This is a genomic window from Streptomyces sp. NPDC030893 (assembly GCF_055571535.1).
Genome location: NZ_JBVIFC010000015.1, coordinates 57,672 through 112,842, shown reverse-complemented (window position 1 = coordinate 112,842; position 55,171 = coordinate 57,672). Strand labels below are relative to the sequence as shown.

Annotated in this window: 53 protein-coding genes (2 of these 53 only partly in view); 25 read left to right on the top strand and 28 right to left on the bottom strand. The window is 73.4% G+C overall.

Annotated elements, in window-relative coordinates:
* Positions 1-231, bottom strand: the beginning of a protein-coding gene (locus ACZ434_RS25715) for a DUF3533 domain-containing protein (protein WP_468459754.1). 843 nt of this gene lie to the left of the window's left edge; the window shows 231 of its 1,074 coding nt (coding positions 1-231); the start codon lies at positions 229-231; its stop codon lies beyond the left edge, outside the window.
* Between the two features lie 155 nt (positions 232-386).
* Here ACZ434_RS25715 and ACZ434_RS25710 point away from each other — a divergent pair, with 155 nt between their 5' ends.
* The 3 genes from ACZ434_RS25710 to ACZ434_RS25700 all read left to right on the top strand — a co-directional run bounded on the left by ACZ434_RS25710 (position 387) and on the right by ACZ434_RS25700 (position 5,985).
* A complete protein-coding gene (locus ACZ434_RS25710) occupies positions 387-3,914 on the top strand; it encodes a DNA polymerase III subunit alpha (RefSeq protein WP_468459752.1) in 3,528 nt (1,175 codons plus the stop codon).
* Positions 3,911-4,879, top strand: a complete 969-nt coding sequence (locus ACZ434_RS25705) for a DNA polymerase Y family protein (protein ID WP_468459750.1) — start codon at positions 3,911-3,913, stop codon at positions 4,877-4,879. The genes ACZ434_RS25710 and ACZ434_RS25705 overlap by 4 nt, the downstream gene beginning before the upstream one ends.
* Before the next feature lie 242 nt (positions 4,880-5,121).
* Entirely contained in the window at positions 5,122-5,985 is an 864-nt protein-coding gene (locus ACZ434_RS25700) for an esterase/lipase family protein (protein WP_468459748.1), read from the top strand.
* Positions 5,986-6,061: 76 nt separating this feature from the next.
* Here ACZ434_RS25700 and ACZ434_RS25695 read toward each other — a convergent pair whose 3' ends face one another.
* Both ACZ434_RS25695 and ACZ434_RS25690 read right to left on the bottom strand, forming a co-directional pair.
* A complete protein-coding gene (locus ACZ434_RS25695; protein ID WP_468459746.1) occupies positions 6,062-7,108 on the bottom strand; it encodes a lytic polysaccharide monooxygenase auxiliary activity family 9 protein in 1,047 nt (348 codons plus the stop codon).
* A 195-nt stretch (positions 7,109-7,303) separates the two neighbouring features.
* Entirely contained in the window at positions 7,304-7,438 is a 135-nt protein-coding gene (locus tag ACZ434_RS25690; protein WP_468459744.1) for a hypothetical protein, read from the bottom strand.
* 138 nt (positions 7,439-7,576) lie between these two features.
* Here ACZ434_RS25690 and ACZ434_RS25685 point away from each other — a divergent pair, with 138 nt between their 5' ends.
* Positions 7,577-8,197, top strand: a complete 621-nt coding sequence (locus tag ACZ434_RS25685; protein WP_468459742.1) for a class I SAM-dependent methyltransferase — start codon at positions 7,577-7,579, stop codon at positions 8,195-8,197.
* A gap of 10 nt (positions 8,198-8,207) precedes the next feature.
* Here ACZ434_RS25685 and ACZ434_RS25680 read toward each other — a convergent pair whose 3' ends face one another.
* On the bottom strand, positions 8,208-8,708 hold the full coding sequence (locus ACZ434_RS25680) for a ribonuclease FAU-1 family protein (RefSeq protein ID WP_468459740.1): 501 nt from the start codon (positions 8,706-8,708) through the stop codon (positions 8,208-8,210).
* On the bottom strand, positions 8,689-9,618 hold the full coding sequence (locus ACZ434_RS25675; RefSeq protein WP_468459738.1) for a GNAT family N-acetyltransferase: 930 nt from the start codon (positions 9,616-9,618) through the stop codon (positions 8,689-8,691). The genes ACZ434_RS25680 and ACZ434_RS25675 overlap by 20 nt, the downstream gene beginning before the upstream one ends.
* An 88-nt stretch (positions 9,619-9,706) precedes the next feature.
* On the opposite strand from ACZ434_RS25675, the gene ACZ434_RS25670 reads away from it, so the two are divergent.
* A complete protein-coding gene (locus tag ACZ434_RS25670) occupies positions 9,707-10,072 on the top strand; it encodes a GntR family transcriptional regulator (RefSeq protein WP_468459736.1) in 366 nt (121 codons plus the stop codon).
* An 81-nt stretch (positions 10,073-10,153) separates the two neighbouring features.
* Here the strand turns inward: ACZ434_RS25670 and ACZ434_RS25665 are convergent, their stop codons facing one another.
* From ACZ434_RS25665 to ACZ434_RS25645, 5 genes are all read right to left on the bottom strand, one after another.
* Positions 10,154-10,933 (bottom strand): DUF72 domain-containing protein, encoded by a 780-nt coding sequence (locus ACZ434_RS25665; RefSeq protein WP_468459734.1) that lies wholly within the window; start codon positions 10,931-10,933, stop codon positions 10,154-10,156.
* Positions 10,934-10,948: 15 nt separating this feature from the next.
* A complete protein-coding gene (locus ACZ434_RS25660; RefSeq protein WP_468459732.1) occupies positions 10,949-12,043 on the bottom strand; it encodes a DUF5925 domain-containing protein in 1,095 nt (364 codons plus the stop codon).
* A 61-nt stretch (positions 12,044-12,104) separates the two neighbouring features.
* A complete protein-coding gene (locus ACZ434_RS25655) occupies positions 12,105-12,929 on the bottom strand; it encodes a polysaccharide deacetylase family protein (RefSeq protein ID WP_468459730.1) in 825 nt (274 codons plus the stop codon).
* Entirely contained in the window at positions 12,922-13,923 is a 1,002-nt protein-coding gene (locus tag ACZ434_RS25650; protein WP_468459728.1) for a glycosyltransferase family 2 protein, read from the bottom strand. Before ACZ434_RS25650 ends, ACZ434_RS25655 begins: the two co-directional genes overlap by 8 nt.
* On the bottom strand, positions 13,920-14,741 hold the full coding sequence (locus ACZ434_RS25645; protein ID WP_468459726.1) for a glycosyltransferase family 2 protein: 822 nt from the start codon (positions 14,739-14,741) through the stop codon (positions 13,920-13,922). The genes ACZ434_RS25650 and ACZ434_RS25645 overlap by 4 nt, the downstream gene beginning before the upstream one ends.
* A gap of 600 nt (positions 14,742-15,341) precedes the next feature.
* Here ACZ434_RS25645 and ACZ434_RS25640 point away from each other — a divergent pair.
* Complete coding sequence (locus tag ACZ434_RS25640) at positions 15,342-16,148, top strand: SGNH/GDSL hydrolase family protein (RefSeq protein WP_468459724.1); 807 nt, start codon at positions 15,342-15,344, stop codon at positions 16,146-16,148.
* Positions 16,149-16,156: 8 nt separating this feature from the next.
* On the opposite strand, the gene ACZ434_RS25635 is transcribed toward ACZ434_RS25640, so the two are convergent.
* The 4 genes from ACZ434_RS25635 to ACZ434_RS25620 all read right to left on the bottom strand — a co-directional run bounded on the left by ACZ434_RS25635 (position 16,157) and on the right by ACZ434_RS25620 (position 23,214).
* Positions 16,157-17,752 carry a serine/threonine-protein kinase gene (locus ACZ434_RS25635; protein WP_468459834.1) on the bottom strand — a complete coding sequence of 532 codons (1,596 nt, stop codon included), beginning with the start codon at positions 17,750-17,752 and terminating at the stop codon, positions 16,157-16,159.
* A 75-nt stretch (positions 17,753-17,827) separates the two neighbouring features.
* Positions 17,828-19,339, bottom strand: coding sequence for a nickel transporter (locus tag ACZ434_RS25630; protein WP_468459722.1), 1,512 nt, complete (start codon positions 19,337-19,339; stop codon positions 17,828-17,830).
* Positions 19,336-21,609, bottom strand: a complete 2,274-nt coding sequence (locus tag ACZ434_RS25625) for a tetratricopeptide repeat protein (RefSeq protein WP_468459720.1) — start codon at positions 21,607-21,609, stop codon at positions 19,336-19,338. Before ACZ434_RS25625 ends, ACZ434_RS25630 begins: the two co-directional genes overlap by 4 nt.
* Positions 21,610-21,681: 72 nt before the next feature.
* Positions 21,682-23,214 carry a DUF4331 domain-containing protein gene (locus ACZ434_RS25620; RefSeq protein WP_468459718.1) on the bottom strand — a complete coding sequence of 511 codons (1,533 nt, stop codon included), beginning with the start codon at positions 23,212-23,214 and terminating at the stop codon, positions 21,682-21,684.
* Positions 23,215-23,461: 247 nt separating this feature from the next.
* Between ACZ434_RS25620 and ACZ434_RS25615 the strand changes: the two genes are divergently transcribed.
* From ACZ434_RS25615 to ACZ434_RS25605, 3 genes are all read left to right on the top strand, one after another.
* A complete protein-coding gene (locus tag ACZ434_RS25615; RefSeq protein ID WP_468459716.1) occupies positions 23,462-24,004 on the top strand; it encodes a sigma-70 family RNA polymerase sigma factor in 543 nt (180 codons plus the stop codon).
* The gene (locus tag ACZ434_RS25610; RefSeq protein WP_468459714.1) at positions 24,001-24,819 is read left to right on the top strand and encodes an anti-sigma factor; all 819 of its coding nucleotides are present in this window, start codon (positions 24,001-24,003) and stop codon (positions 24,817-24,819) included. Before ACZ434_RS25615 ends, ACZ434_RS25610 begins: the two co-directional genes overlap by 4 nt.
* A 126-nt stretch (positions 24,820-24,945) precedes the next feature.
* A complete protein-coding gene (locus ACZ434_RS25605; RefSeq protein ID WP_468459712.1) occupies positions 24,946-25,221 on the top strand; it encodes a hypothetical protein in 276 nt (91 codons plus the stop codon).
* 323 nt (positions 25,222-25,544) lie between these two features.
* Here ACZ434_RS25605 and ACZ434_RS25600 read toward each other — a convergent pair whose 3' ends face one another.
* From ACZ434_RS25600 to hmgA, 3 genes are read right to left on the bottom strand one after another with little or no spacing between them, the layout of a single operon-like run.
* Positions 25,545-26,747 carry a type ISP restriction/modification enzyme gene (locus tag ACZ434_RS25600; protein WP_468459710.1) on the bottom strand — a complete coding sequence of 401 codons (1,203 nt, stop codon included), beginning with the start codon at positions 26,745-26,747 and terminating at the stop codon, positions 25,545-25,547.
* A gap of 25 nt (positions 26,748-26,772) precedes the next feature.
* Positions 26,773-27,522 carry a GntR family transcriptional regulator gene (locus ACZ434_RS25595; protein ID WP_468459707.1) on the bottom strand — a complete coding sequence of 250 codons (750 nt, stop codon included), beginning with the start codon at positions 27,520-27,522 and terminating at the stop codon, positions 26,773-26,775.
* 27 nt (positions 27,523-27,549) lie between these two features.
* Positions 27,550-28,902: a homogentisate 1,2-dioxygenase gene (gene hmgA, locus ACZ434_RS25590; protein ID WP_468459705.1), complete on the bottom strand. Its 1,353-nt coding sequence runs from the start codon at positions 28,900-28,902 to the stop codon at positions 27,550-27,552.
* 175 nt (positions 28,903-29,077) lie between these two features.
* Between hmgA and ACZ434_RS25585 the strand changes: the two genes are divergently transcribed.
* From ACZ434_RS25585 to ACZ434_RS25550, 8 genes are all read left to right on the top strand, one after another.
* A complete protein-coding gene (locus ACZ434_RS25585) occupies positions 29,078-29,707 on the top strand; it encodes a hypothetical protein (RefSeq protein ID WP_468459704.1) in 630 nt (209 codons plus the stop codon).
* Complete coding sequence (locus tag ACZ434_RS25580) at positions 29,707-30,324, top strand: TetR/AcrR family transcriptional regulator (protein WP_468459832.1); 618 nt, start codon at positions 29,707-29,709, stop codon at positions 30,322-30,324. Before ACZ434_RS25585 ends, ACZ434_RS25580 begins: the two co-directional genes overlap by 1 nt.
* Before the next feature lie 84 nt (positions 30,325-30,408).
* Entirely contained in the window at positions 30,409-32,673 is a 2,265-nt protein-coding gene (locus ACZ434_RS25575; protein WP_468459703.1) for a molybdopterin oxidoreductase family protein, read from the top strand.
* Positions 32,674-32,771: 98 nt separating this feature from the next.
* Positions 32,772-34,211, top strand: a complete 1,440-nt coding sequence (locus ACZ434_RS25570) for a CitMHS family transporter (RefSeq protein WP_468459702.1) — start codon at positions 32,772-32,774, stop codon at positions 34,209-34,211.
* A gap of 28 nt (positions 34,212-34,239) precedes the next feature.
* The gene (locus ACZ434_RS25565) at positions 34,240-35,469 is read left to right on the top strand and encodes an MFS transporter (protein ID WP_468459700.1); all 1,230 of its coding nucleotides are present in this window, start codon (positions 34,240-34,242) and stop codon (positions 35,467-35,469) included.
* 222 nt (positions 35,470-35,691) lie between these two features.
* Positions 35,692-37,041, top strand: a complete 1,350-nt coding sequence (locus tag ACZ434_RS25560; RefSeq protein WP_468459697.1) for an ABC transporter ATP-binding protein — start codon at positions 35,692-35,694, stop codon at positions 37,039-37,041.
* A 111-nt stretch (positions 37,042-37,152) separates the two neighbouring features.
* Positions 37,153-38,541, top strand: coding sequence for an aldehyde dehydrogenase family protein (locus tag ACZ434_RS25555; RefSeq protein WP_468459695.1), 1,389 nt, complete (start codon positions 37,153-37,155; stop codon positions 38,539-38,541).
* Positions 38,542-38,557: 16 nt separating this feature from the next.
* Positions 38,558-39,643 (top strand): Zn-dependent alcohol dehydrogenase, encoded by a 1,086-nt coding sequence (locus ACZ434_RS25550; RefSeq protein WP_468459693.1) that lies wholly within the window; start codon positions 38,558-38,560, stop codon positions 39,641-39,643.
* A 242-nt stretch (positions 39,644-39,885) separates the two neighbouring features.
* On the opposite strand, the gene ACZ434_RS25545 is transcribed toward ACZ434_RS25550, so the two are convergent.
* Together ACZ434_RS25545 and ACZ434_RS25540 are read right to left on the bottom strand one after the other, a co-directional pair.
* Positions 39,886-40,596 carry an ArsR/SmtB family transcription factor gene (locus tag ACZ434_RS25545; protein WP_468459691.1) on the bottom strand — a complete coding sequence of 237 codons (711 nt, stop codon included), beginning with the start codon at positions 40,594-40,596 and terminating at the stop codon, positions 39,886-39,888.
* Between the two features lie 58 nt (positions 40,597-40,654).
* Complete coding sequence (locus ACZ434_RS25540) at positions 40,655-41,296, bottom strand: TetR/AcrR family transcriptional regulator (protein ID WP_468459689.1); 642 nt, start codon at positions 41,294-41,296, stop codon at positions 40,655-40,657.
* An 88-nt stretch (positions 41,297-41,384) separates the two neighbouring features.
* Here ACZ434_RS25540 and ACZ434_RS25535 point away from each other — a divergent pair, with 88 nt between their 5' ends.
* The 3 genes from ACZ434_RS25535 to ACZ434_RS25525 all read left to right on the top strand — a co-directional run bounded on the left by ACZ434_RS25535 (position 41,385) and on the right by ACZ434_RS25525 (position 43,614).
* Entirely contained in the window at positions 41,385-42,536 is a 1,152-nt protein-coding gene (locus tag ACZ434_RS25535; protein ID WP_468459687.1) for an acyl-CoA dehydrogenase family protein, read from the top strand.
* Positions 42,537-42,597: 61 nt separating this feature from the next.
* Positions 42,598-42,885: a YiaA/YiaB family inner membrane protein gene (locus ACZ434_RS25530; RefSeq protein WP_150153759.1), complete on the top strand. Its 288-nt coding sequence runs from the start codon at positions 42,598-42,600 to the stop codon at positions 42,883-42,885.
* 93 nt (positions 42,886-42,978) lie between these two features.
* Positions 42,979-43,614 (top strand): TetR/AcrR family transcriptional regulator, encoded by a 636-nt coding sequence (locus ACZ434_RS25525; RefSeq protein ID WP_468459685.1) that lies wholly within the window; start codon positions 42,979-42,981, stop codon positions 43,612-43,614.
* Here ACZ434_RS25525 and ACZ434_RS25520 read toward each other — a convergent pair whose 3' ends face one another.
* Positions 43,615-44,076 (bottom strand): MaoC family dehydratase, encoded by a 462-nt coding sequence (locus ACZ434_RS25520; protein WP_468459683.1) that lies wholly within the window; start codon positions 44,074-44,076, stop codon positions 43,615-43,617.
* Between the two features lie 131 nt (positions 44,077-44,207).
* On the opposite strand from ACZ434_RS25520, the gene soxR reads away from it, so the two are divergent.
* Positions 44,208-44,684, top strand: coding sequence for a redox-sensitive transcriptional activator SoxR (soxR, locus tag ACZ434_RS25515; RefSeq protein ID WP_468459681.1), 477 nt, complete (start codon positions 44,208-44,210; stop codon positions 44,682-44,684).
* A gap of 44 nt (positions 44,685-44,728) precedes the next feature.
* Here the strand turns inward: soxR and ACZ434_RS25510 are convergent, their stop codons facing one another.
* From ACZ434_RS25510 to ACZ434_RS25500, 3 genes are all read right to left on the bottom strand, one after another.
* Positions 44,729-45,796, bottom strand: coding sequence for an RNA ligase (ATP) (locus ACZ434_RS25510; RefSeq protein WP_468459679.1), 1,068 nt, complete (start codon positions 45,794-45,796; stop codon positions 44,729-44,731).
* 206 nt (positions 45,797-46,002) lie between these two features.
* Positions 46,003-46,605: a hypothetical protein gene (locus ACZ434_RS25505; RefSeq protein ID WP_468459677.1), complete on the bottom strand. Its 603-nt coding sequence runs from the start codon at positions 46,603-46,605 to the stop codon at positions 46,003-46,005.
* A gap of 449 nt (positions 46,606-47,054) precedes the next feature.
* Positions 47,055-48,317: an exo-beta-N-acetylmuramidase NamZ family protein gene (locus ACZ434_RS25500; protein WP_468459675.1), complete on the bottom strand. Its 1,263-nt coding sequence runs from the start codon at positions 48,315-48,317 to the stop codon at positions 47,055-47,057.
* Between the two features lie 169 nt (positions 48,318-48,486).
* Here ACZ434_RS25500 and ACZ434_RS25495 point away from each other — a divergent pair, with 169 nt between their 5' ends.
* Positions 48,487-49,260 carry an SDR family oxidoreductase gene (locus tag ACZ434_RS25495; RefSeq protein WP_468459673.1) on the top strand — a complete coding sequence of 258 codons (774 nt, stop codon included), beginning with the start codon at positions 48,487-48,489 and terminating at the stop codon, positions 49,258-49,260.
* A gap of 197 nt (positions 49,261-49,457) precedes the next feature.
* A complete protein-coding gene (locus ACZ434_RS25490; protein WP_468459671.1) occupies positions 49,458-50,051 on the top strand; it encodes a TetR/AcrR family transcriptional regulator in 594 nt (197 codons plus the stop codon).
* Here ACZ434_RS25490 and ACZ434_RS25485 read toward each other — a convergent pair.
* Positions 49,990-50,931 (bottom strand): LysR family transcriptional regulator, encoded by a 942-nt coding sequence (locus ACZ434_RS25485; protein ID WP_468459669.1) that lies wholly within the window; start codon positions 50,929-50,931, stop codon positions 49,990-49,992. The genes ACZ434_RS25490 and ACZ434_RS25485 overlap by 62 nt on opposite strands.
* 74 nt (positions 50,932-51,005) lie before the next feature.
* On the opposite strand from ACZ434_RS25485, the gene ACZ434_RS25480 reads away from it, so the two are divergent.
* Entirely contained in the window at positions 51,006-51,152 is a 147-nt protein-coding gene (locus ACZ434_RS25480; protein ID WP_468459666.1) for a hypothetical protein, read from the top strand.
* 26 nt (positions 51,153-51,178) lie between these two features.
* Here ACZ434_RS25480 and ACZ434_RS25475 read toward each other — a convergent pair whose 3' ends face one another.
* Together ACZ434_RS25475 and ACZ434_RS25470 are read right to left on the bottom strand one after the other, a co-directional pair.
* A complete protein-coding gene (locus ACZ434_RS25475; protein ID WP_468459664.1) occupies positions 51,179-52,393 on the bottom strand; it encodes an acyl-CoA dehydrogenase family protein in 1,215 nt (404 codons plus the stop codon).
* Positions 52,394-52,399: 6 nt separating this feature from the next.
* Positions 52,400-53,422, bottom strand: a complete 1,023-nt coding sequence (locus ACZ434_RS25470; RefSeq protein ID WP_468459662.1) for a phosphotransferase family protein — start codon at positions 53,420-53,422, stop codon at positions 52,400-52,402.
* Between the two features lie 197 nt (positions 53,423-53,619).
* On the opposite strand from ACZ434_RS25470, the gene ACZ434_RS25465 reads away from it, so the two are divergent.
* Complete coding sequence (locus ACZ434_RS25465; RefSeq protein ID WP_468459660.1) at positions 53,620-54,549, top strand: NADP-dependent oxidoreductase; 930 nt, start codon at positions 53,620-53,622, stop codon at positions 54,547-54,549.
* A gap of 137 nt (positions 54,550-54,686) precedes the next feature.
* Here ACZ434_RS25465 and ACZ434_RS25460 read toward each other — a convergent pair whose 3' ends face one another.
* Together ACZ434_RS25460 and ACZ434_RS25455 are read right to left on the bottom strand one after the other, a co-directional pair.
* Positions 54,687-55,022 (bottom strand): DUF202 domain-containing protein, encoded by a 336-nt coding sequence (locus tag ACZ434_RS25460; protein WP_468459658.1) that lies wholly within the window; start codon positions 55,020-55,022, stop codon positions 54,687-54,689.
* Positions 55,019-55,171 carry the end of a YidH family protein gene (locus ACZ434_RS25455; protein WP_468459656.1) on the bottom strand. The gene runs 240 nt beyond the window's last position, so the window shows 153 of its 393 coding nt (coding positions 241-393); its start codon lies beyond the right edge, outside the window — the gene reads right to left on this strand; its stop codon occupies positions 55,019-55,021. The genes ACZ434_RS25460 and ACZ434_RS25455 overlap by 4 nt, the downstream gene beginning before the upstream one ends.

Sequence of the window (55,171 nt, the reverse complement as noted above, 5' to 3'; positions counted from 1 at the left end):
CAGCCGCTCCAGCCGGGCCACCACCTCGTCCGCGGCGGCCGGTGGCGCGACGACGCCGAAGGGCGCGTCCCGCAGTCTGGGCTCGTGCAGCGCCCCCACGTAGGAGGCGATGAACAGCAGCTGGAGAGCGATCACGCCGAGGACGAGCAGGATGGCGCGCGGGGTCACGGCACCCTTCACCTCGCTGAGGAAGGAGGTGGGGGAGGCATCCGTGCCGGCGCTCTGCGTCATGTCCCCACCGTCCCCGTATGCCGGGTGTTCCCGCAGGTGGGAGCAGCCCGAAAGGGTGTCGCACATGCATTCGAAAATTGGTCTATGGTGGGGGTGAGGTAGCTGGGAACAATTGTTCGAGAGTCGATCGTGGCTCGCGAGTGCGGGAGGTGCGTGTGCCGGGTTTCACGCATCTGCACACCGTCTCCGGGTTCTCCCTGCGCTACGGCGCCTCCCACCCGGAGCGGCTGGCCGAGCGCGCCTCGGAGCGGGGCATGGACGCCCTGGCCCTCACCGACCGCGACACCCTCGCCGGGTCGGTCCGCTTCGCCAAGGCCTGCGCGAAGGCCGGCGTCCGCCCGCTGTTCGGCGCGGAGCTGGCGGTGGCGGCACCCGCGGCACCGGCGGGGGCGTCGGCGGGCGACGGGTCCGTGCGCCGGGACCGCCGTCGCACCCCGGTCCGCGGAGGTGCCTTCATCGACGAGTCGACACCGCGTGTGACCTTCCTCGCCCGGGACGGCGCCCGCGGCTGGGCCGGCCTGTGCCGCCTGGTCTCCGCGGCCCACACCCATGAAGGGCTCCCGCGGCTGGCCTGGGAGGACAACCACGCCGACGGCCTGACCGTCCTGCTCGGCCCCGACTCCGACGTCGGCCGCGCCCTCGCCGCGGGCCGCCCCGACCGCGCCGCCCGGCTGCTCGCCCCCTGGCGGGAGGTCTACGGCGACGCCCTGCGCCTGGAGACCGTCTGGCACGGACGCGAGGGCACCGGCCCCGGCTCGCTCCGGCTGGCCGCCCGCACCCTGGGCTTCGCCGCCGAACAGGGCGTCCGGCCCGTGCTGAGCAACGCCGTCCGCTACGCCGACCCCGGCCTCGGCCCGGTCGCCGACGTGCTGGACGCCGCCCGCCGGCTGGTCCCCGTCGACCCGGCCAAAGGGCTGGACTCCGGCGAGGCCTGGCTCAAGGACCGGGGCGCCATGCGGGGGGCGGCCGAGCGGATCGTCGAGGCCGCGGGCTTCCGGCGGGAGACCGCCCTCCGGCTGCTCGAACAGACGCAGGCCACGGCCGCCGAGTGCCTGGTCGACCCCGAGGACGACCTCGGTATGGGCAGCGTCCACTTCCCCGAACCGCACCTCGTCGGCGCCGGCCGCCGCACCGCCCAGCGGGCGCTGGCCTCCCGGGCGGCGGCGGGGATGGTGCTGCGCGGCTACGCGGGCCGCCGGGAGTACTGGGAGCGGATGCACCACGAGCTGGACATCATCGCCCACCACGGCTTCGCCTCCTACTTCCTCACCGTCTCCCGGGTCGTCGACGACATACGGGACATGGGCGTCCGGGTGGCCGCGCGCGGCTCCGGCGCCGGCTCCCTGGTCAACCACGTCCTCGGCATCGCGCACGCCGACCCGGTCGAACACGGGCTGCTGATGGAACGCTTCCTGTCCAAGGAGCGGGTCGTGCTGCCCGACATCGACATCGACGTGGAGTCCGCGCGCCGTCTCGAGGTCTACCGCGCGATCATCGGCCGGTTCGGCACCGAGCGGGTCGCCACGATCGCCATGCCGGAGACGTACCGGGTGCGGCACGCCATCCGCGACGTCGGCGCGGCGCTGTCCATGGACCCGGCCGAGATCGACCGGGTCGCCAAGTCCTTTCCGCACATCCGCGCCCGCGACGCCCGCGCGGCGCTCGAGGAACTGCCCGAACTGCGGGAACTGGCGGGGGAGAAGGAGAGGTACGGCAGGCTGTGGGAGCTGGTCGAGGCCCTCGACGCGCTCCCGCGCGGTGTCGCCATGCACCCCTGCGGCGTCCTGCTGTCCGACGCCTCCCTGCTCACCCGTACGCCGGTCATGCCGACCAGCGGCGAGGGCTTTCCCATGGCGCAGTTCGACAAGGACGACGTGGAGGACCTCGGGCTGCTCAAGCTCGACGTGCTGGGCGTGCGGATGCAGTCGGCGATGGCGCACGCGGTCACCGAGGTGGAGCGGGCGACGGGGGAGCGGATCGACCTGGACGCGGTGCCGGAGGGCGACCCGGCGACGTACGGGCTCATCCGGTCCACCGAGACGCTCGGCTGCTTCCAGATCGAGTCCCCGGGCCAGCGGGACCTGGTCGGGCGGCTCCAGCCGTCGACCTTCCACGACCTGGTCGTCGACATCTCCCTCTTCCGGCCGGGACCGGTCGCCGCCGACATGGTGCGCCCGTTCATCGAGGCGCGGCACGGACGGGCGCCGGTGCGCTTCCCGCACCCCGACCTGGAGGAGGCGCTGAGGAGCACGTACGGAGTGGTCGTCTTCCACGAGCAGGTCATCGACATCGTCTCGGTCATGACCGGCTGCGGGCGCGGCGAGGCGGACCGGGTGCGGCGCGGGCTGTCCGACCCGGAGTCGCAGGGGCGGATCAAGGTCTGGTTCGCCCAGCACGCGGCGGCCCGGGGCTATGACGCGGAAACGATTCAGCGGACCTGGGAGATCGTCGAGGCCTTCGGGTCCTACGGCTTCTGCAAGGCGCACGCGGTCGCCTTCGCCGTACCGACGTACCAGTCGGCGTGGCTGAAGGCGCACCACCCGGCCGCCTTCTACGCGGGACTGCTCACCCATGACCCCGGGATGTACCCGAAGCGGCTGCTGCTGGCGGACGCGCGGCGGCGCGGGGTGCCGGTCCTGCCGCTGGACGTGAACAAGTCGGGGGTCGCACACAGGATCGAACTGGTGTCTGAATCGGAATCGGCTGGGGTCTGGGGGGTGCGGCTGGCGCTCTCCGACGTGCACGGCATCAGCGAGGCCGAGGCCGCCCGGATCGCCGAGGGGCAGCCGTACGCCTCACTGCTCGACTTCTGGGAACGGGCCCGCCCCAGCCGCCCGCTGGCCGGACGCCTCGCCCAGGTCGGCGCGCTGGACGCGTTCGGCGCCAACCGCCGTGACCTGCAACTGCATCTGACCGAACTGCACCGGGGCGCCCACGGCGGACGCGGCGAGCAGCTCCCCCTGTCCGGCGGCCGGAAGACCGCCCCGGCCGGGCTGCCCGACCTCACCCCGTCGGAGAAGCTCAGCGCCGAACTGGGCGTGCTGTCCATGGACGCCTCACGCCATCTGATGGACGACCACGCCGCCTTCCTCGGGGAGCTGGGCGTGGTCTCCGCGCGGCGGCTGCGCGACGCCCGGCACGGGGACACCGTGCTGGTCGCGGGCGCCAAGGCGGCCACCCAGACCCCGCCCATCCGCTCCGGCAAGCGGGTCATCTTCTCCACCCTGGACGACGGCACCGGCCTGGTCGACCTCGCCTTCTTCGACGACTCCCACGACGCCTGCGCCCACACCGTCTTCCACTCCTGGCTGCTGCTGGTGCGCGGAGTGGTGCAGCGCCGTGGCCCGCGCAGCCTCAGCGTGGTCGGCTCCGCCGCCTGGAACCTCGCCGACCTGCTGGAGATCCGCCGGGAGGAAGGGCTGGAGGGCGTCGCGGCCCGGCTGGCCGCAGCGGACGGAAGCCGGGGCGGCGACCCCGGGGACGGCCCGGCCCGCAAGCGGCTCGCCGGTGCGGACGGGCGGCCCGCGCCGGCCGGTTCCGCCGCCCGGGACCCGGGGGAGGACAGGACGATCCGCATGCCCACGGGGTACGAGATGCACCCCTGGGCCGATCTGCGCCCCGCGGGTGAAGGGCCCGCGGTGGGAAGGAAGTTGTGGCACCAGAGTCCGGGGAGTGCGGGATGACCATCCTCTGCGTACGTTTCCAGCTGCCGCCGACGCGCGAGGCGGCCCTGCCGGGACTGCTCGGCCTGCTGGAGGAGTTCACCCCCGTCGTACAGGCCCTGCCGCCGGACGGGGCGCTGGCCGATCTGCGCGGCGCCGAACGGTACTTCGGGCGCACCGCCCTCGAACTGGCCTCGGTGATCCGGGTGCGCGCCCTCGCCCTGCACGGCGTCGACTGTGTGATCGGCGCCGGGCCGGGCCCGATGCTGGCCCGCATGGCCCTGCGGGAGGCCCGGCCGGGGCGGACCCGCGCGGTGGCCGAGGACGAGGTGCGGGAGTTCCTCGCCGACAAGCCCGTCGTCGCGCTGCCCGGCGTCGGCACCAGGACCGCCCGCACCCTGTGCGAGTACGGCCTCGACACCCTCGGCCGGGTCGCCGCCGCCCCGCTCGCCACGCTCCAGCGGCTGGTGGGCGCCAGGGCCGGGCGCGAACTGCGCGAGAAGGCGAACGGCGTGGACCGCGGCCGGGTCGTCCCCGACGAGGTCTCCCGGTCCCTGGCCACCGAACGCCCCTTCACCCGCGACGAACTGGACCCCGGCCGGCACCGGCGCGCCCTGCTCTCGGCCGCCGGGGAACTGGGCGCCCGGCTGCGCGCCCTCGACAAGGTCTGCCGGAGCCTCACCCTCACCGTGCGCTACGCCGACCGGTCCGCCACCACCCGCACCCGCACCCTCCCCGAGCCGACCGCGCACTCCGCCGCGCTCACCAGGGCGGCGTACGGCCTGTACGAGGCGCTCGGTCTCCAGCGCGCCCGGGTCCGCGCGATCGCCCTCCGCGCGGAGGGCCTCGACCCCGCCGAACAGGCCTCCCACCAGCTCACCTTCGACCCGGTGGACGAGAAGGTACGCAGGATCGAGGAGGTCGCGGACCGCGCGCGGGCGAAATTCGGCCCCCGCGCGGTGATGCCGGGCACGCTGGCCGCGTAGACCGGCGAGGCCCGCCGCGCTCGATCGGCCCACGGCGGCGCGATGCACGTTTCGTCCGCGTTTGGTGACGCAATATCAGGGACCGGTGATCGGGTGCGGCTGAACGGCGAAAGTTTTTGCCGACCCGTAACTTCCCCCTTTTACTACTCGCCCGTAACTTGACGAGTGAACAGCATCCTCGTGATCCGGATCACAGGGCGTAGGACCCCACCCTTCCCCTTGAACCGCAAGGAGATCACACGATGCTGCCCTGGAAGCGGGTGATCAGACCGCTGGCCGCGTTCCTGCTGGCCGCCGCGGCCGTCACCGTCCCCTCCGCCGCGAGTGCCCAGGCCGCCGACGCGCCGCGTTCCGGCTGGAACGACTACGCGTGCGAGCCCTCCGCCGCGCATCCCCGCCCCGTCGTCCTGGTCCACGGCACCTTCGGCAACTCCGTGGACAACTGGCTGGGCCTCGCGCCCTATCTGAAGCACCGCGGTTACTGCGTCTTCTCCCTCGACTACGGGCAGCTCCCCGGCGTCCCCTTCTTCCACGGCCTCGGCCCCGTCGAGAAGTCCGCCGAACAGCTCGACGCCTTCGTCGACAAGGTGCTCGCCGCGACCGGCGCCGACGAGGCCGACATCGTCGGTCACTCCCAGGGCGGCATGATGCCGCGCTACTACCTCAAGTTCCTCGGCGGAGCGGACGAGGTGAACGCCCTCGTCGGCATCGCGCCCAGCAACCACGGCACCACGCTCGGCGGCCTCACCGCACTGCTGCCGTACTTCCCCGGCGCCGAGGACCTGCTGAGCGAGGCCACCCCCGCCCTCGCCGACCAGGTCGCCGGATCCGACTTCCTCACCAAGCTCAACGCGGGCGGCGACACCGTGCCCGGCGTCCGCTACACCGTCATCGCCACCCGGTACGACCAGGTCGTCACCCCGTACCGCAGCGCCTTCCTGACCGGACCGAACGTGCGCAACGTGCTGCTCCAGGACCTCTGCCCGCTCGATCTGTCCGAGCACCTGGCGATCGGGCTGTTCGACCGGATCGCCTTCCACGAGGTGGCGAACGCCCTCGATCCGGCCCGCGCCGAACGCACCACCTGTGCCTCGGTGTTCAGCTGACACGTGTAGGTACGCGCCGCACGCGCGGGGCCCTGTCCGGCCTGAGCCGCCGGACAGGGCCCCGAGTCGAGTCGGATCAGCGGCCGTGCCGCCCGGCCGCCGCGCGCCGCCGCGCGGAGGCGAACAGCGCCGCCGAACCGAGCGCCAGCGCCGCGGCACCGCCGACCATCAGGTACGGGGTGTTGGCGTCACCGCCGGTCTCCGCGAGGTTCTGCGGAGCCCCGGCCGCCTTCGGCTGATTGGCGGTGCCCGCGTCGCCCGCGTCGCCCGTGTCTTCCTTGTCTCCCGCCGCGACCGGCTTCGCCGTGGTGTTCGGGTCGTCGTCACCGTGCCCGTGGTTCTCGATGGTCGACTTCTCGGCACCGTCCTCGATCTGCTCCTCGGACGGGGCGGAGGCCGCCGGCGCCGGGGCGGCCGCGTCCTTGGGGGTGTCGTCCGAGCCGGAGGGCTCACCGCCGCCGGCCGCGTCTCCGCCCGCCGGGGCCCCGCTGCCGCCGAAGGTGACGTCCGAGCAGGAGTAGAAGGCCTCCGGGCTGTCCGACCGCTGCCACACCGCGTACAGCAGCTGCTTGCCGGAACGCTCGGGAAGAGTGCCGCCGAAGGTGTAGAAACCGCCCGACGCGGCCGGGTCGGTGGACGTCGCCACCGGGTTCGCCAGATCCAGGTCGTCCCAGGCCAGCGGCTGCGACGGGTCGTAACCGGGCTTGGTGATGTACACCTTGAAGGTCCCCTTGTGCGGGGCGGTGACGCGGTACTTGAAGGTGTACGAGCCACTGCTCACGCTCGTCGCCGGCCAGTCCGCGCGGGCCAGGTCGAGGCCCTTGAACGCCTCGTTGCCCGCGCTGCACAGCTTGCCGTCGGCGATGAGCTCCTGGTGGCGTCCGCCCGCGTCGCCGATGCGGACGCCGTTCCAGTCGTAGAGCGCCTGGGTGCCGCCCGCCGCGACCGCCGCCTTGCACGCCGCCGAACTGGGGCTCTCCGGACCCTCGGCGTAGCACTGGGCGACCCGGCTGACCGGGTCGCCCATCGAACCGTGCGCGGACGCCGGCGTGGCGGACAGCCCGGTCAGGGCGAGCGGAACGAGACCGACGGCGGCGACAGCGGCCTTGCGGCGTGCGGACATGGGGCAGCAACTCCTCGAAACGGCGATCTCTGGATCCTGTGGGGGATGAATCCCGTGGGGGTGATGCAGAAGCTAGCCCCGCGGAATCGCGAAATCGCCCGCCGAAGCCGCTGGAGAGAGATCCTTATGGCCGCGTTAAGGGAGTGCTCAGGCTGGGATCAGGTAGGTGCTCCGCACCGGCCCGCCGCGGCGCGTTCAGCCGTCGGGCCACCAGGTGCGGGCGATGTCCTCACGGACCTCGGGTCGTCCCGCGGGACGCTCGTCGGCCTCCTCACGGACCCGGCGGGTGTCCGTCTTCCTCGGGGGCTTCTGCACGGTGACACGGCGCATGACTGCCTCCTTCAGGGTCCACCGGGTTCCGCGTTCTCACGGAGGCAGACCTTTCGGGGGAGAGTTCCTCATCGGTCCCCTTCTGTCTGTGGCCGCAGTCACCCATCGATTGTCAGTGGCAGGTGTCACTCTGGGACCATGACCATCATCAGCGGTGACGGGGCGGGCACGGACGGTGTCGACTGGGACGCGCGGGCCGCCGCCTTCGACGAGGAGCCGGACCACGGGCTGCGCGACCCGCGGGTGCGCGCGGCCTGGGCCGCCCGGCTGCGCGCCTGGCTGCCCGGGCGGGCCGGCGACGTCCTCGACCTCGGCTGCGGCACCGGCAGCCTGTCGCTCCTCGCGGCCGAGCAGGGGCACCGGATCACCGGCGTCGACAGTTCCCCGGCCATGGTGGCCCTGGCCCGGGAGAAGCTCGCCGGACGCGACGCGGTGTTCCTCGCCGGTGACGCGGCGGCCCCGCCGGTCGGCGAGGAGCGCTACGACGCCGTCCTGGTCCGGCATGTGCTGTGGACGCTGCCCGATCCGCAGCGTGCGCTGCGGCACTGGCGGGACCTGCTGCGGCCGGGAGGCCGGCTCGTCCTGGTCGAGGGGGTGTGGGGGACGGTCGGCCCGGTGGGCATACCGGCGGACCGGCTCACCGCCCTCCTGGCCCCGCTCGGCGGCCGGACGCGCCTGGAACACCTGTCCGAGGACACGGCGCTGTGGGGCCGGGAGGTGGACGACGAGCGCTACGCCGTGATCGCGGTCCCCGGCTGAGCCGGAACCCTCACGCGAGCAGCGCGCCGAACCCGCCCTCGCGGGCCCGGGCGTCCAGGTCGTCGAGGGCGGCCACCGCGGCGGCCGCCGCCTCGGGGTCCGTGGTGAGCAGACCGCTCGCCGCGAACTCGTCCTCGTCCAGCCGGCGCACGTCGCCGCCGTCCGCGGACACCCACAGGTCCAGGTCGAGATCCTCCACGACCAGCCGGCCGCCGGAGAGCTCCGCCGGGCGGGTGATGTCGCAGTAGTGCCCCTTGAGGGAGCCGTCGGCGGTGCGGACCTCCTTCACGGAGTACCACCGGTCGCGCCAGTAGTGCTCCGTGAAGACGTCCCCCGGCTCGAAGCGCACGAAGCCGAAGTCACGCACGCCGTCGCCCGCCCAGGGGGCGCGCACGCTCACGCGCGTACCGTCGTCGGCGAGCAGCTCGGCCGGGTAGCGGATCTTCATCCGCCCCGCCTTGACGAGGACGACCTCCACCCGCGCCGGTCCGTCAGCCGAGTTCGCGGACATACCGCACCTCCGTCCCGCAGATCTCGTAGCCGAACCACTTGTTGATCGCGATCATCGGCCCGTTCCCGGTGTCGTTGCCCGTGAACGCCTCCGTGTACCCGGCCGCGCGGGCCCGATGCAGGGAGTCGTTCTTGGCGAGCTTGGCCAGGCCCCGGCCGCGGTGGGCGCGTGCGGTGCCGGTCATGCCCGTGGCGTACCGGGTGCCGCCGTCCGTGCGGGCCGCGGAGAAGGCGGCGGGGCGGCCGTCGACCAGCGCCACCGTGGTCAGCTCCGCGTCGAACAGCGGGTGCCGCCAGGTCTCCGCCAGCCACGCCTCATAGTCGGTGAACTCGGTGTCCACATCGCTCGGCTCGTCCGCCGTGGTCTCCGCGTCCAGTTCGAACAGCGGGCGCGGATCGGCGGCGAAGCCCGAGGCCGGGCGCAGCTCCACGCCCGGCGGCGGGTCCTGGAGCGGGGGCAGGGTGCCGTTCGCCAGGTCCAGACGGAGGAAGTGGGCGGAGCGGCTCGCCCGGTAGCCGTGCCGCTCGGCGAAGGCGCGGTTGCCCGGCTCGTCCGGTACCCACGCCAGCAGCCTGGTCGCCCCGTGCGCGGCCAGATGCTCCTCGGCGGCGCGCACCAGCAGTGTCCCGGCGCCCCGGCGCGTGTGCTCCGGGTGCACGTACACGTTGAGGTTGCCCTGGCCCGGCCGGGAACTCTCGTGGGTCAGATGCACCTGCGCCGTGCCGATCACCTCGCCGTCGGCCACGGCCACGAGGGGGCGGTAGTGGGCCTCGGGGTGCAGCTGGGTCAGGTCGTGCACCAGGGAGCGCGGGGTGACGAGGATGAACGGAAGCGCGGCCTGCCGGACACGGGCGAAGCCCCCGAGGTCGGCGGGGGCGTCGGAGCGCAGATCGCGGACGGTCACTGTCATGGAGGCGCACGCTACGGGGCCACGACCGCGCGTGCCTCCCATTTTCCGGCGGGTGCGGGTTCTTCCGCCGGTGCGGGACAATCGGGCCGTGACCTTGAGGATCCATATCGACGACGGCGCACCGCCGTACGAGCAGGTGCGGGCGCAGATCTCCGAGCAGGCCCGGGCGGGGGTGCTGCCGGTGGGGTACCGGCTGCCGACGGTGCGGGGGCTGGCCGGGACGCTCGGCCTCGCGGCGAACACGGTGGCCAAGGCGTACCGGGCGCTGGAGGCGGACGGGGTGATCGAGACGCGGGGGCGCAACGGAACGTTCGTCGCTGCCGCGGGTGCGGGGGCGGAACGGGAGTTGGCCTCCGCGGCGCAGACCTATGCCGCGAGGGCGCGCCGGCTGGGCGCGTCGGAGGAGTCGGCGCTGGCCGCCGTGCGGGACGCACTGCGTGCGGCTTACGGGTGAGCGTCGTCGCGGTGGGGTTGTCCGTCCGGCTGCGGGCCCGTGGTGGCTGGTCGCGCCCGCGCGGCGGAGCCGCAGATCGACTCAGCCCCGCCCCCCTGAGGGGGTGTTCGTGAGCGTTGGCTGTAGTTCGACCCCAGCAGCTCGTGCCAGGTGTCTGAAGGCTCGGGCGTTGGTCACCGCTGCCGCGTTCGGGTCGTTGTTGAAGTAGGTGTAGACGTCCTCGCCGTCCGGCCAGGTGGCCGCCATGCGGGCGAGCCAGGTCCGGAGGGACTGGCGGCCGTAGTGGGGCCAGGGGTGGGCGCGGCCCTGGTGGAAGCGGACGTAGCCCCAGTCGGCGGTGCGCCACAGCGGGGTCGCGGGGCGGGACAGTACGTCGGCCCAGCACAGGGCGGCGCCCCGGGACTCCAGGACGGCGCGCACCTCGGGCGTCCACCAGGACGGGTGGCGCGGCTCGACCGCCACCCGGGTCGACGCGGGGAAGCGGCGCAGGCAGGCGTGCAGCAGCGCGGGGTCGGCCCGGAGGGTGGGCGGGAGCTGGAGGAGGACCGGGCCGAGCCGGTCGCCCAGCCCGGCCGCGCGGCTCATCAGGCGCTCCACCGGCTCCTCGGGATCGCGCAGCCGCTTGACGTGGGTCAGGTAGCGGCTCGCCTTGACCGCGACGACGAAGCCCGGCGGGGTACGGTCCCGCCAGGCCTCGAAGGTCTCCCGGGACGGCAGCCGGTAGAAGGCGTTGTTGATCTCGACGGTGGCGAAGTGCGCCGTGTACTCCTCCAGCCAGAGCCGCACCGGAAGCCCGGCCGGGTACAGCGCCCCGCGCCAGTCCTTGTACTGCCACCCCGACGTCCCGACGAACAGGGTCATACGGTCATCAAAGCACTACAGGTACAGGCCCGCTTCCGCGTCGCCGCGTGGTTCCGGAAGCGCCGTGGGAGAGGTGCCCCGGCGCAGGGCGTACAGCTCGGCCAGGGTGGCGCCCTCGCGGCCGACGCCCTCCTCGCGGCCCAGCCAGTTCACCGCCTCGGTACGGGTCAGCCGGCCGACCTCGATCCGGGCGAGGCAGCGGCCGGGGCGGACCACGGCCGGGTGCAGGCGTTCCAGGTCCTCGTTGGTGGTGACCCCCACCAGCACGTTGCGGCCCTGGCCGAGCAGGCCGTCCGTCAGGTTCAGCAGCCGGGACAGCGCCTGCCCCGCGGTGTGCTTGGCCTCGCCGCGGATCAGCTCGTCGCAGTCCTCCAGGAGGAGCAGCCGCCAGCGGCCCTTGCCCGCCGCGTCCTCCTCGCCGATCGCGATGTCCATCAGGTAGCCGACGTCGGAGAAGAGCCGCTCGGGGTCCAGGACGCAGTCCACCTGGCACCAGTCGCGCCAGGACCGGGCCAGCGTGCGCAGCGCGGAGGTCTTGCCGGTGCCGGGCGGGCCGTGCAGCAGGAGCAGCCGGCCCGCGATGTCCTCGGGGGTGGTCTTCATCAGCCGGTCCATGGTGTCCGCCACCGGGGCCGTGTAGTTGGGCCGGATCTCCTCCCAGGTGCCCGCCGAGATCTGCCGGGTGGTGCGGTGCGGGCCGCGGCGCGGGGAGACGTACCAGAAGCCCATGGTGACGTTCTCCGGCTGCGGTTCGGGCTCGTCGGCCGCGCCGTCGGTGGCCTCGTCCAGGATCCTCGCCGCGAGGTCGGAGCTGGTCGCGGTGACCGTGACGTCGGCGCCCCGGTTCCAGCGGGAGACCAGCAGGGTCCAGCCGTCGCCCTCGGCCAGCGTGGCGCTGCGGTCGTCGTCCCTGGCGAGCCGCAGCACCCGCGCGCTCGCGGGCAGCAGGGTCGCGCCGGAGCGCACGCGGTCGATGTTCACGGCGTGCGAGTACGGCTGCTCGCCCGTCGCGAAGCGGCCGAGGAACAGCGCGTCGACGACATCGGACGGGGAGTCGCCGTCGTCGACGGTGAGCCGGATCGGCAGGGCGTCGTGCGGTTGCGCGGACATGCCGCCATGATCGGTCACCGGGGCGCCGCGTGCACCCGAATTCCGGGGCGCACGCGGACGGTCACCCCTGTACGGCCCGGTGCGTCCGGTCCGGCGGGCGGCGGATCAGCCGTGCGGCCTGCCGGGTGCGGCGCACCACCGCGTACCCCTTGGTCAGGGCGCGGTCCCGGGCGAAGACGCGGGTGAGGGACCGCCCGTCCACCAGCCGTTCGAACTCGGCGGCGGAGGTGGACCTGCGCACCGTCACCCGCCGCAGGGCGTACGGCCCCTGGGCGCGCCGGGCGAGTCCGTTGCCGACGGCGAGGGCCTGGGCGTACCCGGTCTCCCGCACCGCCGCGCGCACCCGGCGGCTGGAGTAGCCGTAGGGGTAGGCGAACGAGGCGGGCACGGTGCCCAGTTGGTCGGAGACGATCTCCTTGCACAGGATCAGTTCGGAGCGCAGCCGGTCCTCGTCGAGCCGGTCGAGCTGCGGATGGCTGTGGCTGTGCCCGCCGATCTCCACGCCTCCGGCGGCCAGTTCGCGCACCTGGTCCCAGTCGAGCATGGCGTCCGGGCCGCCGCCGGTGTCGTACGGCCCCTTCAGCCAGCCGGTGGAGACGAACAGGGTCGCCGGGAAGCCGTGTCCGGCCAGCACGGGCAGGGCGTGGCGGTGCACGCCCTCGTAGCCGTCGTCGAACGTGATCAGCACCGGCCGCGCGGGCAGCGGGCGGTCCTCGCGCCAACGGGCGGCCAGTTCCGCGGTGGTGACGGGGCTGAGCCCCCGGTCCGCGATCACCTCCATCTGCGCGGCGAAGGCCTCCGGGGACACCGACAGGGCGCGGGTCGCCTCGTGGGGGTCGGCCGCGACCGCGTGGTACATGAGGATCGGCACGCGTACGTCAGTCATGGCCACCGCCCGTCTCGACGGGCACCACGGAGAAGGTGACCCCGCCCCGCCGGGCCCGCACGCTGCCCACCAGGTAGCCGCCCGCCGCGGTGAGCACCCCGGCGACGATCGCCCCCGCGCGGCCCGCGCCGCCCGGGCGGGTGAGCAGGGCGTCGCGCAGCCCCCGCGCCACCCCGGCCGGCAGCACACGTGTGGTGTACCGGCGTTCGGACTCCAGCCCCTTTTGCGCGCCGACGCTGCGGGCGACCAGCGCCTTGGACAGGCCCTCCGCGTAGGTCCGGGTACGGAAGTAGCGGAAGCGCTCGCGGGCCCCTGGCACCCGGTGGTGGATCACCGCGCGGTCGTCGATGAGCAGGACCGCGTCGGGGCGGGCGCGGCTGAGGCGGATGCACAGTTCCGTCTCCTCCCCGCCCAGCGGACGCTTGTTCCCGTCGCGTCCGATGCCGGTCGCGAAGCCGCCCGCCGCGGTGAAGGCCTCGCGCCGGAAGGAGGCGTTGCCGCCGAGCACGTTGCGTACCCGCACGCGTCCGCGCGGCAGGCCCCGGTAGGTGCAGCCCACCACCCAGTCGAACTCCTCGGGGAACCAGTCGGGCCGCCGCCCGGACGCCCAGACCGGTTCGGTGCGCCCGCCGACCGCCATCACGCGGGGATCGGCGTACGCGTCGGCGAAGTGCTTCAGCCAGTCGCGTTCGGCCACGGCGTCGTCGTCGAGGAAGGCGACGACCTCCCCGCGCGAGGCGGCGATTCCGGTGTTGCGGCCGGCGGACAGGCCGCGGGGGCCCGCGTTGGCGAGCACCCGCACCTCCCCGGTCTCCTTGTACTCCTTGCCCAGACGGTCCAGGAGAGCCCGGTTGTGGTCGACGACCAGCAGGGTCTCCAGGGCAGGCCGTGACTGCGCCCGCACGGAGGCGACGGCCGCGAGCACGTCCTCCCAGCGGTCCTCGGTGTAGGCGCAGATCACGACCGAGACGCCCGGTGCTCCGGGATCGCTCAAGACACCGTCCCCCGGCCCGTGTCGAGCAGCGGGGAGTGGCGCGGGCGGCGGCGCAGCGCACGCCGGTTGGAGCGCTCCCCGAGGATCACCCGCAGCACCCGGAACCCGTCGCGCACGGCCCGCAGATTGCTGGTGCCGTGGATGCGCAGGTACTCGTGGCTGGGGATCTCCTGCACCTTCAGACCGGCCTTGACGACCCGGATGTTCATCAGGGTCTCGACCTCGAAGCCGGTGCAGTCGAGGTCGATCTCGTCCAGGCAGTGCCGCCAGAAGGCGTTGTAGCCGTAGCAGAGGTCGGTGTACCGCGCGCCGAACTTGCGGTTGACCACGGCGCACAGCGCCCGGTTGCCGAGTTTGCGGACGAAGGTCATGTCGTCGGTGCCGCCGCCGTTGGCGAAGCGGGACCCCTTGGCGAAGTCGGCGCCGGAGACCAGCGCGGAGACGTAGCTGACGATCTCGTTGCCGTCGGCCGAGCCGTCCGCGTCGACCATCACGACGATGTCGCCGGTGCAGGCCTCGAACCCGGCGCGCAGTGCGTCCCCCTTGCCCTTGCCGCGCTGCTCGACGACCTTGACGCCGGACCACAGTCCGCGGGCCACCTCGACGGTGTCGTCGGTGGAGTTGCCGTCGACCAGGACCACTTCGTGGATCCAGCCGGGCAGCGTCTTGAAGACGTAAGGCAGGTTCTCCGCCTCGTTCATGGCCGGTATCACCACGCTCACCGGTGGCGCGATGGCCAGGTGGGAGGAGACGGGCCGGTACTTCCGGGCGGCCGGCGGGTCCTGATCCGCGGCCGCCGGCTGCAGTACGGAGCTCATGAGTCTGGTCCCTCTCGTCCGGCGGACCGCCCGCCCCTCGGGCGGCCCGGCTGTTCGTCCGGTTCGAAAGGGGGGTTGTTCCCACCCCACGGCACGACGGACGGAACCGATGTGCACGCCGGGTGAGCTGGCAGATCCCGCCGGCCGCGAGAACGGCGGCCGACCGCGCGGCACGGCCCGGTCACCGTTGCGGTCACCGAGCACGGCACCCCCCTACCGCGCCCCGCGCCGGTACGTCGCGGTCCTGAGCCCTCCCCTGAAGCCGCGTACTGACGGACCGATGCGGGTCAGATGTATGACGGTATTGATGATTGAAGCCGTATGGCAAGACCTGGAACGAACCTCACGCTTTCGCTGGTTTGGCTGTGACAGGTGACTCTTGCCCGTATTTGTGTGTCTGCATGGCCTACTTTGCCCCCTGAAGCGTCGGATGCCGGGCTTCAATCTGGCGTACCCCGTAGGGGGCGTCAAGGGGCAAAAGTCCCTACGGCCTGAATTCGTCCAGGATTGAATCAGTAACAGTTTTGGCATGGACACTTCCAGTCAACACGCGTAGTTGGTACGACGGTTGCGGCGGAGATCCTGCTAAAGGGAGGTTCCATGAGACGTTCCCGACTTGTCCTCTTCCTCGGCACGCTGCTGCTCGCCGTCACCACCGCCCTCACCGGGGCCACGACGGCCCAGGCGTCCCAACAGGCCGCCGCCGACGGCTATGTGGCGCTCGGCGACTCCTACTCCTCCGGAGTCGGAGCCGGCAGCTACATCTCCTCCAGCGGCGACTGCAAGCGCAGCACCAAGGCCTACCCCTACCTCTGGGCGGCCGCCCACTCACCCTCGTCCTTCGACTTCACCGCCTGCTCGGGCGCCCGAACGGGTGATGTTCTCTCCGGGCAGCTCGGCCCGCTCTCCACCGCCACCGGTCTGGTCTCGATCAGCGTCGGCGGCAACGACGCAGGTTTCGCCGACGTCATGACGACCTGTGTGCTCCAGTCCGACAGTTCCTGCCTCAACCGGATCGCCACCGCGCGGGCGTACGTCCAGTCGACGCTGCCCGGCAGGCTCGACAGCGTCTACTCGGCGATCCGCGACCGCGCGCCGAACGCCGAGGTCGTGGTCCTCGGCTACCCCCGCTTCTACCAGCTCGGCACCTTCTGCGTCGGACTCTCCGAGACCAAGCGGAAGGCGATCAACGACGCCGCCGACCTCCTCGACAGCACCATCGCCCAGCGCGCCGGGGCGCACGGCTTCACCTTCGGTGACGTCCGCACCACCTTCGCCGGCCACGAGATCTGTTCCGGCGACTCCTGGCTGCACAGCGTGGACTGGTTCAACATCGGCAACTCGTACCACCCGAAGGCCGCCGGCCAGTCGGGCGGCTATCTGCCGGTGCTCAACGCGGCGGCCTGATCCGTCGGTCAGCCGCCGTCGTCCGGAGCGGAAGGAGAAGCGGAGGCCCCGCCCGTCGGGGTCTCCGTCTCGCACGTCACAGCGAACGGCACCGTCTCCGAGGCGGCGCGCACCGGCTCCCGGACCTCCACACCGATCTCGCTCTCCAAGGTCCCGCTCTCCGGGTACGTCGTCACGGTCACCGTGTCCTGCCGCGCATGGCCGCCCCCCTCGGGGAACGACAGCGTCCGCCAGCCCGGACCGGTCACCGACCCGTCCCCGGCCAGCCAGCGGTAGGACACCTCGGCCGGCAACCGCCCCACCGTGAACGTCGCGGTGAACGCGGGCGCCCGCTCGCCCGGCGGCGGACAGGCACCGGAGTACTCCGTGCGCGCTCCGGTCACCGTCACCGACACGGTCTGCGGAGGGGGAGTGCTCTCCGCGTCGTCCCCGTCGTCCTCGTCACCCGTGGTCGGGGTGGGGGAGGGGCGCTTCGTCTCCGGTGACCCGCCGCCGTCCCCGTCGTCGCCGGTCCGCGCGGGCGAACTCGCGCCGCCGCCGGTGTTCCCGGCCCCTGGGCCGCCGTCCTCCCGGTTCAGCAGCGCGTACGTCAGCCCGGCCAGCGCCAGGGCCAGCACGACCACGCCCGCGATCAGCACGGCGGCACCGCGCCGGTCGCGCCCCGCGCGGGTGACCGCGACGGTGGACGCTCCCGTGACCGGCGGCGGGGGAGCGGGCGAAGACGCCGTCCCCGGGTGCGGCCGGGGCAGCGCGGCCACCGTGGGGGCGTACGCCCCCGCACGTACCGTGTCCCCGCGCGGCGCGCCCCCCGCGCCGATGACCCGCAGTTCCTCCTGCGCCCGCTCCGCGGGCAGCCGCTCGGCAGGCTCCTTGCGCAACAGCCCCTCGATCACCGGGGCGAGCGGACCGGCCCGGCGCGGCGGCGGCAACTCCTCGTCCACGATCGCCCGCAGGGTGCTCAGCGGGGTGTCGTGCCGGAACGGCGAGGCGCCCTCCACCGCCGCGTACAGCAGCACACCGAGCGACCACAGATCCGACTCGGGCCCCGGCGTACGCCCCAGCGCACGCTCCGGGGCGAGGAACTCGGGCGATCCGACGACCTCCCCCGTCATCGTCAGCGCCGAGCTGCCCTCGACCGTGGCGATCCCGAAGTCGGTGAGCACGACCCGGCCGTCGTTCGCGATCAGCACGTTCGCCGGCTTCACGTCCCGGTGGAGCACCCCCGCCCCGTGCGCCGCCCGCAGCGCGGCGAGCACCTCCGCGCCGATCCGCGCCGCCCGCTCCGGCGGCAGCGGACCCTCGGCCTCCAGCACCTCGGCGAGCGAGAGGCCGCGCACCAGCTCCATCACGATCCACGGGCGCCCGTCCTCGGTCGCCACGTCGTACACCGTCACCACGGTGCGGTCGGCGATCCGGGCCGCCGCCCACGCCTCCCGCTCCAGACGGGCGTACATCCGCTCGACGTCGGCGGCCGGCAGCCCGGCCGGGGCACGCACCTCCTTGACGGCGACCTCGCGGTGCAGCAGCTCGTCCCGGGCCCGCCACACCGTCCCCATCCCGCCCTCGCCCAGCGGCGACAGCAGCCGGTACCGGCCCGCGATCACCCGCTCACCCGGTTCCTCGGACACGGCGCCCCCCTTCGCTTCCGGGCGAAGTCACCCTTACCTCCCGAAAGTAGCTCAGCCGAGCGCGGATGCCGCCCCCCTGAACACCAGTCCGGCTCCCAGGACCACGACGACGAACGCCGACCCGAGAGGAGCGCTCCGGCGCGCCAGCGCCGCCCAGGGGGCCGCCGTCCAGCGGGGGCGCCGGTCCAGCAGCCGGGTCAGGCCACTGCCGGCCTTGACGACCGCGTAGCCGGCCGCGGTGAGGGTCAGGGCCAGTCCGGCGCCGTACGCGACGACGAGCAGCAGCCCGAACCAGGCCCGGCCGAGGGCGGCGGCGCCGACCAGCACCACGACGGCGGACGGGCTCGGCACCAGCCCGCCGGCGAATCCGAGCAGGATCGTGCCGCGCAGGGTGGGGGCGATGGCGTGGGTGTGGGTACGGCCGCCGTGGGTGTGCTCGAACCGGCCGTGCCGATGCGGGTGTTCGTGGGCGTGCCCGTGCTCGTGTTCGTGGGCGTGCTCGTGTTCGTGGTGGTGCGCGTGGACGTGGTTCCGGCCGCGCAGGGCCCGGCGTACGAGGCCGGCGCCGGCCAGGGTGACAAGGGCGCCGCTCGCGATGCCCAGCCACGAGATCACCGAGGGCGCCGCGGCCGAACCGGCCGTGACCAGCAGGCCCAGGGCGACCACGCCCAGGGTGTGGGTGACCGTGACCGAGGCGGCCATGGGCAGGACGTCCCGGAGCCGGGCCCGGCCCCCGCGCGCCGCCGCCGTCGCCGCCATCAACGTCTTGCCGTGGCCCGGGGCGAGCGCGTGCAGCGCGCCGAGGACGACGGCGATCAGCAGGGCGAACGCGGCGAGGCCGGCGGTCCGGTCCTGCCGGGCGACGAGGTCGTCGAGGGCGCGGGTCCAGCGGTCGGCGCCGCGCGGCAGCACGGAGGACGCGGGCGCGTCGGCCTCCTCCTCGGACAGGGCGGGCCCGCCGGGGCGCACGCGCAGAGCGGCGGTCCGCGTGTCGGCGGGGGAGGAGAGCAACTCCTCCGGATACCTGGTCAGCTCCCGGGAGAGCGAGGACGCCGGTACGTCCGAGGCGGTCAGCGTCGTACGGTCGCCCCGCGCGGTGATCTCCCGCCAGCCGGGCCCGGACGACGCGCCCGCCCCCTGGAAGCGGACGTCCACGGTCCGCCCGTCCGGCAGGGGCGCGGTCAGCCCGCACTCCACGCGCAGGGTGTCGAGCCCCGCCTGCCCCGGCCGCACACGCGCGTGTGCGTCCCGCACGCTCAGCGCGACCGCCCGGCCGTCGACCCGCACCTCGCTCTCCCGCGCGGCGGCGGCACAACGCTCCCGGGCCCAGGTGTCCCGGCCCAGCCGGTCGATGTCCGGTCCCGCCTGCGTGGCCGGGATCTCGGCGAGGTCCTCGACATGGTGGACGCGGAGTTCGCCGGGCGCGGTCACCAGCCCGTCGTAGCGGTTCACGGTGAAGTTGCCGAGCGGGTGCGCGCTCGCCGTCGCGGCCGGGACCAGCGCGAGCGCGCAGGCGGCGGTGAGGACGGCGGCCCCGGCGGCGAAGGGACGGCGGGGGATCAACGCGCCGCCTCCAGATCCTCGAGCGCGGCACGGGCCGCGGCGGCGCCCAGGGGCGAGAAGCCGGGGTTCAGCTCCAGCGCGGCGGTGAGGGAGTCCCGCGCGGCCCGGTCCTGCCCGGCCGCCTTCTCGATCATGCCCCGGTGGTAGAGGAAGCCGGCGTCGCGGTAGCCGGTGGCCGTGGCCCGGCGGGCGTAGGGCAGCGCCTCCTCGTGACGGCCGTTGACGTGCAGGGCCCAGGCGAGGGCGTCCGCCGTGTGCACGCTGTGCCGCCGGTCCCACTCCGCGCGGGCGGCGCGCAGCGCCTCCTCGGCGTCCCCGTGGTCGGCGGCGGCGAGCGCGGTGTCGAGGTCGGCGTCGACCCCGCCGGCGCGGGCCAGCGAGGTCCAGGCGTCGACGAGGGCGTACTGGTCGCGTGCCTTCGCGCGGTCGCCGTCGCCACCGCGCGCCTCGTACAACTCGCCGAGCGCGACCAGCGGTCCGGGCAGCGGGGAGCGGGCGACGACCGCCTCCAGCGTCTCGACGGCTCCCGCGCGGTCACCGCTCGCGGCCTGTGCGCGCGCCCGGCCCTCCAGTGCGGGGAGGTGGTTCTCGTCGGCGGCGAGCGCACGCGCGTAGTGCGTGAGAGCCGTCCCGTACTCGCCCTGGTTCCAGGCGAGCCGCCCCAGCGCGGTCGCGACGTACGCCACGTCGGCGGGCGAGGACGCGCTGTCCAGGGCCCGTCGCAGCACCTCCCGCGCGGTGCGCACGTCGCCGCGCAGCTCCTGTACGTAGGCGTACCGCGTGAACACCGGCACCCCCGGCCGCCTGCGGTCGGCGGTGGCTGCGGCGACCGAGGCCTCCTCGTACCGGCCGAGTTCGACCAGGGCGTCGATACGGGAGCACAGGGCGCGCTCGCTGTAGGGGTTCCGCTCCAGGGCCCGGTCGGCGTACCTCAGGGCGCCGGTGAAGTCGTGCCGCGCGGCGGCGAGGGCGGCCTGTCCGGCGAGGGCGGGTTCGTTGCCCGGCGCGAGGGCGAGGGAACGCCCGAGCGCCCGCTCGGCCTGCGGGTAGCGCGAGGGGTCGCCCTCGGTCCGCGCCTGCTCGACGTAGGCGGTCCCCAGGGTGGCCCACCCGCCGTGGTCGCGGGGCTGGGCCTTCAGATGGGTCTGCAACGACCGTATGCCTGCCCCGAGATCACCTCCGGCCGGCACACCGGCGGCGACCGCCCCGCCCACCGGAGCCACGTCCCGCCCGGTGTCCCGGCCGCCTCCTCCCACGGCGACACTCCCGGCGGTCAGCGCGACGGCCAGCAGCACGGCACACGAGGCGACATGCAGCCCCCGCCCACGCCGCGCGGCGGCGGCGAACCGTCGCAGGGCCGCGACCCGCCCCACCGCGCCTTCGGGGCAGCCCCCCTGAACCGCGCCCACCCCCTCACGGCCGTCCACGGCCGCACGCCGGCGCTCCGCCTCCGCGTGTCCGGTGGCCTCCGCCGGCTGCGCGCCAGGCGACCCCTGGCCATCCGCGGCCTGCCGCCGGTTCCGCGACGGGTGCTTCGCCCCCGCGTGGGCGGTGCCCCCAGCCGGACGGTCGTCGTCCGGCTCCGGGCCGTGTGCGGTCGCGTGCCGGGTGCCGGGCAGGTGCTCCGCTCCCGCCTGGTCGCCGCTGTCCCCGCGGTCTCCGTCTCCCGTTTCCGGTCCGGCGGTCGCCTGCCCGGCGGCGTCTCCCGGGGCGTGCTCGGCCGCGTGTTCCCGGCCGGTTGCTGCCCGGTGGGCGTCCCGTGCGGTCCGCGTCGGTCCGGCGGCGCCGGGCCCGCACGGATCTCCGGCCGGCTGTCCGCCCGCCGGTTCGGGTCCTCGCTTCGCGCGGACGTCGGTCTGCGCCCCGCGCGGGTCCGTCGAGGCCCGGGTGATCTCCGGTTCGGTTCCTGGCTCCGTGCGGATGTCGGTCTGCGTCCCGTGCGGGTTCGTCGAGGTCCGGGTGATCTCCGGTTCGGGTTCTGGCTCCGCGCGGATGTCGGTCTGCGTCCCGTGCGGGTTCGTCGAGGTCTGCGTGATCTCCGGTTCGTGTCCTCGCTCCGCGCGGGCGTCGGTCTCGGCCCCGTGCGGGTCCGTTGAGGTCCGGGTGATCTCCGGTTCGGGGTCCGCGGGCGTGGGCGCCGCTCCCCGGCGCGGTCCCGCCGGGTGGCGCCCCTGCGTCGGGGGTGCACCCCCGACGGACGGTCGTGGCGCACCCGGCGCCTTTTGGTGACGGGGAGTCACCTGCTCGCTGTCGTTCGTGCGCGGAGGCATGGCCTCTCCTCGGAGTTCGGCGGCACGGGTGGGCACGGGGCCGCGCCTGCTGGTGGGGAAGGGGGGCCGGGGTCAGTACGCCCGGCGGCGCATCCGGCGCCACCACATCAGCGCCACGCCGATCAGCAGCAGCCCGCCGGCGCCCGCACCCGCGGACGCGGCGATCAGGGTCGTGTTGTCCGTGCCCTCCGCGCCCGCCGGCCGCAGCGCGTCACCGAGCTGGTTGCGTACGTCGTTGCCGCCGTCCACGCCCTTGGCGAGCGGGCCGCGCGACCCCTCCGTCGGGTTCGCCAGATAAGGGAAGGCCGCCCCGAACTTCTTGTCGTTGGCGTCGACCGCGTCCCCGAGGTCGTTCTCCGCGCCGACCAGCTCGCCCTCGACGACCTGGAGCGCGGCGTCGATCACGTCGTCCGTCAGCCGACGCCCGTTCGGGAAGCCGGCGTTGTCGCCGTCCAGCACGCCCAGTCGCTTCGGCTCGGCGGCCGGCTCGATGGACGTGTTGAGGCGCAGCATCTCCGACGGCGTCACGTGCGGGGGCCGGTTGAGCCCCTCCACGCCCTTCAGGAACACGTCCACGAGATCGTCGCGCGGCTCGGCCGGCGCGGGGATCCTGTAGATCGCCTCGATGAGCTTCGGCAGCTCCGGCTCGGTGACGTTCTTCAGGAACTGCGCGTCGTCCCACGGACCCGACGCGTTGAACGTGTCCTTGTCCTCGAGCGGATTGACGACCTCGTTCACCAGCGGGTTGCCCAGCCGCGACACCTGGACGAAGTGCCCCTCGGCGTTCTTGCGCTGTGTCGTCGACCAGATGCCGACGACCGGCTGGTCCGCCGACTCGGTGATCATGTCCGTCGGGACCTGGAGCGCCAGGGAGTTGACGTTGTACCCCTTGAGCGTGTCGTTGCCGACCTCCGAGAGGTTCCCGCCGTACAGCAGGTCGAAGACCCGCAGGTCCAGGAAGAACGGGTCGTCGGCCTGCCCCGCGAACGTCGTCGCCCCGCCCGCGAGTTCGTGGATCGCCTGGGTGCGCAGCGTGCCGTAGTCCGGCATGGACGCCCTGCCGACGTTCGACGGCGCGACCGGCACGTCGTCCGCGATCTTCGTGCGGGACACCGCCTTCTGGTCCTTCAGCTTCAGCAACTCGATGTCGTACGTCTGCGTGATGTTGAGATCCTGGTCGTCCAGGCTGGTGACCGGGCCCGTGTTGTAGAGGAACGTCTTGTCGTTCTTCGTATGGGTCCTGAAGGTGTAGCGGAAGAGCAGCTCCCCCTGCGCGTCCCCGTTGTTGTCGATGTGGATGTCGTACTGCGCGTCCTCGGCGAACGTGAAGAAGTTCGGCCCGCCGGCCGGCTCCTCGAAGGGGATCCAGTTTGCGATGATCGTCGTCGTGTCCGGCTTGTCGGGGCTGACGAACGCATACAGGTCCGTGTTGTCGTACTGCGGGGCGCCCGAGATCAGCGGGGCTTCCCGGTGGGAGGAGGCGGAGGCCGCCTCGGGTTCCAGCGCGGTCACGCCGGCGGCTGCGAGCCCCCCGGCGGCCAGCGCACCACAGATCAGGGTCGCGAGACTCCTGCGCCCCGCACCGGTCCTGGAGTTAGGTGTCATGCCGTCCGTCCTCAGTGCCAACTTGCCTGACGCACTGGCATTCGGAGCATCCGCCGGGCCGGATTGGTGGACTTCACGAACTCGTTCCCGGCCCCTTCCGCGGCGCCGTCGCGTCCGTAGCATTTCTCGCTGCCGACCCGCGTTTTCGGCCCGGTGATCCGTACTTCCTCTCCGACAGGCGCGCTCGCCGCGCCTGCCGGGAGTGACCGGACGGCCCGGCCGGGCCGGGGGAGAAGGGGGATGCGCGTTGGAGGCGGACGAGCTGCTGATGCTTGTGGCCGCGGGTGACCAGAAGGCGTTCGAGGACCTGTACGGGCTGGTGTCCGGCCCCGTGTACGGGCTGGTGCGGCGCGTGGTGCGCGACCCCGCCCAGTCCGAGGAGGTGGCTCAGGAGGTGCTGCTGGAACTCTGGCGCTCCGCCGCGCGGTTCGACCCCGGCCGGGGCAGCGCGCTGTCCTGGGTGCTCACCCTCGCCCACCGCCGCGCCGTCGACCGGGTGCGCAGCGCCCGCGCGGCCGGCGAACGCGAGCAGCGCGAGGCCCGGCGCGGCCACGGCCCCGCCTTCGACCAGGTCGCCGAGGAGGTCGAGGCCGGCCTCGAACGCGAGTGGGTACGCCGCTGCCTGGACCGGCTCACCACCCTCCAGCGGCAGTCGGTCACCCTCGCCTACTACGACGGCTACACCTACCGGGAGGTGGCCGAGCGGCTGTCGCTGCCCCTGGGCACGGTCAAGACCCGTATGCGCGACGGCCTCACCCGCCTGCGCGAGTGCCTGGGAGGCGCGGCATGAGCCTGTTCGGCCGACTGGGACCCCGCGGTGACGCCCACTCGCTGGCCGCCCCCTATGCCCTCGACGCCCTCGAGCCCGCCGAGCGCGTCCGCTTCGAAAGGCATCTGCGGTCCTGCGGCCGCTGCACCGCCGAGGTGCGCGACCTCGCCGAGGACGCCGTCCGCCTCGCCTGGTCCACGGCCGCCCCCGCGCCGCCCGCGATGCGGGACCGGGTACTGGCCGCCGTACGGTCCACCGCGCAGGATCCCGCGCCGCAGGATCCCGCGCGTGCGCGTGCGCCACAGCTGCCGCCCCACGTGTGGGGCGCCGCACCACCGCCGCGTACCCGGGAGTGGCGCCGGTCGCCGCTGTTCGTGCCGTTCGCCACCGCCACCGCCGCCGCGGCGCTCGTCGTCGCCTCGCTCTTCGCCGTCCAGGCGGACCGCACGCGGGACCAGCTGGCCGCCGAACGCGACCGGTCACGTGAGATCGCCCACGTTCTCGCCGCCCCGGACGCCCGCGCGAGCAGCGGCCGGGATCCGGGCGGCGGCACGATCGGAGTGATCGCCTCCGCATCGACGCGCAGCGCGGTCGTCACTCTGGGCGGATACGACGACCCTCCGAACGGACGTGTGCGCCAGCTCTGGCTCATGGCCCCGGGGGAGCGGCCGCGTTCCCTCGGGCTTTTCGAGGGTGACACGCCCTTGGTGGCGTCCGGGCTGGACACCGCCGCGACGTCACTCGCGGTGACCATCGAGCCCGACGGTGGGTCACCGCAGCCCACCGGCCAGCCCATCGTGCAACTCGCCCTGGAAACGGTCGGATTCGGAGAGTAGTCGTCGCGGGTTCGTCAACACCCTTACGGGGAAGGTGAATCCTGTGACCTCGATACACGCGTGCCCGGACGGGGCGATAGGGTTACCCTGCCCGGGCCGGGTGGACTCGTACGGGTGGGGAGTGACATGGAACAGATAACAGTGCGCAGCAGGGCCAGGGTCCCTGCGATCACCTGCGGCAGCAGCGCGACCAGTTCGCGCCTCGACCGCCATCTCTCGGTTCTCGGGGGACCGGCGATCCCGCAGCGCGAGACGGCCGAGGCGACCTCGCTGATGCGTGAGCTGACCGCGCGCGACACCGCGCACAGCCGCGGCGCCAGGGGCGCGCGGGCCCGCACGAGCCGGGTCAGGCTCTTCGCCCCGCTGCGTCGACTGCGCCGCTCCCTGTTCGGCAGCCGGTAGCGCCCGCGCCGGACGGTCCCGCCGTCCCGGCGCAGCGCCCGCCCCCGCCGTCATCCCCGCGGCACCCCCAGCGCACTCGGCGCACCGCCACACCCTTCACGTCCCCTCGCCGGCGCCTCCGGTCCCACCCGGCAGCGATCCCGGGGCCCGCCGGCCCCCTCTCCCTTCCGCTTCCCGCGCGTACTCCTCGCTGACCGCGGTCGCACCGGCACCCCCTAACCGGTTCGCCTGGACGCGGTGTCCGAGCGCACGACCCCCCGCCTGCTCGACCGACGGGTACGACCCCCCTCGGACACCGACCCGCCCGTCCCTGCGGGCGCCCGTCAGAGCAGGGCGAGTTGCCCTTCGGGGCCCTCCTCCCGCACGTCGAACACCGACGCGGGACGGCGGGCGGCGGACGGCACCGGAAGCACGCCCGCCGCACGGAGCCCGGACTGCGTGATCGGTTCCGGGAGCGGCTGCTCCACCAACTCCGCCCGCCCCGGGGCCAGTTCGGCCAGCAGGGCGAGAACCGTGATCAGCTCCAGCAGCTCCGAGGTCCAGGTCTGCGGCCAGGCGGGCGGCCGGATCGCGGCCAGCGTGCCCGGTTCGGGCACCTCCGTACGCCCCGCGAACCACTGCTCCAGCACCCGGACCCCGTCCGCCTCGAAGTCCCAGGCCGCCGGCGGCACCGGGGCGATGCGGCCCTCGTCGATGTCCAGGGCCTCCTCCTCCCGGTCGTAACGCACGGCCGACGGGCGGGAGGGCAGCGGGGCGCGCACGTACGGGCGGCGGCCGCCCGGGAGCTTCGGACGCTCCCCGTCGCGCCGCATCAGCCACAGCATCCGGCGGCCCACCGCCACACCCCGCTCCCAGACCTCCGGGTCCCCGGTCAGCGGCACCGCGAGGCCCGCGGGTGCGGGGCGCGCCACGGCCGTCGCCCAGGCGAGGACGTCCACGGGGGACGGGTCCCGTCCGAGCCGGCCGGCGAGGTGGTCCGTCAGCCCCGGGGCGAGATTGGGTTCGGCGGCGCCCGGCCGGCGGTACAGCGGGCGGACCCGTCCCGCGCGGACCACCGGCAGCAGGGAGGTGGCGAGCAGCGGCGGACCGGAGGAGCCGGGCGCGGCTGCGGCGCCCCGCGCGGAGGCAGCCTCGACGACGAACACCTGCCGTTCGTCCGCCACCCGCCACAACTCCGGCCGGGCCGCGTCGATCAGCCGCTGGTCGGGGATCAGCCACCGTTCGTCGAACGGGGCGTACAGGACCCGCACCGGGTCGGGGCACGGGCCCGAGGCACGGGCCAGCCTCTCCGTGCCGCCCCCGCGCCCCGGCAACTGCCCGACCGCCGTGTACGGGGTCCGGTAACGCGTCGGCTGGAACAGGGCCTCGCGGTCCGGTCCCGCGGCCTTCAGCAGCGCGTCCCAACGGGCCTTCAGGGACGCCGCGTCGGGGGCCGCCGGCCACCCCCGGCCGAGCCGGGGCGGTGCGACGGACCACGGCATGAGGTCCGCCAGCAGCGGAGCGTCGTAGTGCGTCACGCTGGGCATCGTACGGCCTGCGGGGAGGCGCGGATCAGGTGGCGTCCAGCGTCACCGTGAAGGAGAAGCGGTCGCCGCGGTAGTTGATGACGGCCGCGTCCAGGACCCGGCCGCCGGTGTCGTAGGTGATGCCCGTGTAGTGCAGGATCGGGCTGAGCAGCGGAACCTGGAGCAGGCGGGCCGTCTCCGGGTCCGCCAGCCGCGCCTCCACGGTGTCCGTGATCCTGCTGATGTCCGCCCCTACGACATCCCGCAGCACCTTGGTCATCGGCCACCGCACCAGGTCGTCCAGGTCGATCCGGGCGGCCAGTTCCGGGCGGACGTAGTTGCGGGCGTGGTTGGTCGGCTCGCCCGTCTTCTCGTCGCTGCGCAGCCGGTGGTACGCCGCCGCCTCGCTCAGATCCGGGAAGTACTCGGCGATCTCCGCCGGCACCGGCGCCGTACCGTGCTCCAGCAGTTCGGTCGTCATGCCGGACTGCTGGGCCACGATCGCGTCCACCGAGCCCAGCAGCCGCACCGGGGCGCCCCGCCGGGCGTCCGGCTCGATGAACGTGCCGCGCCGGCGGTGGCGGGTGATCAGCCCCTCGTCCTCCAGTTCCTTCAGCGCCTGCCGCATGGTCAGCACGCTCACGCCGTAGTGCCCGGCCAGTTGTTCCTCGGTAGGCAGGCGCAGGGGGTCCTGGGGCGAGCGGCCGAGGATCGAGGCGCGCAGCGACTGCGACACCTGGTACCAGAGCGGCAACTTGCGGTTCAGGACGATCGAATCCGGTGCGAAGGAGGTCACGGGCTATCCGTACCGGTCGGAGAACGTTCAGTGCAACGGCTGGAAGTGACGCTCGAGCCCCTGCCACACCTCGTCGTAGCCCTGCTGCAGGTGTTCCGCCCGTGCCGCCTGGGGGGTCAGGGACAGCGGCCAGCGGGTTTCGAACATGAAGGCCAGACCGTCGTCGATTTTCTGCGGCCGCAGCTCGGCGGCGCTCGCCCTCTCGAACGTCTCCCGGTCCGGACCGTGCGCCGACATCATGTTGTGCAGCGAGCCCCCGCCCGGCACGAAGCCCTCCGCCTTGGCGTCGTACGCGCCCTCGATCAGGCCCATGTACTCGCTCATCACGTTCCGGTGGAAGTACGGCGGGCGGAAGGTGTCCTCGCCCACCAGCCAGCGCGGGGCGAAGACCACGAAGTCCACCCCCGCGAGCCCGGGGGTGTCGCTCGGAGACGTCAGCACCGTGAAGATCGACGGGTCCGGGTGGTCATAGGAGATGGTGCCCATCACATTGAAGCGACGCAGATCGTAGGCGTACGGCACATGGTTGCCATGCCAGGCGACGACATCCAGCGGGGAGTGGTCATAGGTGGCCGACCAGAGGTTGCCGCAGTACTTGTTCACCACCTCGACCGGGCGCTCGACGTCCTCGAACGCCGCCACCGGCACCCGGAAGTCCCGGGCGTTCGCCAGCCCGTTGGCGCCGATCGGGCCGAGATCGGGGAGCCGGAACGGCGCTCCGTAGTTCTCGCACACATATCCGCGGGCAGACTCGTCCAGAAGCTCCACCCGGAACCGCACTCCACGAGGAATCAGCGCGATGTGTCCCGGCTCCACATGCAGCAGCCCGAACTCCGTGCGCAGCAGCAGCCCGCCCCGCTCGGGGACGACGAGCAGCTCGCCGTCGGCGTCGCTGAACACGCGGTCCATCGAGACGTTGGCGTGGTACAGGTGCACGGCCATGCCGGTGCGTTGGGTGACGTCGCCGTTGCCGCCCAGGGTCCACAGACCGGCCAGGAAGTCGGTGCCCCCGTCCGGCTCCGGCAGCGGGTTCCAGCGCAGCCGGTTGGGGTCGGGAACCGTCTGGGTGAACGGCGCGGTGCGCAGCGCGCCGTTGCCCGTGCGGGCGAACGCCGGGTGGGCGGCCGACGGGCGGATCCGGTACAGCCACGAGCGGCGGTTCTCCGCCCGGGGCTCGGTGAACGCCGAACCGCTCAGCTGCTCCGCGTACAGCCCGAGCGGTGCGCGCTGGGGCGAGTTGCGGCCCTCGGGCAGGGCGCCCGGGATCGCCTCGGAGCTGTGCTCGTTGCCGAAACCGGAGAGGTGCTCCAGTCCTTCGGCGGTCTTGCGCGCTCCTCCGCGCTCCGTGTCGCCCGCGCGGGCGGTGCCCCCATCGCTCATGTTCGCTGCTCCCTCGGCATCCGATTCCTATGGCACACCGTAGGATTGCGATTTCCCCGGCGCAAGAGGGACGCGCGATCTCGGTTCCGCCTCCCGCTCCTCCTCTCCTGGGAGGACCCGGAACCCGACTCCAGGGGGATACGCGGACTCGCACCGGTGTTCTACGCTCGCCCGCATGACGTGGACGCGGAGCCTGATCACCGCGCTCGCGGTGACCGTCGTCCTGGGGGCCGGATCCGCGGGCTGTGACTCCCGTGCCGCCCGGGGCGGGGACGAGGTGTCGCCCTCACCGGCCGGCCGGCTCCTCGACGAGCGCGACCAGGAGGGGCGCCCCTACCGCGAGGTGGACGACGAGGACGCGCCCGAGGTGGGGGTGGAGGTCGTCCCCGACTCCGACGGCGGCTGGGACGTACGGCTGCGGGTGCGCAACTTCCGCTTCTCCCCGGACGGGACGGGCGAGCGGGCGGTGGCCGGCCGCGGTCTGGCGCACCTCGAGGTGAACGGCCGCCGTGTCGCCCGCCTGCGCACCCCCGAGTACCACCTGCCCGGCAGTTTCGTCCCGCGCGGCACGCACCAGGTCACCGCGCGCCTCTACGCGGACGACGGCACGGTGTGGGCCGTGGACGGCGAGCCGGTGGAGAGCACGGCCGACATCACGGTCTCGGAGGACGAGCCGGGCGCGGACCCCAGTGCGCGGCCGCTGGCCGGGGCGGCCGTCGAACGGCCGCCCGCCGTGGCCGGCGGGCCCGACGGCCGGCGCCGCGGCCCGGGGCGAGGTTCACCGGGTGGTGCCGGGCGGGCATGATGAGGCCCGTGCCCCACGCGACATCGCTCCGCCGAGCGCCCGTGCAGCGGCGCAGCGCCGAACGGCTGGCCAGAATCCTCGACGCCTGCGCCGAACTCCTCGACGAGGCCGGCTACGACGACCTCAGCACCCGCGCGGTCGCCGAACGCGCCGGCGTGCCCATCGGCTCCGTCTACCGCTTCTTCGGCAACAAACGCCAGATGGCCGACGCCCTGGCCCAGCGCAACCTGGAGCGCTTCACGGAGCGGGTCACCGAACGGCTCGCGGCCACCGGCGACCGGGGCTGGCGGCACGCCATGGACGCCGTGCTCGACACGTACCTGGACATGAAGCGCACCGCTCCCGGCTTCTCCCTGGTCGACTTCGGCAACCAGATCCCCGTCGGCACCCGCGCCGAGCCCAACCGCCTGGTCGCCGACCGCCTCACCGATCTCCTCTCCGGCTACCTGGAGCGCGAGGCCGACGACGAGCTGCGCCGCACCCTCCTCGTCGCCGTCGAGACCGCCGACGCCCTCGTCCACCTGGCGTTCCGGATGGCGCCCGAGGGGGACGGGAAGGTCATCGGCGAACTGCGCGAGATGCTGCGCGGCCACCTGGCCCGGGTGCTGGACGCCTGAGAGCTCCCACGACCCCCTCCCCAGCATGCGTACCGGTCGGTATGCTCGGCGCGTCCGTGCGCCGTCCCCGTACCGGGAGGTCCCGTGTCCCGCACCGCCCTGCGTATCTGTCCCCTGTGCGAGGCCACCTGCGGCCTGACGCTCACCCTCGACGACGGCCGCGTCACCGGCGCCCGCGGCGACCGGGACGACGTGTTCAGCAAGGGGTTCATCTGCCCCAAGGGAGCCGCCTTCGGCGCCGTGGACTCCGATCCCGACCGGCTGCGCACCCCGCTCGTCCGCGTCGGCGGGGAACTGCGCGAGGCCACCTGGCAGGAGGCGTTCGACGCCGTGGCCGCCGGGATACGGTCCGTCGCCCAGCGGCACGGACCGCACGCCGTCGGCATCGTCCTCGGCAACCCCAACGTCCACACCATGGCCGGCGGCCTCTACCCGCCCCTGCTGATCGCCGGGCTCGGCACCCGCAGCGTCTTCACCGCCTCCACCCTGGACCAGATGCCCAAGCACGTCTCCAGCGGACTGCTCTTCGGCGACGCGAACCTCATCCCCGTGCCCGACCTGGACCGCACCGACCACCTGCTGCTGATCGGCGCCAACCCCCTGGAATCCAACGGCAGCCTGTGCACCGCCCCCGACTTCCCCGGCCGGCTCAAGGCGCTCCGGGCACGCGGCGGCACCCTCACCGTCGTCGATCCGCGCCGCACCCGCACCGCCCGCCTCGCCGACCGCCACCTCGCCGTCCGCCCCGGCACCGACGCGCTGCTCCTCGCGGCCATGGCCCACACCCTGTTCGACGAGGGCCTCGTCGACCTGGGCGAGCGGGCGCCGCACATCGAGGGCCTCGACCGGCTCGCCACCGCGCTCCGGGACTTCACACCCGAAGCCGCCTCCGGCGCCTGCGACATCGACGCGGAGACCGTCCGCACCCTCGCCCGCGAACTCGCCGCCTCCCCCACCGCCGCCGTCTACGGCCGCATCGGCAGCTGCACCGTCCCGCACGGCACCCTCGCCAGCTGGCTCGTCGACGTCCTCAACGTCCTCACCGGCAACCTCGACCGCCCCGGCGGCGCCCTCTTCCCTCAGGCGGCCACCGACAAGACCCCGCGGCCCGCCGGACCGGGCCGCGGCTTCGCCCTCGGACGCTGGCACTCCCGGGTGCGCCGGCACCCCGAGGCCAAGGGCGAACTCCCGATGTCCGCCCTCGCCGAGGAGATCGACACCCCCACCGACGAGGGCGAGCCGGTCCGCGCCCTCATCGCCGTCGCGGCCAACCCCGTGCTCTCCGCCCCGGACGGCGACCGCCTCGACAAGGCGCTCGGCTCCCTCGACTTCATGGTGAGCGTCGACCCCTATCTCAACGAGACCTCACGGCACGCGCACGTCGTCCTGCCTCCGCCCCCGCCCGCGCAGAGCCCGCACCACGACTTCGCCTTCAACACCCTCGCCGTACGCAACCAGGTCCGCTACACCCGCCCGGCCCTTCCCCTGGAGACCGGCCGCATGGCCGAGACGGAGATCCTCGCCCGCCTCGTCCTCGCCGCGACCGGCAGGCACGGGGCCGACCCGGCCGACGTGGACACCACGGTCATCGACCGGACCCTCACCCAGGCCGTCGGGGATCCGCACTCCCCGGTCCACGGCCGCGACCCCGAGGAACTGGCCGGCCGGCTCACCGGTGACGACGGCCCCGAGCGGCGCCTCGACATGATGCTGCGCCTCGGCCCCTACGGAGACGGCTTCGGTGCCGACCCGGACGGGCTCACCCTGGACCGGCTGCTCGCCCACCCGCACGGCATCGACCTCGGCCCGCTGCGCCCACGGCTGCCCCAGCCGCTGAAGACCCGCAGCGGCCGGGTCGAACTGCTGCCGGACCCGATCGCCGCCGACCTCCCGCGCCTGCGCGCCGCCCTGGACGAACGCCCCGGCGGACTCGTCCTCGTCGGCCGCCGCCATCTGCGCTCCAACAACAGCTGGATGCACAACGTGCCCGCCCTCACCGGCGGCACCAACCGCTGCACCCTGCACCTCCACCCCGAGGACGCGGACCGCCTCGGCGTACGGGACGGAGAGCCCGTCCGCATCAAGGGCGCCGGGGGAGCGGTGACCGCCCCCGCCGAGCTCACCGACGCCGTGCGCCCGGGGGTGGTGAGCCTGCCGCACGGCTGGGGGCACGACCGGCCCGGCACCCGCACGGCACACGCGGCCGCCGACCCCGGAGCCAACGTCAACCAGCTCCTCGACGGCAGCCTCCTCGACCCGCTGTCCGGCAACGCCGTCCTCAACGGCGTACCCGTCGAGGTGACCCCGCTGACGGCGGCCGTGACCGAAACGTTCGGCGCTCTGACCTGAGCAAAGCTGTGACCTGGGGTTTTGCGCTTATTGCTCGCGGGTCAACGTCTTGCTGACCCGGCTTCGCCGCACCTAACGTCGTCGGACCGCCGGCCCTGGTGGGATGTTCAAGGGCGAACGTTAGGTATCCACTCATGCTGACCATCCTCGGCTTCGTCATGATCGCGACCTTTTTGGTCCTGATCATGATGAAGAAGATGTCGCCGATCGCGGCGCTCGTGCTGATCCCCGCGCTGTTCTGCGTGTTCGTCGGCAAGGGCGCGCACCTCGGTGACTACGTCATCGACGGCGTGTCGACCCTCGCCCCCACCGCGGCGATGCTCATGTTCGCGATCGTCTACTTCGGTGTGATGATCGACGTCGGACTCTTCGATCCGATCGTCCGGGGGATCCTCAGGTTCTGCAGGGCCGACCCGATGCGGATCGTGGTCGGCACCGCGCTGCTCGCCGCGATCGTCTCGCTGGACGGGGACGGGTCCACCACCTTCATGATCACCGTCTCGGCGATGTATCCGTTGTACAAGCGCCTGAAGATGAGCCTGGTCGTGATGACCGGCGTCGCCGCCATGGCCAACGGTGTGATGAACACGCTTCCCTGGGGCGGACCGACGGCCCGCGCGGCGACCGCGCTGCAGCTCGACGCCGCCGACATCTTCGTCCCGATGATCCCCGCCCTGCTCGTCGGACTGGCGGGCGTCGTCGTCCTGGCGTACGTCCTCGGGCTGCGGGAGCGCAGGCGGCTGGGCACGCTGACGCTCGACGAGGCACTGGTCGAGGAGAACGAGAAGGAGACCGTGCTGGTCGGCGCGGGCGGCGGCAGCGGCGCCGGGCCCGGGAAGCGCACCGGGGGCTCCGGCACCGGCACGGACGCCGCGGATGACACGGCGGAGGACGACTTCCAGGGCCTCGACCCGGACCGCCCCACCCTGCGCCCCAGGCTCTACTGGTTCAACGCGCTGCTCACCGTCTCCCTGCTCGCCGCCATGATCATGGGATGGCTGCCGATCCCGGTGCTGTTCCTGCTCGGCGCCGCGCTGGCGCTCTCCGTCAACTTCCCCCACATCCCCGACCAGAAGGCCCGTATCGCGGCCCACGCCGACAACGTCCTCAACGTCTCCGGCATGGTCTTCGCCGCCGCCGTCTTCACCGGCGTCCTCCAGGGCACCGGGATGGTCGACAGCATGGCGAAGTGGATGGTGGACGTCGTCCCCGAGGGCATGGGCCCCCACATGGCCCTGGTCACCGGCCTGCTGAGCCTGCCGCTGACCTACTTCATGTCCAACGACGGCTTCTACTTCGGTGTCCTGCCCGTGCTCGCCGAAGCCGGCGCCGCCCACGGCGTCTCCCCGCTGGAGATGGCCCGCGCCTCCCTGGTCGGGCAGCCGCTGCACATGTCCAGCCCGCTGGTCCCCGCCGTGTACGTCCTCGTCGGCATGGCCAAGGTCGAGTTCGGCGACCACACGCGGTTCGTGGTGAAGTGGGCCGCCATGATCTGCCTGATCATCCTCGCGGCCGGAATCCTGTTCGGCACCATCTGAACCGACCGACCGCAGGAAGGACCCGATCATGACCCCCGGTGGGAACCGCGGTTGGCTGCTCCGCCTCGTCATCGCCTTCGGCTTCGCGCAAGGAGCGGTGTCGATGGCCCGGCCCGCCGTCTCCTACCGGGCGCTCGCACTCGGGGCCGACGAGCGGGCGATCGGGATCATCGCCGGTGTGTACGCGCTGCTGCCGCTGTTCGCGGCCGTACCGCTCGGCCGGCGCACCGACCACGGCCGCTGCGCGCCCCTGCTGCCGGCCGGTGTGGTGCTCATCTCCGGTGGCTGCGCCCTGAGCGGCATCGCCGGCTCGCTGGGGACCATGGCCCTGTGGAGCGGGGTGATGGGCCTCGGCCACCTCTGCTTCGTCATCGGCGCCCAGTCGCTCGTCGCCCGCCAGTCCGCACCGCACGAACAGGACCGCAACTTCGGCCACTTCACCATCGGCGCCTCGCTCGGGCAACTGGTCGGGCCCATCGCCGCGGGCGCGCTGATCGGCACGGACATGGCCCGCACCAGCGCGCTCGCCCTGCTGGCGGCGGGAGCGGGCGCAGCGGTCGCCCTCACCTCGCTGTGGCGCATCGAACGACCCGGGCACCTCAAGTCCCGTACGGCGCAGGGCGAACGGGTGCCGGTGCGCGGCATCCTGCGGTCCCGGGGGGTGCCCGCGGGGATCCTCATCAGCATGGCCGTGCTGTCCGCGACCGACATCCTCACCGCCTACCTTCCGGTGGTCGGCGAACACCGGGGCATCGACCCGGCCGTCATCGGCCTGCTGCTCAGCCTCCGCGCGGCGGCCACCATCGCCTGCCGGCTGGTGCTCACGCCCCTGCTGCGGCTGCTCGGCCGCACCGCGCTGCTGACGGTGACGTGCCTGCTGGCGGCGCTGCTGTGCGCGGCAGTCGCGCTGCCGGTGCCGGTCCGGGCGCTGGCGCTGATCCTCGCCGCGCTCGGCTTCTGCCTGGGCGTCGGCCAGCCGCTGTCCATGACGACGGTCGTCCAGGCGGCGCCCGCCGAAGCCCGCTCCACCGCCCTCGCCCTGCGCCTGACCGGCAACCGCCTCGGCCAGGTCGCCGCACCCGCCGCGGCGGGCCTGGTCGCCGGAGCGGCGGGGGTGGCGGCACCGTTCGTGATGCTGGGCGCCCTGCTCCTGCTCTCCTCGGGCGTCGCCCTGCGCACCCCGTCCGGCCCGCCGGGGGACCGGCCGTCCCGCCCGCAGGGCACCCGCGCCCGCTCCCGGTGCCGTACGACGCGCTGAGTGCCGACCGGGGGCGCCCCCGTACGGGGAGGCGCCGCCCCGCGCGCTGAATCCGGACGTCCGCCGTCTCAGACATCGGACGAAACACCGGGATCCCGTCCCATGTCTTCCCCCGGCCGCCTACTTTCCGTTAGCTTCCGTGACTCACACGCCCCGTACGTCCCGCACGAGGCGTTCGACCGCGGAGCGCCAGCGCCCTGATGAGCCCCCGGGGGCACCCTCATGACACGCGCCATCACCCTGCACGACGTGAGCAAGGCATACACGCGGGGCGCCCGCGTGGTGGACCGGCTGTCGCTGGACATCGCGCCCGGCGAGTTCCTCGTCCTGCTCGGCCCCTCGGGCTGCGGCAAGTCCACCGTGCTCAGGATGATCGCGGGACTGGAGGACATCGACGAGGGCCGGCTGTTCCTCGACGGCGAGTACGGCAACGATCTGCCCCCGTCCGAGCGGGACATGGCGATGGTGTTCCAGAACTTCGCCCTCTACCCGAGCATGACCAGCCGCGACAACATCGGCTTCCCGCTGCGCATCGAGGCCCCCGGCACCGACCCGGCGCCGCGCGTCGACGCCACCGCCCGCATGCTCGGCATCGAGGACCTCCTCGACCGCTTCCCCGCACAGCTCTCCGGCGGGGAACGCCAGCGCGTCGCGATGGGCCGGGCCATCGCCCGCCACCCCTCCGCCTTCCTGATGGACGAGCCGCTGTCCAACCTCGACGCCAAGCTCCGCAACCACCTGCGCGCCGAGATCTCCCAGCTCACCCGCGAACTGGGCGTCACCACCGTCTACGTCACCCACGACCAGTCCGAGGCGATGTCGCTGGGCGACCGGGTCGCCGTGCTGCGCGGCGGAGTCCTCCAGCAGGTGGGCAGCCCCCGCGCGGTGTACGCGCTGCCGGAGAACGTCTTCGTCGCCGCCTTCATCGGCACCCCGCGCATCAATCTGCTGCGCGGTCTGGTGCGCGCCCCGCTGGACGGCGCGATGACCGTCAGCCTGGGCAAACAGTTCCTGAGGCTGCCCGAACCGCTGTCCCTGGACCACCAGTTGCTGCGCGTGCAGCAGGGCCGCGAGGTGATCGTGGGCCTGCGCTCGGAGGCCGTACGGATCGCCAAACCGGCCGCCGCCCGCACCGGTGAGGTGGCGCTCACCGGCCTGGTGGAGCATCTGGAGTTCCAGGGCCACGAAGTGCTGGTCCACTTCAACACCGGTTCCCGCCCCGCCCTCGTCCCCGAACTGGAGGCCCCGCGCCCGGCCCCCGACCGATCGGACCGGCGCCGCCGCCGCGAGGCCGGCACGGTCCTGGAGCGGCTGCGGGAGCGGGCGGGGGCGCTGCGCGCCGCGGGGGCCGTGGTGACGACGGACGAGTCCGGACAGCCGGAGGCGCCGCCGTCCGCCTCCGCCGAGCCGCGCGTCCCCGGTGACCTCATCGTGCGCACCACCCCCGACATCCGGCTCCGGCACGGCATGCAGGTACCGCTGCTGGTCGACCTCGCCCACCTGTTCGTCTTCGACCAGTACGGCCGGCGGATCTGCCCCAGCCCCGACCGGCTGCCCGAACTGGCGGAGTGAGCACGCGCACGCGGGTTCCCCTGGCGCCGGAAAATTATCACCGCTAGTTTAGGTGCCGGACGACGCGAGCAGTCGCATCGCACACCCATGCCCGCCCCCGGAGGAAGCGCGATGAAGGCATACGACGGCATGTACATCGACGGCAGCTGGCGCCCCGCCGCGGGACCGGGCGTCATCGAGGTCGTGAACCCGGCCGACGAACAGGTGATCGCCACCGTCCCCGCGGGCACCGTGGAGGACGTCGACGCCGCCGTACGCGCGGCCCGCGCCGCACTCCCCGCCTGGGCGGCCACCCCGCCCGCCGAGCGCGCCGCGCGCCTCACCGCCCTCCGGGACGTGCTCCTCGCCCGCCAGGACGAGATCGCCGGGACGGTCACCGCCGAACTCGGTTCGCCCCTGAAGCTCTCGCAGACCGTCCACGCCGGCGTACCGGTCGCCGTCACCGGCTCGTACGCCGAACTGGCCGGGACGTACGCCTTCGAGGAGCGGGTGGGCAACTCGACGGTCCTCCACGAACCCGTCGGCGTGGTCGGCGCGATCACCCCCTGGAACTACCCCCTCCACCAGATCGTCGCCAAGACCGCCCCCGCCCTCGCCGCCGGCTGCACCCTCGTCGTCAAGCCCGCCGAGGACACCCCGCTGGTCGCCCGGCTCTTCGCCGACGCCGTCCACGAGGCCGGGATCCCGGCCGGCGTGTTCAACCTCGTGACCGGTCTCGGCCCGGTGGCCGGCCAGGCCCTCGCCGAGCATCCGGACGTGGACCTGGTCTCCTTCACCGGCTCCACCGCCGTCGGCCGCCGGATCGGCGCGATCGCCACCGGAATGGTGAAGCGGGTCGCCCTCGAACTCGGCGGCAAGTCCGCCAACGTCATCCTGCCGAGCGCCGACCTGGCCCGCGCCGTCAACGTCGGCGTCGCCAACGTCATGTCCAACTCCGGCCAGACGTGCAGCGCCTGGACCCGCATGCTCGTCCACCGGGACCACTACGACGAGGCCGTGGAACTCGCCGCGACCGCCGCCGCCAAGTACGGCGACCGCATCGGCCCCGTCGTCAACGCCCGCCAGCGCGACCGGGTGCGCGGCTACATCGAGAAGGGCGTCGCCGAGGGCGCCCGGATCGTCGCGGGCGGCCCCGAGGCACCCCGCGAGCAGGGCTACTACGTCAGCCCCACGGTCTTCGCCGACGTCACCCCGGAGATGACCATCGCCCAGGAGGAGATCTTCGGCCCCGTCCTGTCCGTCCTGCGCTACGACGACGAGGACGACGCCCTGCGCATCGCCAACGGCACCGTCTACGGCCTCGCCGGCGCCGTCTGGGCCGGTGACGAGGCGGAGGCGGTGGCCTTCGCCCGCCGCATGGACACCGGCCAGGTCGACATCAACGGCGGCCGCTTCAACCCCCTCGCGCCCTTCGGCGGTTACAAGCAGTCGGGCGTGGGCCGCGAACTCGGCGCGCACGGACTCGCCGAGTACCTCCAGACCAAGTCCCTCCAGTTCTAGGGGAGTCGTCACCATCATGGCCGTACGTGCCGCCGTTCTGCCCGCCGTCGACGCCCCGTTGGAGATCACCGGGATCGACCTGCCCGAGCCCGGGCCCGGCCGGATCCGCATCCGGCTCGCCGCCGCCGGCGTGTGCCACTCCGACCTGTCCCTGTCCAACGGCACCATGCGCCTGCCCGTCCCGGCAGTCCTCGGCCACGAGGGCGCCGGCACGGTCGTCGCCGTCGGTGAGGGCGTCACCCATGTCGCGCCCGGCGACGGCGTGGTCCTCAACTGGGCACCGTCCTGCGGCTCCTGCCCCGCCTGCGCGCGCGGCGAGGTCTGGCTCTGCGCCCACGCCCTGTCTGGTGCCGCCGAGGTGCACGCCCGCCGCGCCGACGACGGCACCGACCTGTACCCCGGGCTGAACGTCGCCGCGTTCGCGGAGGAGACGGTCGTGCCCGCCTCCTGCGTGCTGCCCGCCCCGGACGGTGTCCCGCTCACCGATGCCGCCCTGCTGGGCTGCGCCGTGCTCACCGGCTACGGCGCCGTCCACCACTCCGCCCGGGTCCGGGCCGGCGAGACCGTCGCCGTGTTCGGCGTCGGGGGAGTGGGCCTCGCCGCACTCCAGTCGGCCCGGATCGCGGGCGCGTCCACGATCGTCGCGGTCGACGTCTCCGCGGAGAAGGAGGAGCTGGCCCGCTCCGCCGGGGCCACCGACTACCTCGTCGCCTCGGACACCACCGCCCGGCAGATCCGCGCCCTCACCGGGAAGGAGGGCGTGGACGTGGCCGTGGAGTGCGTCGGCCGCGCGGCCACCATCCGCACGGCCTGGGAGTCCACCCGGCGCGGCGGACGCACCACGGTCGTCGGCATCGGCGGCAAGGACCAGCAGGTCACCTTCAACGCCCTGGAGATCTTCCACTGGGGGCGCACCCTCTCCGGCTGCGTCTACGGCAACTCCGACCCGGCCCGCGACCTCCCGGTCCTCGCCGAACACATCCGCGCGGGCCGCCTCGACCTGGGCGCCCTGGTCACCGAGCGCATCGCCCTGGACGGCATCCCGGCCGCCTTCGAGAACATGCTGGCGGGCAAGGGCGGCCGCGCACTGGTGATCTTCTGACCCACGACCACCGCCCCCGCCGCCTCTTCCCGTCCTGGGGCTCCGCCCCAGACCCCGCTCCTCGAACGCCCCCGGAGGGGCTGGTTCAGCCCGTCCGGCGTTTGAGGACGAGGCCCGAAGGGCCGAAAGGGGGGTCCGGGGGCGCAGCCCCCGGGGACGGGACGGGAAGGGGCGGCGGGGGCGGGATCAACGGCCGGGCGCCGGCCGGCCGGCCCGTGGCCTCGCGGATTCGACCCCGCCGTTCAGCGCAGCGTCCCCGGGGCGATTCCCAGCAGCTCCGACAGCGCCTGCTCGCCCGCCTCCGTCACCTGCACCGCCCGCTCGGAGCCGATGCGTACGCACCACCGCGCCCCCAACGCGTGCCGGCACAGGGCCGCGCCCGCCACGCCGGCGAGATGGGGCCGGCGTTCCGTCCAGTCCAGGCAGGCGCGGGCCAGCGGGCGGCGGCCCCGGCGGTCGAGGCCGATACCGGCCGACTCGAACCAGCGCAGGCCCGCGTCGGTGAGCGCGAACCCGGTGTCCTGGCGCAGCAGTCCCCGCGCGGTGAGGGCGTCGGTGACCGCGATGCCGAGCCGCCCGGCGAGATGGTCGTAGCAGGTGCGCCCGCGGGCCATGGCCGACCCCGCGCCCGACTGCCGCAGCGTGCGCGGCCGTTCGGCGGCGTCCGGCGCGATCTGCGCGGCCAGGTCCTCCACGAGCTGGGCGACCCGCGCGTCGGCCAGCCGCACGTACCGGTGCCGCCCCTGCCGTTCCTCGGCCAGCAGCCCGCCCGCGGTCATCTTGCCGAGATGCTCGCTCAGCGTGGACGCGGCCACCCCGCAGTGCCGGGTCAGCTCGCCCGCCGTCCAGGCCCGCCCGTCCAGCAGCGCCAGCAGACACGCGGCCCGGGTCTCGTCGGCGATCAGCGCGGCGAGGCGGGCCAGCCCCGGCGCCCGGGGGTCCTTCGTCGTCATGCCTCCCAGCATGCGGCACGCACCCTTCGGCGCACACCGAAGTGTGCGGTGCGCCCGCTCAGCCGCCGGCCCGGGCCTGCTCGTACTGCAGCGCCAGCCCGTCCAGCAGTGCGGCCAGCCCCGTCTCGAAGGCCCGCTCGTCGATCTTCTCCTGCTGTTCGGCGAGCAGATGGGCCTGCCCGAGGTGGGGATAGTCCGCGGGGTCGTAGGCGCCGGCGTCGTCGACGAAGCCGCCCGCGAAGGAGCCGAGCGCGGAGCCCATGATGAAGTACCGCATCAGCGCGCCGATGGAGGTGGCCTGCGCGGGCGGCCAGCCCGCCTCGACCATCGCGCCGTAGGCCGCGTCGGCCAGCCGCAGCGCCGCCGGGCGGCGGCCGGGACCGCGGGCCAGGACCGGGACGATGTTCGGATGGGCGCGCAGCGCGCCGCGGTAGGAGACCGCCCAGTCGTGCAGCGCGGTGCGCCAGTCCCGGCCGTCCTCGAACATCGACAGATCGACCTGCGCGCTCACCGAGTCGGCCACCGCCTCCAGGATCTCGTCCTTGGTGCGGAAGTGGTTGTAGAGCGAGGGCCCGCTCACCCCCAGCTCCGCGGCGAGCCGGCGCGTGGAGACGGTGGCCAGTCCCTCCGCGTCCACGAGCGCACGGGCCGTCTCGACGATCCGGTCGGTGCTGAGCAGGGGCTTGCGCGGTCGGGCCATGGCGCACATAGTAGGACCGCGACATGAAACTAGCAGTGCTAATTTAAATGTGCACAGTTCAAGCGGATCTCACATGGGGTGACTCGGTATGGACCTGGAGCTGAGTGACGAGCAGGAGGCCGTCCGCCGGCTCGCCCGGGACTTCGTGGAGCGCGAGGTCGCGCCGCACGCGGTCGCCTGGGACCGCGCCGAGGAGGTCGACCGCGGCATCGTGAAGAAGCTCGGCGAGGTCGGCTTCCTCGGGCTGACGGTCGACGAGGAGTACGGCGGCTCGGGCGGCGACCATCTCGCCTACTGCCTGGTCACCGAGGAGCTGGGCCGCGGTGACTCCTCCGTGCGCGGCATCGTCTCCGTCTCCCTCGGCCTGGTCGCCAAGACGATCGCCGCCTGGGGGAGCGAGGAGCAGAAGCGCACCTGGCTGCCCGGGCTCACCTCCGGCGCGTACGTCGGGTGCTTCGGCCTCACCGAGCCGGGCACGGGGTCGGACGCCGGGAACCTCACCACGCGGGCGGTCCGCGACGGCGACCACTACGTCATCAGCGGCACCAAGATGTTCATCACCAACGGCACCTGGGCCGACGTCGTCCTGCTCTTCGCCCGCTCCACCGACGCCCCCGGCCACAAGGGCGTCTCCGCCTTCCTCGTCCCCACCGACACCCCCGGCCTGACCCGCCGCACCGTCCACGGCAAGCTCGGCCTGCGCGGCCAGGCCACCGCCGAGCTGGTCCTCCAGGACGTGCGCGTCCCCGCCTCCGCGATGCTGGCCCCCGAGGGCAAGGGCTTCTCGGTCGCCATGTCCGCCCTCGCCAAGGGCCGGATGTCGGTCGCGGCCGGCTGCGTCGGCATAGCGCAGGCCGCCCTGGACGCGGCCGTGCGCTACGCCGGCGAGCGCGAGCAGTTCGGAAAGCCCATCGCCCGCCACCAGCTGGTGCAGGAGCTGATCAGCGACATCGCCGTGGACGTCGACGCGGCCCGGCTGCTGACCTGGCGGGTCGCCGACCTGATCGACCGCGGCCTGCCGTTCGCCGTGGAGTCCTCCAAGGCCAAGCTCTTCGCCTCGGAGGCGGCCGTCCGCGCCGCCAACAACGCCCTCCAGGTCTTCGGCGGCTACGGCTACATCGACGAGTACCCGGTGGGCAAACTCCTGCGCGACGCACGGGTGATGACCCTCTACGAGGGCACCAGCCAGATCCAGAAACTGGTCATCGGCCGCGCCCTGACCGGGGTCTCGGCCTTCTGAGTACCCGCCCTGAGTATCCGGACGGATGCGGTCGGGGCCACATCCGCCGATTCTTGTCGCCATGAGCGACACACCGGTCAAGCAGCAGAGTACGGCCGCCTTCTACGGACAGGCCGTGGCGTCCTTCGGAGTGGCCCTCGGCGCCACCGCGGTCGGCATCTTCAACCTCGAGACCGACGCCTGGGTCCGCGCCTTCCTGGGGATCGCGGTCCTCTACCTCGTCACCTCCGCCTTCACCCTGGCCAAGGTCATCCGCGACCGCCAGGAGGCCGGGCAGATCGTCAACCGCGTCGACCAGGCCCGCCTGGAGAAGCTCCTCGCCGAGCACGATCCGCTGCAGAAGCTGTGACCCGGTGCGCGTCTGTGATCCCGCGCACCGCCGCTAAGCGCTCGCTCACCCTTGCCGGTATGGTGTTGTCCCTGCCAGCGAATGAGGTGAGCGATGAGTACGGCGGAGGAGACGGCCGGCGGTGAGGCGCAGCCGTGGGGTGAGGTCACGCCCGACGCGGCCCGACGGCTGCTGCTCGCCGCCGTGGAGGCGTTCGCGGAGCGCGGCTACCACGCCACGACGACCCGCGACATCGCGGGCCGCGCCGGGATGAGCCCGGCCGCGCTCTACATCCACTACAAGACCAAGGAAGAGCTGCTCCACCGGATCAGCAGGATCGGCCACGAGAAGGCCGTGGCGATCCTGCGCACGGCGGCCCGCGCCGAGGGCAGCCCGGCGGAGCGGCTCGCCGACGCGGTCAGCTCCTTCGTCCGCTGGCACGCGGGCGGCCGTACCACCGCCAAGGTGGTGCAGTACGAACTCGACTCGCTGGGCCCCGACGCCCGCGCCGAGATCCTGGACCTGCGGCGCCAGGTCGACGCCGAGGTGCGCGGGATCATCGAGGACGGCGTGCGCTCCGGCGACTTCGACGTCACCGACGTACGGGGCACCACCCTCGCCGTGCTCTCCCTCTGCATCGACGTGGCCCGCTGGTTCAACGTCGACGGCCCCCGCACCCCCGAGCAGGTCGGCGAACTCTACGCCGACCTCGTGCTCAGGATGGTCGGAGCCGGGGGAGCGGCAGCCTAGCTAGATGTAGTAGCGGGCCACCGACTCGGCCACGCACACCGGCTTGTCGCCGCCCTCGCGCTCCACGGTGAACGCCGTGGCCACCTGGACCCCGCCCTTCACCTCGTCCACGGCGGTGATCGTCGCGGTGGCGCGCACGCGCGAGCCGACCGGCACCGGGGCGGGGAAGCGGACCTTGTTGGTGCCGTAGTTGACACCCATCTTCACGCCCTCGACGGAGATCAGCTGCGGGCCGAACAGCGGCAGCAGCGACAGCGTCAGATAGCCGTGCGCGATGGTCGTCCCGAACGGCCCCGCCGCGGCCTTCTCCGGATCGACGTGGATCCACTGGTGGTCGCCGGTGGCCTCGGCGAACAGATCGATCCGCTTCTGGTCGACCTCCAGCCAGTCGGTGTATCCCAGCTGCTCGCCCACCGCCGCCTTCAGGTCGTCGACGGACGTGAAGATCCTCGGCTCTGCCATGTCCCGGCCTCTCGCGTCACGTAGTCGCAGGCGCATCCGCGTGCGCATGCCTAAGCAACTGCTTAGCATGGTCGGCCGGGGGGTCCCTGTCAACGGACACGGGCGCCGCGGGGGTCGGTAGGGTTCGGGGAGTGCAACGGATTCCAGAGAAGATCCACGAGCTCACGGTCGGCCAGCTCTCCGCCCGCAGCGGCGCCGCCGTCTCCGCCCTGCACTTCTACGAGTCCAAGGGCCTGATCAGCAGCCGCCGCACCCCGGGCAACCAACGGCGCTACAGCCGTGACACCCTGCGCCGGGTCGCCTTCATCCGCGCCGCCCAGCGCGTCGGCATCCCGCTCGCCACGATCCGCGAGGCGCTCGCCGAACTGCCCGAGGAACGCACCCCCACCCGGGACGACTGGGCGCACCTGTCCGAGGCCTGGCGCTCCGAACTGGACGAGCGCATCCGGCAGCTCAACCGTCTGCGCGACCACCTCACGGACTGCATCGGCTGCGGCTGCCTCTCCCTGGACAGCTGCGTCCTGTCCAACCCGGACGACATCGCCGGCGACCGCCGCACCGGCTCCCGCCTGCTCCCCGAGAACGGAAAACGGGGGAGCGGGCACTGAACGCGGAACCGGCGGGCGGGGGCTCCCCCGCCCGCCGGCGCGGCTCACTCGTACTCGGTGCCGCCCTTCCGGGTCAGATAGGCCGGGCTGACGGCCTTGGCTATCGCGCGTCCGCCGGTCACCGGGCTGTGCCGCTCGACCGCCGGGCGGATCACCACGCCCTCCCGCAGATGCAGCTCCCTGCCGGACACCGTCTCCCGGCCACTGGCGATCTCCAGTACCCGCTCACTGTCGTACGGGCCGGAGAACAGCCGTGGCACCAGCGGCAGCCGGCCCTCCAGCAGCTCCGCCGCGTCCAGCCAGCGCACCCGGCCGTCGATCTCCGCGGACACGTCGAACACCGCGTACCCGAGGGTGTCGCGCCGTCCGTCCGCGCCGTACGCCAGGTCCTGCACCCCCGCGCCGTACACCTCACCGAAGATGCCGATCCGCCGCGCGCCCAGCCGTGCGGCGAGCTCCGCCGCGGCCTCGGCGACACCGTGCGCGCGCACCGCACGCCAGTACAGGTTGCGCGGGTCCTCCTTCAGCGCCAGCGACCTGGCACCGAAGCCCTTGGAGGAGACCCGCACCCGGTCCTCCGCGGCCGAGTACGTCAGCAGGCAGGCCGTGCCGTGCAGCTTCTCGGTGACCACCACGGGCTCGCCCGGGGCGAAGACGTCCGGATAGCGCCGGAGGTTCTCGATGTCGACCCAGGGCAGCAGCTCCGGCGCGGACTCCACCTCGCCGCTCATGGCCGGCGGGACCGGCGGCACCCACTTGGTGATGCCCAGCAGCTCCGCGAAGTCGGTGCCGTCGGCGGCGGCCCGCCGCAGGTCGACGTCCGCGAGCGCCTTCGGCCGGCAGACGAGGCCCTGCGACAGCTCACCGCGCAGCCGGATCGCCTTGACCCGGTCGTGGTCCCGGCCCGCCAGGCGCCCGGTCAACCCCAGCTCCTCGATCAGCCCGGTCGGCAGCACGGACTGCTCGGGGATGTAGACCGCCGCGTCACCCGTGCGGTAGGCGCCCTTGGCGACGACGGCCCGGTACAGGCCCACCTGGGCCAGTTCGAGGGCGTCGGCACCCGGGTGTTCGTGGACGGTCAGGACTTCGGCGGTGACGCGCAGCGTCGACATCGGACGGCTCCAGGGCTCTCAGGTGCGATTCATCGCCACCGACTGTCCCGGGAGGGAAATCCCTGGTGCGAGCGATTTACCACCTGCTACGGTCCCCGGAGCCGACGGGGGTGCGGCATCCCCGGCGCACCCCCACGCCCCCGTTGCTCCCTGCCTCAAGCGATCCTGCCTCGGGCGACACGTCCTCGGACGGACGCCCCTGCCTCTCAGGCCGACACCAGCAGCCGCGCCCGGCGGGCCCCCGCCAGCGCCCCCGGGGTGAGCACGGGGCGCGGCACCAGGATTCCGCAGTCCGTGCAGACCGGGCCGGCCGAGGGCTCGTGATCCAGGTCGTGGCGCCACATGAGCCGTTCCCCCCGGCACACGGGGCAGGCCGTCCCCGGCTCGCGCTCCAGGGCGGCGATCAGCCGCCGCAGCACCTCGGCCAGCGGTTCCCGCGGATGCACCCGCGGATCGTCGCACCAGGCCACACCGAAACCGCCCCAGGTCAGCCGGTGCCAGTCGTCCACACTGCCCGGCCTGCGCAGCCCGTCGTGCTTCTCCTTCCTGCGCCGCTGCGCGAACTCCACCTCATAGGCCAGCCAGACCGCCCGGGCCTCCTCCAGTTCGTCCAGCGCGGCCACGAGCCGCACCGGGTCGACGGAGCGGTCCTCGGGATCGAACCCGGCCCGCGAGCACAGATGGTCCCAGGTCGCCCTGTGCCCGTACGGAGCGAATCGCTCGAGGCACTTGCGCAGCGAATAGCGCCGCAGCGCCAGATCGCACCGGGGATCTCGGACCTGTCTCGCCAGACTCCGGAAACCGGCCATCGTCCTGCACCTCCGTCACACCTGCACCTGTAGTCCGGTCACTTCGGCGTCGTCGAACGGACGTCGCCGAATAGACGTATCGACACGCGAATCGGCTCCATCCTTTTTCCGATGGCCCCCATCAGCCGGCCCCGGGGGCTCGTGGTCAACTCCCCCGGCGCGTGCTTCAGTTGTGGTCGTCCACGGGGATACCGGCGGTCGTGCGCCCCGTCCCCCTCCCGCCGGGGAAGAGCGATCCCCCGCAGCCTGAGAACTCCCCGCGGCTTCCACGGGTTCCTGAACGACCGGCCGATATGCACACCGCTCACCGATCCGCCCGGCCCGACGCCCCGGACGGCGGCGTACGGGCCGATGACACCGCAGGTCACCGGGGTGGCGACGGTCCCGTACAGCACGGCGGCGGATCGCTGCCCGCGACCCGCCGCCGTCGTCCGCCCTCCCGCTCCCGCTCAGCGGTAGAGCAGGTACTCCCGCCGCATCCTGCGGAACGCCGCCAGCTCCCGCTGCCAGCCGCCGACCACCTCGTCCGTGTCCGCACCCGCGTCGATCATGGTGCGTACGAGGGTGGAACCGGTGAGCTTGTCGATCCAGTTGTCCGGCCGCCAGGCGAAGCCGCTCCACGACCGTTTCGCGGTGATCAGCAGCCCGATCCCGGTGCGCACCGGGTCGAAGGCCTCCCGGTCGTGCACATGCACCTGCACCCCCCCGACGGTCTTCCCCTGGAACTTGGAGAACGTCGGCGCGAAGTACGCCTCCCGCAGCCGCACGCCCGCCAGGCCCAGCCCGTTCGCCGCGGCCGCCCAGCCCCCGTCGATCCCGTCCGCGCCCAGCAGCTCGAACGGCCGGGTGGTGCCGCGCCCCTCCGACAGGTTCGTGCCCTCGAACAGACACGTCCCGGAGTACACCAGCGCCGTCTCCGGCGTCGGCATGTTCGGGCTCGGCGGCACCCACGGCAGCCCCGAGGCGTCGTAGAAGTCCGACCGCTTCCAGCCCGACATCCGTACGGTCTCCAGCGGCACCGGCGTCGTCAGGAACTCCCCGTTGAACAGCCGTGCCAGCTCGGCCACCGTCATCCCGTGCGCCTGCGAGACCGGCTGCCGTCCGACGAAGGTCGCGAACTCCTTGTGCAGCACCGGACCGAGCGCGGCCCGCCCGGTCACCGGGTTGGGCCGGTCCAGGACCACGAACCGCTTGCGGGCGAGCGCGGCCGCCTCCATGCAGTCGAACAGCGTCCAGATGTACGTGTAGAACCGCGCGCCGACGTCCTGGATGTCGAAGACCACCGTGTCCACGCCGGACGCGGTGAAGACGTCGGCGAGCGCCCGACCGCTCTTCAGGTACGTGTCGTAGACGGGCAGGCCGGTCGCCGGATCGTCGTAGCGGCCCTCGGAGCCGCCCGCCTGCGCCGTTCCCCGGAACCCGTGCTCGGGGCCGAAGACGGCGATCAGGTCCACCCGGTCGTCGGCGTGCATGGCGTCGACGATGTGCCGTGCGTCCCGGGTGATGCCGGTCGGGTTGGTGACCACGCCCACGCGCTGCCCGTCGAGCGGCGCGTAGCCGTCCGCGGCGAGCCGTTCGAACCCGGTGCGCAGCCTCCGGCCGCCCCCGCGCGCCGCCGGCCCGGAAGCGGCGGCCGCGGGCGCGGCGGAGACCGCGACGGCGGCCGTGGTGGTGGTGGCGGTGGCGAGCAGGCTCCGTCTGGACAGCTTCATACAGTGACCTCCGTGATCGCGGCGGGTGTCATGCCCACGCACGCTAGCGCGCCCGACCGGCCCGGGGAACGAACCGGACCGACCCCGCGCCGAAGACCTCTTCCACCCGGCATACCGACCGGTTAGTCTGGCGGCCGGAAGTCGCTGGGAGCCGCGTCGAAGGAGTCCGATGGTGCAAGCCGTGCAGGGTGCGAAGGTGGTCGTCACGGGAGCCGGGGGCGGCATCGGAGCGGCGCTCGCCCGCCGCTTCGCCGCACAGGGCGCCCAGGTCGTCGTCAACGACCTGGACGCCGGCCGGGCGAAGGCCGTGGCCGCGGAGATCGACGGGATCGCCGTCCCGGGCGACGCCTCCTCGATCGTCGCCGAGGCCCGCGAGGCGCTCGGCGGGACGGTCGACGTCTACTGCGCCAACGCCGGCGTCGGCCGCGACGGCGGGAGCCCCGGAGAACCGCTCGACGAACAGGGCTGGGCCGTCTCCTGGGACGTCAACGTCATGGCGCACGTCCGCGCGGCGCACACCCTGCTGCCGGACTGGCTGGAGCGCGGCAGCGGGCGCTTCGTCTCCACCGTCTCCGCCGCCGGACTGCTCACCATGATCGGCACGGCCCCCTACAGCGTCACCAAGCACGGCGCCTACGCCTTCGCCGAGTGGCTGTCCCTCACGTACAGCCACCGCGGGGTGAAGGTCCACGCGATCTGCCCGCAGGGCGTACGCACCGACATGCTCGACGCCAGCGGCAGCGCGGGCGACCTGGTCCTCAAGCCGACCGCGATCGAACCGGACGACGTCGCCGACGCCCTCTTCCGCGGCATCGAGGAGGACCGCTTCCTGATCCTCCCGCACCCCGAGGTCGCCGAGTACTACCGGGCCCGCGCCACCGAACCCGACCGCTGGCTCTCCGGCATGAACCGCCTCCAGCAGCACTGGGAGGCCACCGGCTGACGGGCCGCCCCGGCGCCGGACCGGACCCGGTCGTGCCCGCCGCGCGCCACGGCGGAAGACCGGCCGCCCGCGCGGAACCCCGCCGGGCGGGGTCCCTGCCGTACACGCCGGGGGCGGACAGTGGGAAGATCCCCCGTCGGGAAAAACGTTCCCGACCCACGACGACCGACAGCGACACGGAAAGGCGGGTGGCGGCAGTGCCCAGGACGACGGACGGTGACGGAACTCCCGTGCCGCGGCGGCTCCTGGCCGCCGCCACCCGGCTCTTCGCCGAGCAGGGCTACGACCGCACATCGGTGCAGGAGATCGTCGAGGCGGCCGGCGTCACCAAAGGGGCGCTGTACCACTACTTCGGCTCCAAGGACGACCTGCTGCACGAGGTGTACGCACGCGTGCTGCGCCTCCAGCAGGAACGCCTGGACCACTTCGCGGACGCCGACGAGCCGATCGAGAAGCGGCTGCGCGGCGCCGCGGCCGACGTCGTCGTCACCACGATCGAGAACCTCGACGACGCGTCGATCTTCTTCCGCTCCATGCACCACCTGAGCCCGGAGAAGAACAAGCAGGTGCGCGCCGAGCGCCGCCGCTACCACGAACGCTTCCGCGCGCTGGTCGAGGAGGGCCAGCGGGAGGGCGTCTTCTCCACGGCCACCCCGGCCGATCTCGTCGTCGACTACCACTTCGGCTCCGTGCACCACCTGTCGACCTGGTACCGCCCCGACGGCCCGCTCAGCCCCCAGGAGGTCGCCGGTCACCTGGCCGACCTGCTGCTGCGCGCGCTGCGTCCCTGAACGGCGCGCGGCGGCCCATGAGGTGATCGAGCAGGGCGGCCGCCGCCGGGTTGCGCGGCCGGGACCCGCGCCCGGCCAGCACCACCGTGCGCCCCGGCTCCGGCTGCGGGACCGTGACGCACGGCAGCCCTGCCCGTTCACCGAGCGGCCGGGGCACGAACGCGACCCCGATCCCGGCCCGCACCAGGTCCACCAGCAGCCCCGCCTGGGTGACGTCACAGGTGATCCGGCGCCGCAGCCCCCAGTGGGCGGCCAGCCGCCGCACGGCCGTCTCCAGCCCCGTCCCCGCGCGGAAGTCCACGAACGGCTCCCCGGCGAGATCCGTCACACGTGCGTGCTCCGCCCCGGCCAGCCGGTGCCCCGGCGCGGTGATCAGCACCAGCTCCTCGTGCCAGGTCGCGTGCACCGCCAGCCCCTCCGGCAGCTCCCGCGCGTCCGGCGCGAGATACGCCAGGTCCAGCTCGCCCGCCCGCAGCGCCTCGGTCAGATCGTCCACCGGCGCGTCCCGTACGGAGACCTGGACGCCCGGGAACCCCTGGTGGAAGGCGGACAGCTCACCCGGCAGATCGACGCAGGTCAGCGTCTGGATGGTGCCGATGGCCACCCGGCCGGTGTCCAGCCCGGCCACCGCCGCCACCGCCTCCCGCGCGGACCGCGCGCCGGCCAGCAGCGCCCGCGCCTGCGGCAGCAGCGCCCGCCCCGCCTCGGTGAGCACCACCCGCCGGCCGGTGCGGTCGAACAGGTCGGCGCCCAGTTCCCGTTCCAGATTGCGGACCGAGGAACTGAGCGCCGACTGCACGATCAGCTCGGCACGCGCGGCGGCGGTGAAACTGCCCTCGGTGACGACCGCCATGAAATGGCGCAGCTGACGGAGCTCCATCCATCGATTCTAGTGACCGGTGCCAGCGAAACCATCTGTTGGACCGCTGGACGGCCGGAACCGATGCTGAGGGCATGGATCTTCCGAGAGCGCTGTGGACCACGGCCTACTCCCCGCACGCCCCCACCGCGCCCCGCCTGCTGGCCCGCCGGCTCCTGCGCGTGCGTGACTTCCTGCGCGCGCTGGCGCTGACGGACCACACCCCCTCCGGCGGCTACTGACGGCCGCCGGACCGACGGCCGCCCCTCTACAGGTACTTCTTCAGCTCCCGCCGCGCCAGCGACCGCTGGTGCACCTCGTCGGGCCCGTCGGCGATCATCAGCGTGCGGGCACCGGCGTACAGCTCGGCCAGCGGGAAGTCCTGGCTGACCCCGCCCGCGCCGTACAGCTGGATCGCCCGGTCGAGGATGCCGACGACCGTGCGCGGGGTGGCGATCTTGATGGCCTGGATCTCGGTGTGGGCGCCCCGGTTGCCCACGGTGTCCATCATCCAGGCGGTCTTCAGCACCAGCAGCCGCACCTGCTCGACCGCCACCCGCGCGTCGGCGATCCAGTTCTGCACCACACCCTGCTGCGCCAGCGCCTTGCCGAAGGCGTCCCGGGACACCGCGCGGCGGCACATCAGCTCGATCGCCCGCTCGGCCATGCCGATCAGCCGCATGCAGTGGTGGATCCGGCCGGGACCGAGCCGGGCCTGCGCGATGGCGAACCCGCCGCCCTCCTCACCGATCAGGTTCGCCGCCGGCACGCGCGCGTGGTCGAAGACCACCTCGGCGTGCCCGCCGTGGTAGTGGTCCTCGTACCCGAACACCTGCATCGCGCGGGTGATCGTGACCCCCGGGGTGTCGCGCGGGACCAGCACCATGGACTGCTGACGGCGGATGTCCGCCCCGTCCGGGTCGGTCTTGCCCATCACGATGAAGATCTGGCAGTCCGGGTGCATCGCCCCGGAGATGTACCACTTGCGGCCGGTGATGACGTACTCGTCACCGTCCCGCTCGATGTGCGTGGTGATGTTGGTGGCGTCCGAGGAGGCCACGTCCGGCTCGGTCATCGCGAACGCGGAGCGGATCTCACCGGCCAGCAGCGGCTGGAGCCACTGCTTCCTGTGCGCCTCGTCGCCGAACTGTGCCAGCACCTCCATGTTCCCGGTGTCCGGCGCCGCGCAGTTGGTCACCGTCGGAGCGATCTGCGGGGAGCGGCCCATGATCTCCGCCAGCGGGGCGTACTGGAGGTTGGTGAGGCCGGCGCCGTACTCGGAGTCGGGCAGGAACAGGTTCCACAGCCCCTGACGGCGGGCCTCGGCCTTCAGCTCCTCCAGGACGGGGACGTTCTCCCACGGCGAGTCCAGTCCGGCACGCTGCTCGTGCACGACCTGCTCGGCCGGGTAGACGTACTCGTCCATGAAGGCGAGGAGCCTGGCCCGCAGTTCCTCGGTGCGCGCGTCGAACGCGAAGTCCATGTCTGGTCAGCCTTCCTGAAGAGTGGTCAGACCGTGCTCGATGAAGACCGGGACCAGATCGCCGATGCGGTCGAAACCGCGCCCGACCGTCTGGCCCAGCGTGTAGCGGTAGTGGATGCCCTCCAGGATCACGGCGAGCTTGAACCAGGCGAACGCCGTGTACCAGGACACCGCGGAGACATCGCGCCCCGACCGCGCGGCGTACCGCTCGATCAGCTCGGCCGGATCGGGGTGCCCGGGGGCCTCGGCGGTCGTGGAGACGGGGGAGTCCGGCGTGCCCAGCGGCATGCTGTACATCACCAGCAGCCCGAGGTCGGTCAGCGGGTCGCCCAGGGTGGACATCTCCCAGTCGAGGACCGCCTTGATCCTGTCGTCCTCGCCGATCAGCGCGTTGTCCAGGCGGTAGTCGCCGTGCACCACCGTCGGCGCGGGGGAGCCGGGCAGTTCGCGCCCGAGGGCGGCGTGCAGCTCGTCGATCCCGGCCAGCTCCCGGTTGCGGGAGGCGTCCAGCTGCTTGCCCCAGCGCCGCAACTGCCGGTCCAGGAAGCCCTCGGGACGGCCGAAGTCGGCCAGTCCCACCTCGCCGGGATCGACGGAGTGCAGTTCGACGAGCGTGTCCACCAGGTTCAGCACGGCGTCCCGGGTGCGCCCGGGGCCGAGCGCGGCGAGCTGTCCGGCCGTGCGGTACGGGGTGCCCTCGACGAACTCCATGACGTAGAAGGGCGCCCCCAGCACCTCCTCGTCCTCGCACAGCAGGACCGGGCGCGGCACCGGCACGGCGGTCGGGTGCAGGGCGCTGATCACCCGGTGCTCGCGCTTCATGTCGTGCGCGGTGGCCAGGACATGGCCGAGCGGGGGACGCCGTACGACCCACCGCGCGTGGCCGTCCGAGAGCGCGTACGTGAGGTTCGACCTGCCGCCCTCGATCAGCCGGCCGGACAGCGGGCCGTTCACCAGGCCGGGCCGCTCCTTTTCGAGCAGGCCGCGCAGCCGGTCGAGATCGAGTCCGGGCGGGTGGTCGGGGCTCATCGTCGCTCCTCCGGGCAGGAAACAGTACCCGCCCATGATGCCGACCGGTCGGTATGCCGTCCAGAGCGGCGACGAAACGTGATCGGGCCCACGATAGGCGCCTCCGGCACGCGCCACCCGTCCCGTACGCCACGCGGATGGCGTATATCAGGTCATCCGGCTTGCACGACGAGCGCGGACCCCGGAGGGTCGGACCCATGAAGGCGATCAGCTACGCACGGTACGGCGGCCCCGAGGTGCTGGAGCTCGGGGAGGTCGACGATCCCAAGGTCGGTCCCGACACGGTGCTGGTGAAGGTGCGGGCGGCGGCCGTCAACCCGGTCGACTGGAAGTGCCGCGAGGGCTACCTCGACGCGGTCCTCCCGGCCGTCTTCCCGGTGGTCCCGGGCTGGGACGTCTCGGGCGTGGTCGTCCAGCCGGGCCCGGCGGTCCCGGAGTTCTCCGCCGGCGACGAGGTGATCGGATACGTGCGCGAGGACGTCCTCTCCCGGGGCACCCTCGCCGAGTACGTGGCCGCCCCGGTGCGCACCCTCGCGCGCAAGCCGGGCTCCCTCACCTTCGAGGAGGCGGCCGGCCTGCCCCTCGCGGGCCTGACCGCGTATCAGGTGCTGCACCGCGTCCTCGAGGTCAAGCGGGGCGAGACGCTCCTGGTGCACGCCGCGGCCGGCGGGGTCGGCTCCGTCGCCGTCCAGCTCGCCGCGCACCTCGGCGCCCGCGTCATCGGCACGGCGAGCGAGCACAACCACGACTACGTACGAGGGCTGGGCGGGGAGCCGGTGAGCTACGGCGAAGGTCTGGCCGAGCGGGTACGGGGCCTGGCCCCCGAGGGCGTGGACGCGGTGTTCGACTCGGTGGGCGGCGACGCCCTGAAGGCCTCCGCGAACCTCCTCGCCCCCGAGGGCCGCCTTGCCTCGATCGCCGACCCGGAGGTGGTGAACTTCGGCGGCCACTACTGGTTCGTCCGCCCCGATCCGCAGGACCTCCAGCACCTCTCCGACCTGGCGGACCAGGGCGCGCTCACCGTCCACGTCTCGGAGACCTTCCCCCTCGACCGGGCCGCCGACGCCCACCGCCTGAACCAGGAGGGCCGGACAAGGGGCAAGATCGTGGTGAGGGTGAGCCAATAAGCCCGTCCGGCGTTTGAGGACGAGGCCCGAAGGGCCGAAAGGGGGGTCCGGGGGCGCAGCCCCAGGGACGGGACGGGAAGGGGCGGCGGGGGCGAAAACCCTCCGCAGCAACGGCCCCCCCCACCTCACCCCCCACCTCATCCCACCCCGACCAGCACCGCCCCGCACCCGGCCAGGGCCACCGTACAGATCACCGCCCCGACCGCGTACGCCCGCGCAGGCGCCCCCGGCCGGCTCACCGCCGCCAGCCCCCGGATCCGCCGGTGCGCGATCCACAGGAACCAGAGCCACCAGCCACAGCACAGCGCGCACAGGACGACCCCCGCCGCCGACACTCCGCCCGTCAGCGCCGCCCTCACCGCCAGCACGACCACTACCGTGCTCGACAGCGTCGTACGCCGCCACGCCAGCCGAGTCCGCTCCGGCTGCAGCCCGGGATCCCGCGCGCTCGCGTCCGCGGCCGCCCCGCTCACCCCGCCCACCCGAAGAGCACCACCACGACCATCGCCACGGCCACCACCGTGACCACCATGCTCAGCAGCGCCGGGAACCGCGACACCGGCAGATCCTCGCCCCGCCGCATCGCCCGCTCGCACCGCACCCAGTGATTGACCGCCCGCAG

Excerpts from the sequence above, each read along its gene's own strand:
- ACZ434_RS25705 (WP_468459750.1), top strand. The coding sequence starts at position 3,911 with ATGACCATCCTCTGCGTACGTTTCCAGCTGCCGCCGACGCGCGAGGCG.
- ACZ434_RS25700 (WP_468459748.1), top strand. The coding sequence starts at position 5,122 with ATGCTGCCCTGGAAGCGGGTGATCAGACCGCTGGCCGCGTTCCTGCTG.
- ACZ434_RS25695 (WP_468459746.1), bottom strand. The coding sequence starts at position 7,108 with ATGTCCGCACGCCGCAAGGCCGCTGTCGCCGCCGTCGGTCTCGTTCCG.
- ACZ434_RS25690 (WP_468459744.1), bottom strand. The coding sequence starts at position 7,438 with ATGCGCCGTGTCACCGTGCAGAAGCCCCCGAGGAAGACGGACACCCGC.
- ACZ434_RS25685 (WP_468459742.1), top strand. The coding sequence starts at position 7,577 with ATGACCATCATCAGCGGTGACGGGGCGGGCACGGACGGTGTCGACTGG.
- ACZ434_RS25680 (WP_468459740.1), bottom strand. The coding sequence starts at position 8,708 with ATGTCCGCGAACTCGGCTGACGGACCGGCGCGGGTGGAGGTCGTCCTC.
- ACZ434_RS25675 (WP_468459738.1), bottom strand. The coding sequence starts at position 9,618 with ATGACAGTGACCGTCCGCGATCTGCGCTCCGACGCCCCCGCCGACCTC.
- ACZ434_RS25665 (WP_468459734.1), bottom strand. The coding sequence starts at position 10,933 with ATGACCCTGTTCGTCGGGACGTCGGGGTGGCAGTACAAGGACTGGCGC.
- ACZ434_RS25660 (WP_468459732.1), bottom strand. The coding sequence starts at position 12,043 with ATGTCCGCGCAACCGCACGACGCCCTGCCGATCCGGCTCACCGTCGAC.
- ACZ434_RS25655 (WP_468459730.1), bottom strand. The coding sequence starts at position 12,929 with ATGACTGACGTACGCGTGCCGATCCTCATGTACCACGCGGTCGCGGCC.
- ACZ434_RS25645 (WP_468459726.1), bottom strand. The coding sequence starts at position 14,741 with ATGAGCTCCGTACTGCAGCCGGCGGCCGCGGATCAGGACCCGCCGGCC.
- ACZ434_RS25640 (WP_468459724.1), top strand. The coding sequence starts at position 15,342 with ATGAGACGTTCCCGACTTGTCCTCTTCCTCGGCACGCTGCTGCTCGCC.
- ACZ434_RS25625 (WP_468459720.1), bottom strand. The coding sequence starts at position 21,609 with ATGCCTCCGCGCACGAACGACAGCGAGCAGGTGACTCCCCGTCACCAA.
- ACZ434_RS25620 (WP_468459718.1), bottom strand. The coding sequence starts at position 23,214 with ATGACACCTAACTCCAGGACCGGTGCGGGGCGCAGGAGTCTCGCGACC.
- ACZ434_RS25610 (WP_468459714.1), top strand. The coding sequence starts at position 24,001 with ATGAGCCTGTTCGGCCGACTGGGACCCCGCGGTGACGCCCACTCGCTG.
- ACZ434_RS25605 (WP_468459712.1), top strand. The coding sequence starts at position 24,946 with ATGGAACAGATAACAGTGCGCAGCAGGGCCAGGGTCCCTGCGATCACC.
- ACZ434_RS25600 (WP_468459710.1), bottom strand. The coding sequence starts at position 26,747 with ATGCCCAGCGTGACGCACTACGACGCTCCGCTGCTGGCGGACCTCATG.
- hmgA (WP_468459705.1), bottom strand. The coding sequence starts at position 28,902 with ATGAGCGATGGGGGCACCGCCCGCGCGGGCGACACGGAGCGCGGAGGA.
- ACZ434_RS25585 (WP_468459704.1), top strand. The coding sequence starts at position 29,078 with ATGACGTGGACGCGGAGCCTGATCACCGCGCTCGCGGTGACCGTCGTC.
- ACZ434_RS25580 (WP_468459832.1), top strand. The coding sequence starts at position 29,707 with ATGAGGCCCGTGCCCCACGCGACATCGCTCCGCCGAGCGCCCGTGCAG.
- ACZ434_RS25565 (WP_468459700.1), top strand. The coding sequence starts at position 34,240 with ATGACCCCCGGTGGGAACCGCGGTTGGCTGCTCCGCCTCGTCATCGCC.
- ACZ434_RS25560 (WP_468459697.1), top strand. The coding sequence starts at position 35,692 with ATGACACGCGCCATCACCCTGCACGACGTGAGCAAGGCATACACGCGG.
- ACZ434_RS25555 (WP_468459695.1), top strand. The coding sequence starts at position 37,153 with ATGAAGGCATACGACGGCATGTACATCGACGGCAGCTGGCGCCCCGCC.
- ACZ434_RS25550 (WP_468459693.1), top strand. The coding sequence starts at position 38,558 with ATGGCCGTACGTGCCGCCGTTCTGCCCGCCGTCGACGCCCCGTTGGAG.
- ACZ434_RS25545 (WP_468459691.1), bottom strand. The coding sequence starts at position 40,596 with ATGACGACGAAGGACCCCCGGGCGCCGGGGCTGGCCCGCCTCGCCGCG.
- ACZ434_RS25540 (WP_468459689.1), bottom strand. The coding sequence starts at position 41,296 with ATGGCCCGACCGCGCAAGCCCCTGCTCAGCACCGACCGGATCGTCGAG.
- ACZ434_RS25535 (WP_468459687.1), top strand. The coding sequence starts at position 41,385 with ATGGACCTGGAGCTGAGTGACGAGCAGGAGGCCGTCCGCCGGCTCGCC.
- ACZ434_RS25530 (WP_150153759.1), top strand. The coding sequence starts at position 42,598 with ATGAGCGACACACCGGTCAAGCAGCAGAGTACGGCCGCCTTCTACGGA.
- ACZ434_RS25525 (WP_468459685.1), top strand. The coding sequence starts at position 42,979 with ATGAGTACGGCGGAGGAGACGGCCGGCGGTGAGGCGCAGCCGTGGGGT.
- ACZ434_RS25520 (WP_468459683.1), bottom strand. The coding sequence starts at position 44,076 with ATGGCAGAGCCGAGGATCTTCACGTCCGTCGACGACCTGAAGGCGGCG.
- ACZ434_RS25510 (WP_468459679.1), bottom strand. The coding sequence starts at position 45,796 with ATGTCGACGCTGCGCGTCACCGCCGAAGTCCTGACCGTCCACGAACAC.
- ACZ434_RS25505 (WP_468459677.1), bottom strand. The coding sequence starts at position 46,605 with ATGGCCGGTTTCCGGAGTCTGGCGAGACAGGTCCGAGATCCCCGGTGC.
- ACZ434_RS25500 (WP_468459675.1), bottom strand. The coding sequence starts at position 48,317 with ATGAAGCTGTCCAGACGGAGCCTGCTCGCCACCGCCACCACCACCACG.
- ACZ434_RS25495 (WP_468459673.1), top strand. The coding sequence starts at position 48,487 with ATGGTGCAAGCCGTGCAGGGTGCGAAGGTGGTCGTCACGGGAGCCGGG.
- ACZ434_RS25485 (WP_468459669.1), bottom strand. The coding sequence starts at position 50,931 with ATGGAGCTCCGTCAGCTGCGCCATTTCATGGCGGTCGTCACCGAGGGC.
- ACZ434_RS25480 (WP_468459666.1), top strand. The coding sequence starts at position 51,006 with ATGGATCTTCCGAGAGCGCTGTGGACCACGGCCTACTCCCCGCACGCC.
- ACZ434_RS25475 (WP_468459664.1), bottom strand. The coding sequence starts at position 52,393 with ATGGACTTCGCGTTCGACGCGCGCACCGAGGAACTGCGGGCCAGGCTC.
- ACZ434_RS25470 (WP_468459662.1), bottom strand. The coding sequence starts at position 53,422 with ATGAGCCCCGACCACCCGCCCGGACTCGATCTCGACCGGCTGCGCGGC.
- ACZ434_RS25465 (WP_468459660.1), top strand. The coding sequence starts at position 53,620 with ATGAAGGCGATCAGCTACGCACGGTACGGCGGCCCCGAGGTGCTGGAG.